37 protein-coding genes (1 of these 37 only partly in view) are annotated in these 57,671 nt (G+C 29.8%); 27 read left to right on the forward strand and 10 right to left on the reverse strand.

The window, feature by feature from the left end; translation table 11 throughout:
* Positions 1–272, reverse strand: the start of a protein-coding gene (locus OD91_RS12885; RefSeq protein ID WP_144896786.1) for a hypothetical protein. 340 nt of this gene lie to the left of the window's left edge; the window shows 272 of its 612 coding nt (coding positions 1–272); its start codon is at positions 270–272; the stop codon falls past the left edge of the window.
* A 76-nt stretch (positions 273–348) separates the two neighbouring features.
* Positions 349–798: a hypothetical protein gene (locus OD91_RS12890; protein WP_144896787.1), complete on the reverse strand. Its 450-nt coding sequence runs from the start codon at positions 796–798 to the stop codon at positions 349–351.
* A 359-nt stretch (positions 799–1,157) separates the two neighbouring features.
* On the opposite strand from OD91_RS12890, the gene OD91_RS12895 reads away from it, so the two are divergent.
* Positions 1,158–2,129, forward strand: coding sequence for an IS110 family transposase (locus OD91_RS12895; protein WP_144894406.1), 972 nt, complete (start codon positions 1,158–1,160; stop codon positions 2,127–2,129).
* Positions 2,130–2,173: 44 nt separating this feature from the next.
* On the opposite strand, the gene OD91_RS12900 is transcribed toward OD91_RS12895, so the two are convergent.
* The 5 genes from OD91_RS12900 to OD91_RS12920 form a co-directional block, all read right to left on the reverse strand.
* The gene (locus tag OD91_RS12900; RefSeq protein WP_144896788.1) at positions 2,174–3,157 is read right to left on the reverse strand and encodes a TlpA disulfide reductase family protein; all 984 of its coding nucleotides are present in this window, start codon (positions 3,155–3,157) and stop codon (positions 2,174–2,176) included.
* 355 nt (positions 3,158–3,512) lie between these two features.
* Positions 3,513–4,097 carry an isoprenylcysteine carboxylmethyltransferase family protein gene (locus OD91_RS12905; RefSeq protein ID WP_144896789.1) on the reverse strand — a complete coding sequence of 195 codons (585 nt, stop codon included), beginning with the start codon at positions 4,095–4,097 and terminating at the stop codon, positions 3,513–3,515.
* A 53-nt stretch (positions 4,098–4,150) separates the two neighbouring features.
* Positions 4,151–4,567, reverse strand: coding sequence for a Fur family transcriptional regulator (locus tag OD91_RS12910; protein WP_108805524.1), 417 nt, complete (start codon positions 4,565–4,567; stop codon positions 4,151–4,153).
* A gap of 6 nt (positions 4,568–4,573) precedes the next feature.
* The gene (locus OD91_RS12915) at positions 4,574–6,733 is read right to left on the reverse strand and encodes a TonB-dependent receptor (protein ID WP_255513262.1); all 2,160 of its coding nucleotides are present in this window, start codon (positions 6,731–6,733) and stop codon (positions 4,574–4,576) included.
* A 76-nt stretch (positions 6,734–6,809) separates the two neighbouring features.
* A complete protein-coding gene (locus tag OD91_RS12920) occupies positions 6,810–7,127 on the reverse strand; it encodes a DUF6660 family protein (protein ID WP_144896791.1) in 318 nt (105 codons plus the stop codon).
* Between the two features lie 471 nt (positions 7,128–7,598).
* Between OD91_RS12920 and OD91_RS12925 the strand changes: the two genes are divergently transcribed.
* The 26 genes from OD91_RS12925 (at position 7,599) to OD91_RS13050 (ending at position 51,974) form a co-directional block, all read left to right on the forward strand.
* Positions 7,599–9,908 (forward strand): chondroitinase-B domain-containing protein, encoded by a 2,310-nt coding sequence (locus OD91_RS12925; RefSeq protein ID WP_144896792.1) that lies wholly within the window; start codon positions 7,599–7,601, stop codon positions 9,906–9,908.
* Between the two features lie 5 nt (positions 9,909–9,913).
* Entirely contained in the window at positions 9,914–10,915 is a 1,002-nt protein-coding gene (locus tag OD91_RS12930) for a sugar kinase (protein ID WP_144896793.1), read from the forward strand.
* Positions 10,916–10,935: 20 nt separating this feature from the next.
* On the forward strand, positions 10,936–11,874 hold the full coding sequence (locus tag OD91_RS12935; RefSeq protein WP_144896794.1) for a hypothetical protein: 939 nt from the start codon (positions 10,936–10,938) through the stop codon (positions 11,872–11,874).
* A 36-nt stretch (positions 11,875–11,910) separates the two neighbouring features.
* Complete coding sequence (locus OD91_RS12940; RefSeq protein ID WP_144896795.1) at positions 11,911–12,933, forward strand: polysaccharide lyase family 7 protein; 1,023 nt, start codon at positions 11,911–11,913, stop codon at positions 12,931–12,933.
* A 13-nt stretch (positions 12,934–12,946) separates the two neighbouring features.
* On the forward strand, positions 12,947–14,821 hold the full coding sequence (gene gndA, locus OD91_RS12945) for an NADP-dependent phosphogluconate dehydrogenase (RefSeq protein ID WP_255513263.1): 1,875 nt from the start codon (positions 12,947–12,949) through the stop codon (positions 14,819–14,821).
* Positions 14,822–14,836: 15 nt separating this feature from the next.
* Positions 14,837–16,108 (forward strand): Nramp family divalent metal transporter, encoded by a 1,272-nt coding sequence (locus OD91_RS12950; protein WP_144896797.1) that lies wholly within the window; start codon positions 14,837–14,839, stop codon positions 16,106–16,108.
* 17 nt (positions 16,109–16,125) lie between these two features.
* A complete protein-coding gene (locus OD91_RS12955) occupies positions 16,126–17,217 on the forward strand; it encodes a polysaccharide lyase family 7 protein (RefSeq protein WP_144896798.1) in 1,092 nt (363 codons plus the stop codon).
* Positions 17,218–17,225: 8 nt separating this feature from the next.
* Positions 17,226–17,996, forward strand: coding sequence for an SDR family NAD(P)-dependent oxidoreductase (locus OD91_RS12960; RefSeq protein ID WP_186434457.1), 771 nt, complete (start codon positions 17,226–17,228; stop codon positions 17,994–17,996).
* A 100-nt stretch (positions 17,997–18,096) separates the two neighbouring features.
* Entirely contained in the window at positions 18,097–20,679 is a 2,583-nt protein-coding gene (locus OD91_RS12965; RefSeq protein WP_144896799.1) for a chondroitinase-B domain-containing protein, read from the forward strand.
* Positions 20,680–20,887: 208 nt separating this feature from the next.
* Complete coding sequence (locus OD91_RS12970) at positions 20,888–21,850, forward strand: T9SS type A sorting domain-containing protein (protein WP_144896800.1); 963 nt, start codon at positions 20,888–20,890, stop codon at positions 21,848–21,850.
* A 29-nt stretch (positions 21,851–21,879) separates the two neighbouring features.
* Positions 21,880–24,129: an alginate lyase family protein gene (locus OD91_RS12975; RefSeq protein WP_144896801.1), complete on the forward strand. Its 2,250-nt coding sequence runs from the start codon at positions 21,880–21,882 to the stop codon at positions 24,127–24,129.
* Positions 24,130–24,153: 24 nt separating this feature from the next.
* Positions 24,154–24,528, forward strand: a complete 375-nt coding sequence (locus OD91_RS12980) for a cupin domain-containing protein (protein ID WP_144896802.1) — start codon at positions 24,154–24,156, stop codon at positions 24,526–24,528.
* Positions 24,529–25,041: 513 nt separating this feature from the next.
* On the forward strand, positions 25,042–28,125 hold the full coding sequence (locus OD91_RS12985) for a TonB-dependent receptor (RefSeq protein WP_144896803.1): 3,084 nt from the start codon (positions 25,042–25,044) through the stop codon (positions 28,123–28,125).
* Between the two features lie 18 nt (positions 28,126–28,143).
* Positions 28,144–29,616, forward strand: coding sequence for a RagB/SusD family nutrient uptake outer membrane protein (locus OD91_RS12990; protein WP_144896804.1), 1,473 nt, complete (start codon positions 28,144–28,146; stop codon positions 29,614–29,616).
* A 21-nt stretch (positions 29,617–29,637) separates the two neighbouring features.
* Complete coding sequence (locus tag OD91_RS12995; RefSeq protein WP_144896805.1) at positions 29,638–30,585, forward strand: PKD domain-containing protein; 948 nt, start codon at positions 29,638–29,640, stop codon at positions 30,583–30,585.
* 36 nt (positions 30,586–30,621) lie between these two features.
* On the forward strand, positions 30,622–32,109 hold the full coding sequence (locus OD91_RS13000; RefSeq protein WP_144896806.1) for a hypothetical protein: 1,488 nt from the start codon (positions 30,622–30,624) through the stop codon (positions 32,107–32,109).
* Positions 32,110–32,118: 9 nt separating this feature from the next.
* The gene (locus OD91_RS13005) at positions 32,119–33,051 is read left to right on the forward strand and encodes a polysaccharide lyase family 7 protein (RefSeq protein ID WP_144896807.1); all 933 of its coding nucleotides are present in this window, start codon (positions 32,119–32,121) and stop codon (positions 33,049–33,051) included.
* A 56-nt stretch (positions 33,052–33,107) separates the two neighbouring features.
* Positions 33,108–33,809, forward strand: coding sequence for a FadR/GntR family transcriptional regulator (locus OD91_RS13010; protein WP_144896808.1), 702 nt, complete (start codon positions 33,108–33,110; stop codon positions 33,807–33,809).
* Positions 33,810–34,005: 196 nt separating this feature from the next.
* Positions 34,006–35,304 (forward strand): MFS transporter, encoded by a 1,299-nt coding sequence (locus OD91_RS13015; protein WP_144896809.1) that lies wholly within the window; start codon positions 34,006–34,008, stop codon positions 35,302–35,304.
* Between the two features lie 38 nt (positions 35,305–35,342).
* The gene (locus OD91_RS13020) at positions 35,343–36,107 is read left to right on the forward strand and encodes an SDR family NAD(P)-dependent oxidoreductase (protein ID WP_144896810.1); all 765 of its coding nucleotides are present in this window, start codon (positions 35,343–35,345) and stop codon (positions 36,105–36,107) included.
* A 114-nt stretch (positions 36,108–36,221) separates the two neighbouring features.
* Entirely contained in the window at positions 36,222–37,439 is a 1,218-nt protein-coding gene (locus tag OD91_RS13025; RefSeq protein ID WP_144896811.1) for a 6-phosphofructokinase, read from the forward strand.
* Positions 37,440–37,915: 476 nt separating this feature from the next.
* Entirely contained in the window at positions 37,916–39,295 is a 1,380-nt protein-coding gene (locus tag OD91_RS13030) for a sugar porter family MFS transporter (RefSeq protein ID WP_144896812.1), read from the forward strand.
* A gap of 55 nt (positions 39,296–39,350) precedes the next feature.
* The gene (locus OD91_RS13035) at positions 39,351–43,517 is read left to right on the forward strand and encodes a two-component regulator propeller domain-containing protein (protein WP_144896813.1); all 4,167 of its coding nucleotides are present in this window, start codon (positions 39,351–39,353) and stop codon (positions 43,515–43,517) included.
* A 485-nt stretch (positions 43,518–44,002) separates the two neighbouring features.
* Positions 44,003–47,032, forward strand: a complete 3,030-nt coding sequence (locus OD91_RS13040; RefSeq protein ID WP_255513265.1) for a SusC/RagA family TonB-linked outer membrane protein — start codon at positions 44,003–44,005, stop codon at positions 47,030–47,032.
* Between the two features lie 18 nt (positions 47,033–47,050).
* Entirely contained in the window at positions 47,051–48,595 is a 1,545-nt protein-coding gene (locus tag OD91_RS13045) for a RagB/SusD family nutrient uptake outer membrane protein (protein ID WP_144896815.1), read from the forward strand.
* A gap of 94 nt (positions 48,596–48,689) precedes the next feature.
* Complete coding sequence (locus tag OD91_RS13050; protein ID WP_255513266.1) at positions 48,690–51,974, forward strand: VCBS repeat-containing protein; 3,285 nt, start codon at positions 48,690–48,692, stop codon at positions 51,972–51,974.
* 55 nt (positions 51,975–52,029) lie between these two features.
* Here the strand turns inward: OD91_RS13050 and OD91_RS13055 are convergent, their stop codons facing one another.
* The 3 genes from OD91_RS13055 to OD91_RS13065 form a co-directional block, all read right to left on the reverse strand.
* Entirely contained in the window at positions 52,030–54,282 is a 2,253-nt protein-coding gene (locus OD91_RS13055; RefSeq protein ID WP_144896816.1) for a glycoside hydrolase family 3 N-terminal domain-containing protein, read from the reverse strand.
* An 8-nt stretch (positions 54,283–54,290) separates the two neighbouring features.
* The gene (locus OD91_RS13060; protein ID WP_144896817.1) at positions 54,291–55,256 is read right to left on the reverse strand and encodes an SMP-30/gluconolactonase/LRE family protein; all 966 of its coding nucleotides are present in this window, start codon (positions 55,254–55,256) and stop codon (positions 54,291–54,293) included.
* Positions 55,257–55,341: 85 nt separating this feature from the next.
* Positions 55,342–57,561 carry a beta-glucosidase gene (locus OD91_RS13065; RefSeq protein WP_144896818.1) on the reverse strand — a complete coding sequence of 740 codons (2,220 nt, stop codon included), beginning with the start codon at positions 57,559–57,561 and terminating at the stop codon, positions 55,342–55,344.
* Positions 57,562–57,671: the final 110 nt, after the last annotated feature.

The following is a 57,671-nucleotide window of genomic DNA, read 5'->3' on the forward strand; positions in this document are numbered from 1 at the left end:
TTAAAAGAGTTTTTCCCTGATATAATATTTCCACTATGAATAGCTGTGTTATTTCCAATTTTTAAATTTTCACAAGAAATAGTTGTGTTATTTCTTATTATGGCATTATCCCCAATTTCAACATTATTAGAATTTATTACACTTTTTCCAATTTGAACATTCTTTCCTATTTTATAATTAAATATCGTTCTGTATATAAAAACTCTAACTTTATTAAAAGGACAAATTCTTATTATTTTGAATAATATTTTTCTCAATACTTTATTTTTCATCTAAATATTTGCTAACGTTTAATGTAAAATGCGTTTTAATGCATTTTTACATAGTGTTGTAGTTTCGTTTTATTTTTTAGGCTTCTACTGAATAATACATTGGTTTATTTTTTTCCATTTCGATAATTATTCTTGAGAATCCATCTTTCAAATTCAACAAGTCTATTTCCCATTTCATATTATCGGAATTTATTGTTTCAGGAAGAGTAATTGATTCAAGTCTATATTCCTTTTTTAATTGATCCATAGTTATAAATCGCTTATCCTCCACAAGATATTTTTTTGATAAATTCCATATCGTTCCAAAATCCATTTTAATGGTTTCATAGGCCAATTGTTGGTTTTTATTTGATTTCTCGTTTGGTGTCTTTAGACATAATATGACGGGCGTATAAATATTTTCAAGTTCAATTTCTTTGTCCAAATAATAACAACTATCAAACTTGTCATAAGTTGAGCCCATTTCTCCAAAATAGGAATCCTTAATTGCTTTTGGTTTTAATTTATTTAATAGTCTTTTTATCATTTCAGTGATGAACTACAACGTGTTTGTATATGGTTTGTTGCGTGTTTCAAGCACCTAATTTAGCAAATACAAACCGAATAGAAAATCTGCGAGGATTTTCGTAAGTAGGCTAGAACTAGCAATAAATTATATACGGCTTAAGTTAGCATTTTAATAAAAAGGTTAAATTAAGCAATATAAATTAGAAAGCACAGAAGAGAGGATTAAGGTTATTATATACGGAGAGACTATTGATCTCGTCAACATTGAAAATCCCCTCTCTTTTCTACACAGATTTCGTACAGTTTTATGAGGCTTCAGACCTCGATTTTAAGTCGTTGAAACTTGCGTAGGTTGTCCTTTCGTTAAAACATTTTCTTATGAATAAAGATATTAAATATTTTGGAATAGACATTAGTCATTTAGTATTTGATGTTACAGATTCTTCTGGTAATTACTATCAGTTTAAAAACAATGTAACTGGATTTAAAAAATTTGTAAAACATCTAGATTACAATAGTCATTGTGTAATGGAAGCTACAGGTTATTACCATTACAGGTTGGCTTATTTTTTACAGGAAAACAGTATAAAAGTTTCAGTAGAAAACCCTCTGTCGGTGAAACGCTTTATCCAGATGAAGTTATCAAAAATAAAGACAGATAAAAGCGATTCAAGATTGATTTGTGAGTATGCAAAACAAGTTGAATTAAAGTTATGGCAAGGTAATTCAAAACATCAGTTAGAATGCTTACAAATGACAAGACTTCTTTCTGTGTATACAAAACAGAGTACTATGTTAAAAAACAAAATACATGGAGAAGAAGTTTTGGGCAATCCAAGTAAAGTAGTTACGAGCTCATTAAAAAGTAGTTTGAGACAGGTAACAAAACAAATAGAAAAGGTAGAAGCAGCATTATTAATTTTAGTAAGAAAGCTACATCAAGATGTTTTAACACGCTTAAAAACAATACCTGGAATTGGAAATAAAACAGCGCTAATGCTAGTTGTTTTAACAGATGGATTTGATCGTTTTAAAAGCGGAAGTGAATTGTGTAGTTATGCTGGATTAACTCCTGTAATTAGACAAAGTGGAAGTAGTATAAATGGACGAGCCAGAATAAGTAAAATAGGCAACCAGAAGCTTCGAAATTTATTATTTATGTGCAGTTTTAATGCTTGTAAATACAACAAGGCTTGTAGAGAAATTTATGAACGAATAGTTGCCAAAGGAAAGAGTAAAAAATTAGCATTAATAGCGGTGTGTAATAAACTATTAAAACAAGCATTTGCCATTGCTAAATCAGGATTAATATATGATGATACTTATAGAAGTACTTTAGTGAATATTTAATGAGTTTTTACTTGTTTTTTACCACAGTACTTTGTTGTAAACTGTTATTTTTTCAGAGCTTTAATTGTGTCTTCAATATTTGAATAGCTACCTACAACATTGTTTTCTTTATCTAGAATTATATAAGTTGGAAAAGACCAAATTCCTAAATCTTTATCCAAATTAGTTTCACCAATTCGAAAGTTTTTCCAATTAATATTCTTTTTTTCTAAATACTTAATCCATTTCTCTTGTTTATTATCGGTCGAAATCCCAATTAATTCCGCATTCAAATTCGTAAACATATTTGGATTGGCTAAAATCTCGTTATGTTCTTTAACACAAGGTGGACAGGCAGTAAACCAAAAGTCCAAAACTGTAAAATTCAATTTTGAGTTAATTTCTACTATAGATTTATTTCCTTTGATTGTAATAAGAGAATATTTTTCAAGGTCAATTTTATTCGTAGATTTTAGTTTCTCAATTCTACTTGAAATCATTGAATAGATACTATGTTGTTTAGTAGCCAAAGGTTGCTTATTCAAAAACTTTTCTACGAAACTCAATTCGGTGTTTTCATTCTGATACAACTTTAAGTAATGATTAATTGGTACTAAAACAAAAGCATCTTGGTCATTTTCGATAATTGTATTTTTTATAAAATCTGTTCCATTTGATTTGTCCTTTAAAAAAGCTCTATATTCCTTAAAGTACTTTGCTTGTCTATCATAAACAGGTGTGTTTTTTGTTTTCAAAACTAAAAGTTCGTTATTCTTATAATCTAGATAAATATCAATTTTTCCAGCATTAAACCAACCGTCAATTCTTTTTCCCGCTACGAATATTGAATATTGGTCAGAAGATTCAGAAGGTATTTTAACAGTCGCAATTCCGTTTTCAAATTCAGATGTGAATTTCTTTGATAAATTGAAACTACTTACCGAAACATTACCAACATCAACATCCGATTTAATATGGATACAAAATTCGGTTTGCCCAAAAGTCAGGCTTGAAATTAATATTGAAAGTATGCAGAATGTTTGTTTCATAATTGTTTACAACGTTACGTATAAGAAACGTAGGGCAATTAATAAGCACTTTCGTTTCGGTTTATTACTTAGCTAAATATAAACGTTTTGCTTTTATTTTTCGTTTAAATGCCAAATTTTATATTTAGCGGACTTTGTAAATAAACACAGAACTTTGGAGTTAACACAAACGCCCTATGTTTTTTATACCTTGTTGTGCATAGTGCTTTTCACGTTCAGCTTGGTTTTCCGATGTTTGTTATTTAGTTCAAATGTGAGCGTTGGCAAGACATACTCTTTTACAGTTTGGGCGAAGCGTGGAAGATGCGACTGGAAATGTGTATGGCTTTTTGCGTTGGCTATTTTCTGCTAATTATTAAATCCATCGTCTCACTTTTTCTCTGTATTCAACATATTCATTTCCGAATTCACGTTTTAAAAATTCTTCTTCCAATCGTATTTGTGTATTTATGCTTAAAGTAGATAATGAAATTATTAGTAATGTAAATGCATTAGGAATAACAAGAAATAACCCAATATTCGTAATCATTATTCCTAAAAATATAGGATTTCTTGAAATTGAAAATACTCCTTTTGTTACCAATTTGGTTTTGTTGTTTTCATCAATTCCTATTCTCCAAGAATTTGTCATTTGGCTTTGAGAAAACCAAACTAAAATCAGCGATACCAACAAAAGCACCCAACCAATTTTCTGTAAAGTTTGATTTTCCAAATACCAAAAAGGAAGTAAATATTCATACCATTCTTCTTTGAAAGCGTAGATTCCTACAACAATTAGCTCAAGAACTGTGATAAATGTAAAAACCTTACCATTATAGTCGTGTGCATTATCTGTTTTTTCAAATGTGAATGGATTTATTCCAGTTTTTTTCCAAAGTAATACAGACCTTAAAACAAAGACCAATAAAAAATACAATATGAGATAAGCGAATAATAACATAATTTCTAATTTTATGTAAAAATGCTATAATAACCAATGCAATGGAAGTGCATTTATTGTCCGCTACATTTATCGCAAATACCTTTTACAACCAAGTTTACATTTTCTGAAACAAATCCATCAGGCACTTTTATTTGAGGGATTTTATGTTCTGTTAAACAAATGGTTTCGTTACAGTTATTACAATGAAAATGTAAATGCAAATCGGTTTCAATCTCACAATTACAACCTTTTTCACACAAAGCATATTTCGTAATTCCTGTGCCATCGTCTATTTGATGCACAATTTCTTTTTCTTCAAATGTTTTAATAGTTCTGTATAATGTTGTCCTATCTGCTTTCTCAAAAGCATTTTCTATATCGCTTAATGTAACTGCAACTTGTTTTTCGGCAAGGAACTTATATATTAATAAACGCATTGCAGTTGCTCGAATATCTTTTGATTCTAAAAATTCTTCTATTTTTTGCATATTTTTTTAATGTTCTTCGTTTCCAAATGGTTTAATTATTATGCCTACACTAAAAATAAAACCGTCTGTTGGTGCATAGATTTCGGGAAATTCTGGATTTTCGTGTGGTGGTAAAACCAAAGGTGAAAATCTACTTTGTCTTCTGTCTGTGAAATTTTCAAAGTTCACAAATGCACTACCAAATTTAAAGTTTCTCATTAACAGTAAACCCATTGTTACAAAATCTGTCGTTTCTGTTCCGTTTGATAAAAATTGTTTTCCTGTGTAAAAAGTTTCATAACCTATACGCCATTTTTCAGATTCGTACATCAAAACACTTCCTGCATTATGTTTTGCAGTTAATGGTTTTTGTGGATTTCCTGCCAAATAGTTCAATTTAGTGTCTATAAGTGCATAATTTAAAAACCATCTAAAATCTTTATAAGTAAACTTTATATTTGTTTCTGCTCCTTTACTTAAAATTTCATCAGTTGCATTTTCAAATGCAAACATTCCGCTGTCTGTACTATTTAAAAGCAAACCGTTATTAATAGCAGTAACATAAAAAAGTTGATTAATAGAAAAACCTATGGTTTCAAATAAACGTGTTTGATAATTGAAATCTAAATTCACACCATAAGAACGTTCTGCCTTTAGTGAAGATTTGTCAATGCCAAGTACATTTTCAAAATTTATAAATTCAGCCTCTTCTGTAAAAATATCTGGAATTTTGTAACCTAAACCACCACCAATTCTGCTTGAAAACCCGTTATCATTTTTATAAAGCAATGAAATTTTTGGAAGCGGAAAAAAGCCAAAATCAGTATTGTAATCTGCTCGCAACCCAGTTTCTAAAATCCAATTTTCGGAAAGGTCATAAATATTGTTAGCAAACATTCCGTAAGTGATGTCTTTTTGGTCACGTTGCAAAGTTGCATTATCATTTTCGTCAAAGTTTGAAGTATATAAATTTGCTCCAAAAATCCAATCTGCTTTTGAAGTCTCTCTTTTATAAGAGATTTCCGTAAATGTGTTGGTTTGTTTACCATCAAAATTGAAATCGGGAATCGTTAAATTTCTATCGAAAAAGGATACACTATTTTTAATGTTCAAAGAACTAATAGAATCTATTTGAGTTTTGTAAACTGCTTGACTACTCAATCTTTTTGAAATGTTTTCCTCTGTATATTGATGAATTCCATTTTCGCCACTTTCTATTGTAGTTATGTCTCCACCAATTCTGTCATCGTATGTTCCATTTAAGCCAAACCAAAACGTAGTTTTGTCAGATGGATAATAAAAGAATTTTGGATTAAATGAAATAGATTTAGTTTTTGGTAAATTACTAAAACCATCATCTTCTGGGTCGTAAGCTTTTTGATAGTGACCTGAACCGTAAAGCGAAATACCAAACTTTTCATTCCGTTTGCTGTAAAATACATTTGCAGTACTTCCCAATGCTTGTGTTTGTGTAAGCATAATGTCTAAAGCAGGTTCTTCGTCTGGTGTTTTTGATACCATATTTATTAAACCTGCAATTGCTCCACCACCATAAAGTGTAGATGAACTTCCTTTAATAATTTCAAATTGTTGCAAGTCTAAAGGTGGAATTTGTAAAATACTCAAACCACTTGAAAAGCCTCCATAAAGTGGAAATCCATCTCTTAAAAGTTGTGTGTAACGACCATCAAGACCTTGAATTCTAATGTTTGTACTTCCACTACTTAAAGATGTTTGTTGCATTTGTATTCCTGTACTTTCACGTAGAACCATTGAAATATTGGTTGGATTCATAATTGCTTTTTCTCCCAATTCCTCAACTCCAATAAATTCAATTCTTGTTGGAATTTTCTTTACGGTTCTTGTACTTCTTGAAGATTGTAATACAACTTCGTCCAATTCGTTTCCTCCACTTTTTAATTTGAAAATCAAGTCTGAATTACTTGGGATTTGAATAGTTGTTTTTAGAGTTTCAAAGCCTAAAAAAGAAACTATGATAATATGTTCGCCATTCGGAATTTCGTTAAAAGTTGCAATTCCGTCAAAATCGGTTACTGCTCCTTTTTCTAATTCCTCAAAATATACTGTTGCTCCAAATAATGGCTCGTTTTCGGATTCTGAAATTACTTTTATTTGTATATCAGATGTTTGTGCTTTAGCAGAAAAGCACGTTATAATTGTGAGCATTGCGCTCAATATATATTTATTCATTGAAAATGTAAATATTAATTAACTTTAAAATTTTGACTTTTAGTCGATATTTTTAGCTAATTAATTGTGGCGGTTGCCAGATATTGGAATGAAAGTTAAATCTGTAGATTGATTGATAGACAGATAATATTTCTGTAGAGATTTGATTATTAATACCTAATTCAAAAGCTTGAATTGGTTCATATGTAATTGCGATTCCACAACAATTACAAATACAAGTTATTGGACAAGTATCATCACTATCATTTTGATGATTGTGTTCAGCAGATATTTCTTCTTGATGTTGGTCTTCGGCATTATTTCCGTCAGAACAAGGTTTGATTGACAAACCAAGAATTAATAATGATAGTATGATAGTTATAAATTTCATTAGCACAAAGATAAATAAATTTCAATGCAATGGTGTTGCAAAGTTTTTTATTCCGATTGCAAGAACGGATTTAGCGTTGGCAAAGAAACAGCTCTTTTGTTTTTTTATGCGTTGGCTTTTCGCGTTGGCAAAAAAAATAAATGTGCTGTTTGCGCGTTGGATTTTTTAGTTCAAATGTTGATGTTTAGCACGATTTCCGCATTATGCACAACTAGTTATATCCAATCAAATATATGGATTTATGATGTTAATTTACGGGATAACACAACATTTATGTTTGTTTTATCTACAAGCTACTTTAGTGTCTTAACTGATATTGATTCCTGTTTTTTTTAAATATAAAGATATATTACATTTGGAATATTGTTTTTTTGATTTTTCTGTCTTTGACTACATTTATACTATAACCTTTTTTTAATTCATTAAATATCACTACTTTTGGTTTACCAATCTGGTAAACCAATTAATAATATGAAGAATTTTAGTGTAGTCATTATTGCTTTTATAAGCCTTTTAATATTTCAATCTTGTACTAGTCAAATAGAAGAAATTCTAGTTTCAAATATCGATGAGTTAAATCAATCTATAAAAGATGCAGAACCTGGAGACAATATCGTTTTAAAAAATGGTGTTTGGAAAGATGTTAAAATTAAATTTACAGGAAAAGGAACAAAAGGAAATCCAATAAAGTTAAAAGCAGAAACTCCAGGAGAAGTTTTTATAGAAGGAGTTTCAAATTTAGAAATTAGTGGAGATTATTTAGAGGTTAGTGGTTTGTTTTTCAGAAATGGATATGCACCAACACAAAATGTAATTTCATTTAGAACCTCTAAAAAAGAAGTTGCAAATCATTCTAAAGTAACAAATTGTGTCATTCTAGATTTCAATAATTTAGAACGTGATAAAGATAATCTTTGGGTCCAACTTTACGGAAAACATAACGAATTAAGTAACTGTTATATTGCTGGTAAAACCAATGGTGGCCCAACTGTAAGAGTTGATTTAAAAGGGAATCAAAGCATACGAAATTATCATAAAATTATTAATAATCATTTTGGTCCACGACCAAGAAAAGGTGGTGCTAGAGGAGAAACTATTCAATTAGGAAGTAGTTTTACTTCAATGTCTCCAAGTAATACAACCATTGCTAATAACTTGTTTGAAGAGTGTAATGGTGAGGTTGAAATCATTTCTAGTAAAACTAATTTTAACATCATTAAAAATAATGTGTTTTACAAGAGTGAAGGTTCTGTTGTTACAAGGCATGGAAATTATGTTACCGTTGATGGAAATTATTTTATTGGTGATGGAGTAAATGATCAATATGGTGGAATTAGAATAATTAACACAGGTCATTGGATTACAAATAATCTTTTTTATAAAATAAAAGGTAAGAATTTTAGAAGTCCGATTGCAATTATGAATGGTATTCCTAAATCGCCATTAAACAGATACAACCAAGTTACTGATGTTGTTGTAGCTTATAATACGTTTGTTGATTCAGATTCTCCATTTCAATTTGGAGTTGGACAAAATTTGGCTCAAAAAGATGTGTTGCCGAAATCAGAAATTCGTTCTGCCAGAGCTTTAAGAACTGAAGTTGTAAATAATGTGATTTACAATTCTAAAGGTGATGCAAATCCAATTATTGAGCATGATAAAGCTGATGGTGTTACTTTTAAAAGTAATATTATTGACAATAATGGAGTTGAAATTAAAAATGCACATGGTTTAATTTCTAAAGAATTAAGCTTAACAGATATTGGTACAAATCTTTCAGTTCCTGTTTCAGGATATAATGATGTAGAAACTCATAATGGTTTTGATTTTGAAGTGATTACAGAAGATTTATTAGGAGGTTCTAGAGAAAAATCAAATCAAGTTGGTGCAATTTTAAGTTCAGAAAATATAAAATTAGATTTATTGGATAAAACTAAATACGGAGCAAATTGGTTTTCAAGTAATGTTGAGGAAAAAGAAGCAAAAATACATACTGTAAATAATGCTGATGAATTAGCAGCAAAACTAAAAGAAGCAGTAAGTGGTGATGTTTTAGAATTAAATGAAGGTTCTTACCAAATTTCAAATTCTTTAATCATTAATAAAACGATTACAATTCAGTCTAAAGGAAAAGCTGAAATCGTATATAATGGAGCAGCTGATACTCCTGTTTTTGAATTAAATCCTTATGGTAAATTAACTTTGAAAAGCATCAAATTAAAAGGAAATGGTTCAAATTATGCATTTGCAAGTTTAAAGAAAAATATGTCTAATCATTTTGGATTGGATGTTATTGATTCAGAAATAAGTGATTTCAATTATGCTTTAAGAGTCTATAAACAATCTTTTTCTGAAGAAATTACTTTTAAAAATACGTCAATTTCAAACTGTAAAAATGGACTAGAATTATCAGAAGAAACAAATGATAGAGGAGATTACAATACAGAGTATTTAACGATTGATAATTGTATATTTAATACTATAAAACAAAATGTTATTGATTATTACAGAGGTGGATATGATGAATCTACAATTGGTGGAAACCTTTTAGTTACCAATAGCACATTTACAAATTGTGGAGCAAAAGAGAGAAACAAAAGGCTTTTTAATCATAATGGTATTGTAAATGTAAATATCAAGAATAATACATTTAAAAATAATAAAGTTCGGTTTGTTTCCATTCTTTGGGGAGCAAAAAATAATATAGAATCTGGTAATAGCTTAACAAATTCAGGGAAAATTAAAACTGAAGAAAATCTAGTAATGACCTTGATGTATTAGAAATTATGGCTAAAAAAGTAATCACTTTTGGTGAAGTAATGATGCGTTTATCTCCTCCAGGATATGAAAAATTTTCGCAAGCTTCATCATTTGAATTAGTTTATGGAGGTGGAGAAGCAAATGCAGCCATTTCTTGTGCTTATTTAGGTATGAAAGCTGCACATGTTACACGTTTTCCTGATAATGCTTTAGGAAAAGCTGCAACACAATTTTTGCGTAAACATTGGTTAAGTACAAAGCATGTTATTTATGGCGACCAAATGATGGGAAAGTATTTTCTAGAAAAAGGAGCTGTGCATAGACCTAGTGAGGTAATTTATGAAAGAGAAGGTTCTGCCTTTTCTTTAATTCAACCTGAGATGTTTAATTGGGAAGAAATACTAAAAGATGCAGATTGGTTTCATTGGACAGGTATTACACCTTCAATTTCAGAAGGAACTGCTCAAAGTTGTTTAGATGCTATTAAAACGGCCAATAAATTGGGTATAACAGTTTCTGGTGATATAAATTCTAGAAGTAATATGTGGAAATATGGAAAGCCAATGCATGAGGTTATTCCAAATTTAGCTAAGCATTCAGATGTTGTTATTACTAGTAGTAGAGGAATTCGTGAAATGTTTGATATTGGCGAACTTGATGATAATTTTAAATCGTTAGCTAAAATGTTGATTGATGTTTATCCAAACATTAAGAAAGTGATTAAAAAAACGAGAAGAACTTTAAGCGCTTCACATCATCAAATTCAGGGTAAAATGTGGAATGGTAAAAAGTATATTAAAACAGATATGCTTAATATAACTCATATCATTGATCGTGTGGGAACAGGAGATGCGTTTGCAGCCGGATTAATCTATGGACTTTTACATTATAAAGATAAAGAAGCATTAGATTTTGCTTCTTCTGCATGTGCTTTAAAACATACTGTTCCTGGAGATGTAAACACAGTTTCGTTAGAAAATGTAAGAAGCTTAATGGAAGGTAATACTTCTGGAGCTATAAAAAGATAAAGATTAAAAACCATTTTGCTATGAAATTCTTAAAATCATATGTTGTAATATTTTTAATATTCTTTATATGCTCAAATTTTTATTGCCAAAAGAAAAATATAAAAATCACCACAAAAAGAAATGCTGACAATAGCGTAGATTTTTATTTTAAAAAACTAAAACCTGGTAGCTATTTTGTTAATGTGAAATTTTCTCAATTACTAAATACTCATGATGGTAATTATAAAGGTGTTGTAAAAGATAAATCAGGCTTTTTATTTAATTTAAAACCAATAAATAAGAAAAAATTTGTTCGTTATTCTTTTAAATATTCTTGGATTAGAGGAAATCCTAAAGCTAAAGTTGATAGCCTTTTCACCTATGTTTTACCTTTTGAAAAAGAACATTTAATTGCTGTAAAAGAACAAGGTTATATTAGAGAAAAATTTTTTGGTGCAGAAAGACCAAATAATTGGAAATCATATGCTTTAGCAAACAAAACTACAGATATTGTTAAAAGTATGCGTAGAGGTGTAGTTGTAGATATTATAAATAAATATGAATTAGACACAATAAAAAAAATATACTCCTCAAAAAAAAATCAATTAACAATAGAGCACCCTGACGGAACTTATGCGACTTACAAGGGATTTAGTAAAAATTCATTTTTAGTGAAACTAGGTCAAAATGTTTATCCACATAGCCCTTTAGGGAAAATAACTAAAAATGAAAAAGGTTTTTATATAATGAGTTTTTATATAAGATATCTAATAGGTGACAATTTTGGGAAAAAGCAAAAATTTATAAATAAAAAAAGTAGAAGTAATTTTATATCACCATTTTTTTTAGTGGCTAATGAAAAAGTGAAATTAAAGAGTAAGCAAAAATATATTGTAGATTATAATGAATCAGTTTTTTTAAAAGAATTTTCAAAAAAAGAAAAAAGAAAATATAAAAAGAAACCTAATCTTTTTAAATAAACTTTCAAATTAGTTGAATGACCTAAATAATTAAAAATGAGAAAAATTATATTGATAATATGTGCAGTTTTAGTGTTGCTTTCTTGTAAAAACACTTCTAAAAAAGCTTTAGAAATGTCAACTAAAACTGAAAATATAAAATATCCAAATGATGTTATTCCGTTTATGGATAAATGGAAAATCCTTACTGGTGATGGAACTCACGTCAAAGATTTAGTAAATTATAAAAAAGACAATTTTTTCTATGTTCAAAATGATGGAAAAACGGATTGGATAGTTTATAAAACACCTAATGCAGGTATTACTTCAAGAACTTCAAAAAATACGAGAACAGAACTAGGAGAAAAAAAACATTGGATTCCTGAAGAAGGAGGCAAATTAACAGGAACACTAAAAGTACAACATGTATCCACTACAGGAGATGCAACTGCAGCTTCATCGTATTCAGTAGTAATTGGTCAAATTCATAGTGATGAAGGGCATGAAAATGAACCCTTAAAAATCTATTATAAAAAATTTCCAGGCCACACAAAAGGTTCTGTATTTTGGAATTATGAAATCAATACAAAAGGAGATAATATAGGACGATTTGATTACTCTACAGCAGTTTGGGGACATGATTTTTCTGTTGTTGGTTCAAATGCTACAGAATATCCAAAAGAACCAGAAAATGGTGTTGCTTTAGGAGAAGAGTTTAGTTACGAAGTAAATGTTTACAAAGGAATGATGTATTTAACTTTTACTAGTAAAAATCATAAAACCATTCAATTTAAAAAGAGTTTAATAAAAACTGAATTTGGAACAAGAAAAGATATTCCACAGCAAGTATTAAATGTTTATGCAAATAGGGAAAAAGGTGGTGGAGTAGAACGCGAAATTGCCTATGCAGGTGAACTTAATTACTTTAAGCAAGGGGCCTATAATCAAGCAAATGCAAAATCTACCAAATCAGAAATTTATGGTGGAGATATCTCTAAACAATATGAAAACGGAAGTTATGCTGAGGTTTGGTTTAAAGAAGCAACTGTAGGTAAAAGTACTCAACCAAATAAAAACTAAAATGTTGAAAAAGGTGATTTTCATAATAGGCGTTTCTGGATGTGGAAAAAGCACTATTGGAAAATTACTATCTAAAGAATTAAATATTCCATTTTTTGATGCTGATGATTTTCATCCAGAAAGTAATATCAAAAAAATGTCTAATGGAAAGGCTTTAAATGATGATGATAGGCAAGGTTGGTTAGAGTCTTTAAATGAGTTAGCAAAAAGTGAACTGGCAAAAAACAGTTGTGTTATTGCATGTTCTGCCTTAAAACAAAACTATCGAGATATTTTAAGAAAAGACTTAGAAAGTGAGACTAAATGGGTGCATTTATCGGGTTCATTTGATCAGATTTATAAAAGAATGAAAAGTAGAGTAGATCACTATATGCCTTCTGAATTATTGAAATCTCAATTTGATATTTTAGAACATCCAAAAGAAGCTTTACAAGTAGACATAACTAAATCAATTGTAGATATTGTTGATACTATAAAAAACGAATTAATGAATAAATCACAATTTGGATTATTTGGTTTAGGCGTTATGGGAAAAAGCTTATGTAGAAATTTAGCTAATAAAGGCTTTAAAATTTCTATGTTTAATAGACACGTTGATAATCTTGAAGTTGAAATAGCTAAAAACTTTAAAACTGAATTTTCTGAATTATCAAACGCATCTGCCTTTGATGATATTTCTGCTTTTGTAAACTCTCTGCAACAACCAAGATGTATTATGTTAATGGTAAATGCTGGAAAAACAATAGATCATGTAATTGAAGATTTATTTCCACATTTATCAGAAAATGATATATTAATTGATGGTGGAAATTCTAATTATAATAAAACTAAAGAACGTTTCGATTATTTAAAAACGAAAAGCATTCATTTTATTGGGGCTGGAGTTTCTGGTGGAGAAGAAGGCGCTTTAAAAGGACCTTCAATTATGCCAAGTGGAGATTTTGAAGCGTATAAACAAGTGCAGCCTTTTCTAGAAACGATTGCTGCGAAAGACAAAAATAGTTTGCCATGTTGTACTTATATTGGTTCAGAAGGAAGTGGACATTTTGTAAAAATGGTTCACAATGGAATCGAATATGTTGAAATGCAATTATTGGCAGAAATAACATCTATTTTAGAAGCTTTAGGTCAAAATAATGATGAAATTTCGAATACGTTAGAAAGTTGGAAAACTACTACTGACAGTTACTTGTTAGATATCACAGCTACTATTTTTAGAAAAAAAGAAGGTGCTGATTGGTTGGTAAATAAAATATTGGATAAAGCTGGAAATAAAGGTACAGGAAACTGGACAACAATTGCTTCTGCAGAATTGGATGTGCCAAGTACATTAATTGCTTCTGCTTTATTTTCGAGATATATATCTTTTTATAAGGATGAACGAATTCAGCTAAATAACAATTTTGAAAAGGCTAATAATTCGGCATTAAATATCTCAGTAAAAGAAGTGTTAGAAGCGTATCAATTTGCTAGGATTATCAATCATTATCAAGGTTTTAAATTAATTTCAGAAGCTTCAAATAAACATTCATGGAATCTGAATTTAAGTGAAATATCAAGAATTTGGACGAATGGTTGCATCATTAAATCTACGTTAATGAAAGAACTTGTAGAGGTCCTTAAAAATACCACAAACATATTAACGAATCAAGAATTAATTAATACCCTTAATATATACAAACCCTCTATAAAAAAGCTAGTATCAGCATGTGTTTTAAATGATTTATCTGTTCCTTCTTTAAGTGAATCGATTCAGTTTTTTAATGGAATTACAAATCCGAATTCTAACGCAAATGTAATACAGGCACAAAGAGATTATTTTGGAGCACATACGTATCAAAGAATAGATGATGCTTCAGGTAAAAGTTATCATACAAACTGGAATTAATCATAAATTAATAATATGGAAGCAACAGCTAAAAAATCATTACTAAAAAGAATTATAGCAATTATTTTGGGTTTTGGTCCAGGTATTTTTGCCATTGGCTATACTATTGGTACAGGTAGTGTAACATCCATGATTGTTGCAGGAAGTAAATTTAATATGCAATTACTTTGGGTATTATTTTTAAGCTGTCTTTTTTCGGGAGTTTTAATGTTTGCTTATGGTAATTATGCTTTGCTAACAGGTGAAACAGCACTTTATGGATTTAAAAAACATATAAAATATGGTGAAGTTTTAGCCATATTAATTATAGTCGGAATTACGTTTGGACAATGGAATTCTTTAATGGGTATTTTAGGAATTTCATCTAATATTATTTTTGAAATTTTAGTCCTAAATTTTGAAGGATTAAGTGATTTTAAATATGTAACAGTTTTATCTACGGCTATTATAATAATATTGATTTTTTACTTATTGATGTTAGTTGGTAAGTACACTTTCTTCGAAAAAATATTGGTCATATTTGTCACGTTAATGGGCTTTTCTTTCCTGTTTTCATTGTTTTTTGTACAGCCACTTTCTATCGATGTTGTAAAAGGTTTGGTGCCAACAATACCTGATGTTCCTGGTGGTAAAATGTTGGTCGCTGCTTTTGTAGGAACTACCATGGCTGCTGCAACATTTTTATCTAGACCATTATTTGTAAAAGGAAAAGGTTGGACTATTAAAAACTTAAAACAGCAAAAACGAGATTCAATAACAGCAGCAGTATTAATTTTTGTAATAAGTGGAACTATTATGGCGGTTGCCGCTGGCGCATTATTTTATAATGGTAAAGAAGTTACGCATGTATTAGATATGGCAAATACATTAGAGCCTGTTGCAGGAAAATGGGCAGTAACTATTTTCTTTTTCGGAGCATTAAGCGCTGGTTTATCATCCATTTTTCCATGTTTATTAATTGCACCTTTATTAGTTGCTGATTATCAATCTGGAACTTTAGATACCAATTCAAAACAGTTTAGAATTATTACAGCAATAGCGTGTTTGGTTGCTTTAATTGGCCCTGCATTTGGAGCAAATCCAATTCAAGTTCAAATATTATCACAAGTATTTAACGTATTTGTTTTGCCGATAGTAATACTCGGTATTATTTTGATGTTGCGTAATAAAAAAGTAATGAAAGATTACAAAACAAGCTTGGGAGTTTATATAGGATTGTTTGCTGCATTATTCTTTTCTCTAGTAATCTCATACAATGGAATAGTTGCTCTAACAGAATATTTTTAAAATTAAAATTTAAAAGGATGAATACAATAAATATTAAATCAGTAGTATTGATTTTAGGCGTTTCTCTAGTGTTTTTCAATTGTAAAGAAACTTCAAAAAAACAGAATAAAAAAGAAATACAAAAAACGGTGTATGCAAGTGATGTTATTCCTTTTTTCGATAACTTTAAATTGATTTTAGGTGATGGTTCTAATGTTGGAAAACCAATTAATTTTGAAAATAAAGACTTCTTCTATATTGCAAAAAGCGATAATGAAGATTGGGTTGTTTTTAAAGCACCAAATGCAGGAAGTACGCATGGAACTTCCAATAATACAAGAACAGAATTAGGACAAACAAAAAAGTGGTATCCTAAAACTGCGAATGATAAAATGACAGCGACACTTAAAGTGATGAATGTTTCTGCAACTGGAGATGCACGCGTTGCAGCTTCTCATTCTGTGGTAGTTGGTCAAATTCATAGTGCAGATGGACATGAAAATGAACCCCTAAAAATATTTTACAAAAAGTTTCCTGGTCATACAAAAGGTTCTGTTTTTTGGCATTATGAAATTAATACAGCAGGAGATGATAATTCTGGACGATGGGATTTTTCTACAGCAGTTTGGGGTGATGATTTTTCAGTTGTAGGTGATTCTGTAAATACCTATCCAAAAGAGCCAAAAGATGGAATAGAATTAGGAGAAGAATTTAGTTATGAAATTGAAGTGAAGGATGGAATTATGAATTTAAAATTCACCAGAAAGGGACATCCAACTAAAACATTTACAAAAAACCTAATTGAAACTGAATATGCAACAAAAGCAGATATGCCAGAGCAAACACAAAAATTATTTGTACCAATTGGTCAAGATGGTGTAGAACGTAAAAATGCGTATGCAGGAGAAGGTTGTTTTTTTAAGTTAGGTTCTTACAATCAAACAAATGGAAAATCTCCGGAAATAAATAAAAACTGGTGTTCTGGTGCAGAAACACATGGAGGAGATGTCAAAATGCAATATGAAGATGGAAATTATGCTGAAGTGTGGTTTAAAAAAGGTAGCATTTCTGTTAGTGAAAAAGCAGTATCAAATGAAGGCTATTTTAATAAAAACGATAAAGTAAAATAAACAATAGTATGATGTCAATTAATAAATTAGAAGGTAAAAACGTACTTATAACTGCTGGAGCACAGGGAATTGGAGAGTCAATTACAAAGCATTTTATTGATAGTGGAGCTAATGTTGCAATTCATTATTTTTCAAGTGCAGATACTGCAAACAAATTAGTAGAATACGCAACTAACAAAGATCAAAAAGCTGTTGCTATTAGTGGAGATTTAACAAAAGAAATTGATGCAAATAAATTGGTTGAAAAAACTATGGAGAGTTTAGGTAGTTTAGATATATTAATCAATAATGCTGGTTCTCTTGTTGCACGTAATCTTTTAAATGATATTAAAACTGATTTTTGGTATAAAGTAATGGATATCAATCTTACTTCTATGATGTTTGTAACAAGAGCAGCTACACCATATTTATCAAAAAATGAGAATAGTAGTGTTGTTAATTTAGCATCGCTTGCGGGTAGAAAAGGAGGTCATCCAGGTTCGTTAGCATACGCTACAAGTAAAGGGGCTATTTTAACGTATACAAGAGCACTAGCAACAGAATTAGGATCTCAAGGAGTTCGTGTAAATGCTGTAGCACCAGGGTTAATATTAGGAACATCGTTTCATAATACACACACTACAAAAGAATCTGCAGATAAAACCATTTCTGGAATTCCAATACAAAAAGCAGGTAATGCAGCTGATGTTGCAAGAGCTGTTTTATATCTAGCTTCAGAATATGATGGATTTATTACGGGAGCTACCCTAGATATTAATGGAGGCGTTTATAATATGTAGTTAATTTTTAATTTTCTAAGAATTTATTTTTTGAAGTTGATTTTTATGCATACTTTTGGTAAACCAATCTGGTAAACCAATATTTTTTAAAAACTAAAGTATGTATAAAATTACGCTAGTATTGTTTTTATTTTCTATTTCTATAATAGGTCAAACAACTCATAATATTAATAAACCTGAAGATCTTACCAGTTTATCTTCTACGCTAGCTGCTGGGGATACAGTGATTTTGGCTGATGGAGTTTATACTTCAGATACAAGAATTAAATTTTCTCCAACTACTGGTACAGCAGCCTCACCAATAACATTTAGATCGGCAACACCTGGAGGTGTTATGTTTACCGGAGGTCTAAGAATGAGTATTGGAGGTGATCATGTAATTGTTGATGGTTTTCATTGGCAAGGAGGTTATGGGGCGAGTAATTTTATTGAGTTTAGAGATGGTTATGATTATGCTAATCATAGTAAAATCCAGAACTGTGTAATTAATGGTTTAGAAATAAGTCCTGATGACAAAGTTGATGATGGAACTACTTCTATTACTAAACATAGATGGATTGTTTTATATGGTACTTACAACACGGTAATTAATTGTTCTTTTATGAATAAAAAAAGTGCAGGAGCATTAATCCTTGTTGAGTTAGCGTATAACGCAACTCCAGATGATGATGTAACAAATACTCGTTGTAGTGAAGTGGGGCATACAATAACTAAAAACTATTTTTATAAATATTCAAAAATTGATTCATCTTTAAGTAATTCTGGAGATAGTGAAACAATTCGAGTGGGAACAAGTGAGTTTCAGAATGTAAATAGTAACACAACTGTAAGTAATAATTATTTTGTAGAAGCTGATGGTGAAAATGAAATTATCACCAATAAAAGTAAAAACAATAAATACATAAATAACACTTTTAGAAGAAGTAGAGGTTCTTTAGTGTTAAGACACGGGTCTAATGCAACTGTTGATGGTAATTATTTTTTAGGTGAAAATGTTGATGGTACTGGAGGAATTAGAATAACAGATAGTGACCATACAATTACAAATAATTACATTCAAGATTGTATTACGGTAGTAAGTCAAGCAAAATGGAATAATGGAATCACATTTATAGGAGGAGGAGATAATGCTTCAGTTGCATGTACATCAACAAGTACATCTAATGGATATCAAAAATCAAATAACATAACACTTTCAAATAATTCAATTGTAAATACAAATGCACCTTTATTTTATAATATAGATAAAGGTTCTAATGATGTAACTGGAACTGTTTCAAATAATTTAATTTATTTTACTTCTGGGAATAATAATGTTACAAATGTTATAACTGGAGATACAGCTGGTTCTTATGCTAGTATTGGGGCAACATTAAATTATTCAGGAAATGTATTTACTGGTAGTGTTTTAGGAATAACTAATTCAGGTTTTTCTGAAGAAACTGGTATTTCTGCCACTGCTACTAATGAAATATTCACATTCTCAGGTGCGGGTTCATCAGGAAAAGGAGCAAATTTAGGAACTTACAATCCTACAACTGATGATATGGTTGGGCATGGGATTGGAGCATGCTTTTTAAATAATTTAGGTAATAATATTACAGACGGCAACTGTACAATTCAGATTCCAGAAACATTAACTATTGGTAGTTTGCAATCATTAACATCAAATGCTGCAAGTTATGATGTCTCTGTTACTGCAAATGTAAGTTGGACAGCTAAATCAAATGATACTTGGATAACAATTGATAAAAGTTCTGGAACTAATAACGCTTTAGTTTCAGTTTCTGTCACAAAAAATGAAACCTCAAATTTAAGAACAGGTTCAGTAACTTTTACACAAGATGCAGGAGGTGATGATATAGTTAGAACACTAACCATAACGCAACAGGGAGCAGATTTAACAAGCATTTACAGTTTAATCAATACAGGAGCAAATAATGACCCTGTAACTATTCATTCTTTTTCCAAAGAAGAAGTAGGTGGTGGTAAAACTAATTCTGCTGCAAATACTTTAGATAAAGATAATTCAACCGTTTGGGCTGCAGATGATGGCGCTATTATTTCAGGAGATAACAAAGGTGATGGAGAATATATTATTTATGATTTTGGGAGTAATCATATGGTTAATTTAATACAATTTAGTACTACCAATAAGTCAGATTCTTTTGGATTTCAAATTTGGGCTTCTTCAACAGGAACAAATACTTCTGATTTCTCAAAAATTCTCCCTACTTCATCAGAATTATTATTAACTGCAACAAGTACAACAGATTTTAATCAATACGAAATAAGCAATGGTGTAAACGTTCGATATGTAAAATTAATTGGTTTTGGTAGATTTAACAGTGCTGGAGATACAAGAAAAAGTGTTTGGAGCGCAGTAGGTGAAATAGAGTTTTATGGGCCTTCAAGTTTATCAATTGATAATTCAAATTCAATCAATGAAGTGTTGATGTACCCAATTCCAGCAAAAAATGTACTTCATATTAAAAACTTAAATCAAAAAGTAAAAGAAATCAAATTATATTCTATTGATGGGAAAAAAGTTTTAGAGAAAAAATTAGTGTCTTCAGTCCAAAATTCAAGTTTAGATGTTTCTCATATAAAAAGCGGTTTATATATTGTTATTATTGATAATGGAGAAGGTTTATTCTCGAAACTTATCTCAATATCACATTGATTTTTATTCGACATTGTAGTTTTCTATAACACATTACTCTAGATTTTTATTTTAAAATTAAGTCTTTAACTCCTTAATTAGTAGTTTTTTAAAAATATGCTTGATAATATTTTGATATTAAAATAATTAATGTATTTTTGGTAAACCAAATTGGTAAACCAGATTGGACTACCAATCTAAACACTTTATTAACTATAAATTTAATATCATGAAAAAAACATTACTTTTTATTGCTTTAATAGCAACTACATCATTTTTTGCTCAAACCGAACTTGTTAAAAACGGTACTTGTGACGATCACGGAACAGGATCAGATACATCAAATACTGGTGATAATGCCGATGCTTGGGATATGACTCCTAATAGCACATTAAATGGTGATATAACTAGTCCTTATAGGTATGATGCAGATGATAATCCAACTGGGTGGAGAAATGATGATTTAGAAACATATCTTGAAACTACATATGCTAGTGGAGGATCTGTAAACGAACAACCAGGATCTACAAGTGATGGAACCTATAATGATACTGAAAAAACAAGAGGTGTTAAGTTATATGGCGTAACTCGTCGTCTATATCAAAGAGTAGTAGTTGAAGCAGGAGCTGAGTATACTTTTACTATTCAGTCTCGTTCTAGTGATTCAGGTACCCCTTCTGAGGTGTTTATGTTAAATGAAGCTATAACTACTGAAGTTGGTCTTGTTGTTGATGGAGTTTCTGATTCTAGAGTTGATTATTTTCATGAGATTAAAAATGATATGAATTCTAGCAGTGGTTCAGTAGGAAATAATACATTTACTACAACGACTTTTGACTTTACAGCTTCAACAACTGATGTTATAATTTATGTGAGATCATTAAGTTCTACTAGTGATAAACAAGTGTATTTCGACAATATAAGTCTTGTTAAGAAGGTCACTGCTTCTGTAAAAGATGTTTTTGGAGCAAACTTTGGTATGTATCCAAACCCAACAAAAACTAATTTTAGTTTTTCTTCTAAAGCAAGTGTAGATTCTGTAGAGATTTTTAATGTAATTGGAAAAAGTGTTTCTAAAGTAAGCGCAATTAAAAATAATAGAATTAACGTTTCTAATCTTAAAAGTGGAATCTATTTTGTTAAATTTAACAGTGGTAAATCTAGTATTACTAAGAAATTAGTTAAACAATAATTAAGTATAAAAAACTTGGGTGTTAATCAATGAGTTCAAATAAATTTTTTTTCATAATTTTTGTCTTCACATTTTCTTTTTCTTGTAAAAGTGAAAAGGAAATACAAACAAAGAATATCACGAATCAGCATCCAAGTTTAATTTTAACTTCGCAAGGAGTTAAAGATATTAGAGCACAATTAGGTTCTATTCCAATTTTTGATAAAACGTTAGCAAAAGTAAAAGCAGAAGTTGATGCAGAAATAGCTTCAGGAATAGAAGTTCCAATACCAAAAGATTATTCTGGAGGTTATACTCATTCAAGACATAAACAAAACTGGTTCATTCTGCAAAAGGCAGGTGTTTTGTATCAAATTTTAGATGACGAAAAATATGCTAAATATGTCAAAGACATGTTGATGCAGTATGAAGCGATGTATAAAAAATTGCCATTACATCCTAAAACAAGATCATATGCTAGAGGTAAATTATTTTGGCAATGCTTAAACGATTCTAATTGGTTAGTTTATGTAAGTCAAGCTTACGATTGTATCTATAATTACTTAACAGAAGAAGAACGTAACAAATTAGAAACAAATTTATTTAGGCCATTTGCAGATCATATTTCAATAGACAGTCCACAATTTTACCAAAGAGTACATAATCATAGTACTTGGGGAAATGCTGCAGTAGGTATGATTGGTTTAGTGATGAATGACGAAGAGTTAATTCAACGTGCTTTGTACGGAATTAAAGGAGTCAACCTAAATACAAAAGAGAAAGATGATGATGGCGGATTTTTAAATAAAGATGGAAAAGCAGGTTTTTTAGCAAATATAGAAGAACCTTTTTCTCCAGATGGTTATTATAACGAAGGGCCATATTACCAACGTTATGCAATGTATCCTTTTTTAGTTTTTGCTGAAGGATTACACAATGTAAAACCAGAATTAAAAATTTTCGAATATAAAAACAGCGTACTTCTTAAGTCCATAAATGCATTATTAAATTTAACGGACGCAGATGGAGATTTTTTTCCGTTGAATGATGGTCAAAAAGGAATGTCATATTATACAAGTGCGTTAGTTACCGCTGTAGATATTTCATATCATTATGGAAAACAAGATCCAGGATTATTAAGTATTGCAGAAAAACAAGATCGTGTTTTATTAGACGATTCTGGTTTAGCTGTTGCGCTTGGTATTAAAAATGAAAAAACGAAACCATTTAATAAAAAATCAATTAATCTTTCAGATGGGCAAGATGGAACAGAAGGAGGTGTAGGTATTCTAAGAAATGAAGATATTGAGCTTGTTTTTAAATATGCGGCTCAAGGGTCAAGTCATGGACATTATGATAAGTTATCGTATTCTTTATATGAGAAAGGAGAAGAAATCCTTCAAGATTACGGTCTATCTCGCTTTGTAAATATTGAGCAAAAAGGTGGCGGAAATTATTTAAAAGAAAATAAAACATGGGCAAAACAAACGATTGCACATAATACAGTAACGCAAAATGAAACTTCTCATTTTAAAGGTAAATACGAAATAGGAAGTGAGCATCATTCAGTATTGCATTATTTTTCTTCGGATAATGATAATATAAAAGTAGTAAGTGCTAAAGAAGACAATGCATATCCCAATACAGGAATCCTTCGAACTATGGCAGTAATTAAAGATGAAGATTTTGAAAAGCCATTTGTATTAGATGTTATGAAAATAAATTCTAATAAGGCAAATAAATATGATTTTCCATTTTACTATTTTGGTCAAGTGTTGCAAACTAATTTTGATTACAAAACACCAGAAGTATTAAAGTCTTTAGGAAATAAAAATGGATATCAACATTTATATGTAGAAGGTTCTGCAAATGTAAATAAAGAGAATTCTAAGTTTTCTTGGTTACATAATAATAAGTTTTATTCTTTAACAACAGTTACTAATAATAAAGATGAATTGCTTTTTACCAGAATTGGTGCAAACGATCCAGATTTTAATTTACGAAGAGATCCTGCTTTAATATTAAGAAGAAAAAATACTAAAAACACACTTTTTGTTTCTACAATTGAATCGCATGGTAATTATAGCCCAGTTACTGAATCTGCAGTAAATTCTAAAAGTAATATAAAAGAGTTAAAAGTAGTTTTAGATACTGATGATTATACTGCTATAGAAGTTACTACTATAAAAGGTGGTGATACAAAACTATTTATTACCGCAAATAAATCAACAACATCAAAACACAGTCTAGAGATTAACGATACTAATTACAAATGGACAGGTGCTTATTATTTTAAGTAAATAAAAAAGAATAAATTATAAATAATGAAACGATTTAGTGAAAAATACGTCATCACAAAAGATATAAAGTGGGAAGAACTTGGTGGTGGAGTCTCAAGAAAATTTTTAGGATACGATAATCAAATTATGATGGTTAGTGTGAAATTTGAGAAAGGAGCTTTAGGTTCTCCACATCAACATTTTCACACACAAGCTACCTATTGTGTTTCAGGTAAATTCGAATTTGAAATTGATGGAGTGAAGCAAGTTATAGAAGCGGGAGATGGCGTGTATATTGAACCTAACTTATTGCATAGTGCAGTTTGTTTAGAAGAAGGACAATTAATTGATACATTTAGTCCGGTAAGAGAGGATTTCTTAACAGGTGATGGTCCATCTTATTTTGGAGATAAATCTTAAGAAAAACTGTTTTTTGATTTTAATATCAATTTATAATATCCTCTTATTTTTAAGAAATTATTTATAGTAAGCATTAATAGTTTTTTAAGTCATAATAAGACTAATCTTTTAGATGATTAATGATTGTTAATCAATTTATTAACAATAAATTAATAAAAAACAACAAAATATTTTTTTTAACAAAACATTTCATATATATTTGGTAAACCAATTTGGTGAACCAGTTTGGTTTTCCAGTTAAAGAAATCAAACACCATTAATATATGAGATAAATTTGAATTAATTAAAAGCAAAAAGGATAGGTGCACGCCTATCCTTTTAAAAAAAAACTTCTTCTGAAGGAAGTATTAACCAATACATAATTTGTGAATTAAGTATTAAGTAGTATCAAAAATACGAAAATTAATTTTTCTGTATTTTTATTTTAAACTTTATTTAAGGATTATGTTAATTAAAAGAAAATTTACCCTAAGAAGGTAAATTAATTACATTTTTAAATATAAACAATTAATTATGAAATTAAAATTTAAAATAACATTATTACTAGTAATGTTAGTAAACGTTTGCTTTTATGCACAAGGTAGCTATACCATTAAAGGTACTGTTACAGCTAAAGCAGATAATTCCCCTTTACCAGGAGTATCAATTCTGATCGTAAAAACATCAAAAGGTACTGAAACTGATTTTGATGGTAATTATGCCATTCAAGTAAAAAGTGGAGATGTATTGCAATTTCAATATTTGGGATTTGCAAGTCAAACAGTAATCATTAATAATCAAAAAACGTTGAATATTAGTCTAGTAGAAGATACTAGTTCTTTAGACGAAGTGGTTGTTATTGGTTATGGTACACAAAAAAAATCACACCTTACTGGAGCAATTTCTAAAGTTGTAAACGAAAGTTTAGATCAAATAGCAGTTGCTAGGGTAGACGATGCTTTAATTGGGCAAGTTTCTGGTGTTAATATTCAAGCAACCAATGCAGAAGCGGGTGCTGCACCAACTATTACAATTAGAGGTTTTGGATCTATTACTGCCAATTCTGGACCAGCAGTTGTTGTTGATGGAGTAATAGTAGATTCAAGTTTTCTTGGAAACTTAGATATGAATGATGTTGAGTCTTTTGAAGTATTAAAAGATGCAGCCTCTGCAGCTATTTATGGTAGTGAAGGATCTAATGGTGTTATTTTGATAACAACAAAAACTGGAAAGGATGGAGATACAAAATTCTCATATAACACGTTTACAGGTTATAAGTCAGCTTTTGGAAGTGATGATTATAGAAAAAGTGTAGCAGATTGGGCAGCAAAAGAGTTTGCAGCTACAGGTGCACTTTCAGAAACTACTCAATATGCTCAAAAAATAGTAGAAGTAACGGGTATAGATAGAGATTGGCAAGATGTTTTCTTTGATGGAGGCTTCATTACAAGTCATTCTTTATCAGCAAGTGGAGGTAATAAAGATACAAAGTTTAATACGTCATTAAGATATCTTCATGATGAAGGTGTGGTAATAACAGATGATTACAAGTTGTATTCTGCGAAATTAAAAGTAAATAGTAAATTAACAGATAAATTAAAGTTTGGTTTAAGTGCTACACCTTCATATTCTAAAAGAAGAGCCTTACCTACTTCAATACACAATCCAACAAGACAATCGCCTTGGTTACCTATTTATCATACTGCAGAAACATTGCAATTTATTAATAGAGCTTCTTATCCAGATGTAGGTGTAGGTGATTATTTTTATGAAAACCATTTAGTTGAATTAGATTTAGATGGTAATGGTAGTGATAGTAGACCACGTACTTCTGGTGATGCAAATCCATATGCTCAATATGTTGAAAGAGAGTGGTTTGAGCATCAGACTAAATTATTAGGATCTACATTTTTACAATACGAGATACTAGATGGTCTTACAGCTAAAACATCATTAGGTGTTACTATAGAGCAACGTAAAAGAACAAGATGGGATGGTACAAAACATCATTCTGCTGGAAATAGTAGAGCTCAATATATCTTAAATAATAGATTTAGAACGAGATTAATTTCTGATAATACATTATCATACAATACCAATATTGGTGATCATGATATTAGTATTTTGGCAGGTGTAACTGTACAAAAAAGAAAAAATGAAGTAAGTCAAATTACTGGAACAGGGTATACTAATGACTTATTAAAAAACTTGCAAGGGGCTACAACATTAGTTTCAAATGGAGAGTTTAATATTGTGCAAAACAAAATAGGATATTTTGGTAGAATTAATTACGCATTTTCTGATAAATATTTAGTTTCGGCTTCATTTAGACGTGATGGTAGTTCTGTTTTTGGAATTGATTCTAAATGGGGTAACTTTCCAGCTGTATCATTAGGGTGGAATGTAACGAATGAAGATTTTCTTTCAGAATCTGAAACACTAAGTAAATTAAAATTAAGGGTTAGTTATGGTCTTACTGGATCAGAAAACTTTAATGTAGGTAGTGTTACAGTTAATGCTTGGCCTTATTTGGCACAGTTAACAAATACAAATGCTATTATTAATGGAGGTGTTACTGCTGGTAATTCACCACTAAATATTGCAAATCCTTTATTACAATGGGAAGCATCTGAAGAATTTAATCCAGGTATTGATTTTGGGTTTTTAAATAATAGAATTACTGGATCTTTAGATTATTATAAAAGAACAAGTGATAAGTTATTATTAAACAACCCTGTTTCTTATGTTACAGGTTTTAATAATGGAATTGTAAATTTAGGAAAAGTAGCAAATAGTGGTATTGAACTTGAATTAAGAAGTAAAAATGTTGCCAACGAGAATTTCTCTTGGAATACTTCGTTAATTGCTTCTACAAACAAAAATGAATTACTTGATTATGGTGAGTCTGATGGAGCGTTAACTCAAGATGGATTTGGTAGAAATTCAGAATGGATCAATTCTGTAGGTAATCCTATCTCTTCTTTCTATGGGTATGTAGTAGATAAAGAATTAGCAGATGAATACTGGAACTCTCCTTGGATTCCAATTAACGGTAAATCAGAAGATATTATTGTTAAAGATTTAAATGGAGATGGTATCATCACAAATGCAGATAAAACTATTTTAGGAGATCCCTATCCAGAAATTACTTGGAGTTTAACAAATGATTTCAATATTGGAAACTTTGACTTTTCTTTTATGATTCAAGGAAGTCAAGGAGCAGAAGTAAAAAATATTGGTGACCAATATTTCTATACTCACTGGACTGGTGCAACTACAGATGAACAAGCAGTTGTAACAGCAGGAATTATTCCAGATGCTTCATTTCTTCAACCAAGAATTCATACAAACGATATAATTTCTAGTGCAGGTTATTTTTCATTGAGAAATGTAAATTTAGGATTTACATTACCGGATGATGTTGTATCAAAATTAGGAATGCAAAGTTTAAGATTGTATGCGACGGGTCAGAACTTACTTTACATAACTTCTGATGACTATCATGGTTTTAATCCAGAGTATATTGATAGTAATAATACACCTACATCTTATGGAGCGCAAAGAGCTGGAACGCCTTTGTTTAGAACCATTTCGGTTGGTTTAAACGTTAATTTTTAATTAGAAAAAATAGTAATTATGAAATATATAAAATTATTAATTTTTGTTATAACAGGAGCAATGTTTGTCTCTTGTGATACAGATGAGTTTTTAAACCCATTGCCAGATACTTCTATAGTATCAGAAAACTTTTTTCAATCTGATGATGATGTTTTATCTGGAATTATAGGTGTTTATGATGCTATACAAGGGGTAAATGAGAATACACAGTCAAGTTCTGTGAGATTTAATAGAGGTGTACAATTAGAATACCTTTTAACCGAACATCGTTCTGACAATACAAGAAGTAAAACACTTGAAGGGTCTAGAGCAGATTTTCATAGATATATAGTTGAGCCAGAGAATATTCAATCAGAAGATTATTACCAATCTATGTATGAGATTATTTTTAGAGCAAATAACGTTTTAAAGTATGTTGACAATGCAGATGCTGCGAATATTAATAAATATACGGCCGAAGCTAAGTTTTTAAGAGCCTATGCATATTTTAACTTAGTACGATTATATGGAGATGTACCATTGTTAACTAGAGTAGCAAGTTCAGATGAAAAAGAACTTCTTTATACAAGAGTAGATGTTGCTAAAGTTTATGAGCAAATTGTTTCAGATTTAAAAGAGGGAGTTTCTTATTTAGATAATTCACATAAATCTAGAGCATCTAAAGCTGCAGCTCAAGGAATTTTAGCTAAAGTTTATTTATCACAACCATCTCCTAATTATTCTGGAGCTAAAGCATTATGTGAAGCTATAATGGGTAGTGGTTTTTCTTTACAATCAAACTTTAGTGATGTATTTTACAAAGAATTAAACAGCGAAATTATTTTTGCTATAGAGTATATTGCTGGAGACCCTAATGAAAGTCAAGGATTTTCATCAGAGTTTACATCTTTTAAACGTCAAGGTAGACAAGATGGTCTTAACATAGTTAATCCAAACCTTGCTGTAGACTTTATTGCACATGGAGGAAATAGAACGACAGCATCTTATGCAGCTTTTGGGGATGATGTTAATCTTCCTGTACCATTAGATGCAGAGATAATTAAATTCTTACCTTTTGGATCAAATATTTCAGATAGAAATCTTCCTACTTATGGTGAACAACCTGGAAATGCAGGTAACGATTGGATTATTTTACGATATTCAGATGTATTATTAATGCATGCTGAAGCAATTATGCAAGGAAATCCTACAAATGATACAAGTGCAATAGATTCTTATATGAAGGTAAAAGTAAGAGCAGGATTTGACGCTGTAGCAGATCGTCCTTCAGCTTTAACTGTTGATGCTTTATTATTAGAAAGAAGAGTAGAATTAGCTTTTGAAAATCATCGATTCTTTGATTTAGTAAGGTTAGGTGTAGCACATCAAGTATTAGGTGCACACGCTACATTAAAAGGATATACGAGCTATAATGTCAGAAGATTATTATTACCTATACCTTCAAGAGAAATTAATTTAAGTGAAGGTTTGTTGACTCAAAATCCGCAATAACAATATAAAACTTTATAAATTATGAAAAATCAATTAAATATTTTCAAAAAAACCATAAAGCTCGTTTTATGCTTATCAATTATGGTAGTATCGGTAAGTTGTGAAGATGCTTTTGAGTTTGATTTACCAGAAGCAGGATCTATAGCTGATACAAGTTTGCCAGTAGCAAACTTTGCATATATACCAAATGCTGAGAATTTCAGGATAATAGAATTTAATAACTTATCAGCAGAATCTATCAATTATCTTTGGGATTTTGGTGGAGGAGATACCTCTACAGATAAAGATCCTAAATATACATTTGCTGCAGGAGAAGGGACATACCCTGTTACATTAACAGCAATTGATGGTAATGAAGCTTCGACTACAGTAACACTCGATGTAATTGTAGTAGATAAGTTTGTTCCAATCCCAGTAACTATAATAAATGGAGATTTTAATGACGGTCAAAATGATTGGAAATTCTCTTCATTTACAGGAGGAACAACGAGTCCTTACAACTCTAGTTCTGACGGTTCTTTTACAAACTATGATGGATCTGATAATGGCGCAAAAACAAAAGGTGCTAAATGGACTAAATCTACTTCAGCTGGTGTCTATTTAAGTTCAAATACTAGATTTGCTTACCAGGCTATTAATGTTTCTGAAACTACAGCAGATAGAACGGTAAAATACATTTTAGAATATGAATATGCTATTAAGACTCCTGCTGAACAGGCTGGTGTTGCCGCAGGTGGTAATAGAATTATTTCTGAAGTATTAGATGGTCATTTTGACGATGGAAAAGATGCAATTGCAAGTACTCCATTGAAACAATTTATAGCCAATGAGGTAAAAGGTAAAACTGGACATACAACAGTTAAACAAGAATTTACTACAAATGCTAGTGGTGAAGTTTCTATAGTGTTTTACGCTGTAACGGATGTTGATGTATATATTGACAATGTTAAAGTATATGCAGCAGATTAATTTTCAGAAAGTAAAAAAAATATAAAACTTATAATTATGAATTTATTAAAAAAAGGAATATATACTTTGTTGATTGCAGGAGCTGTAATTTCTTGTGAAGACGACAATGATATTTTTAGACCTGTTGAAAGTCAAAAAGGTTCAGGGCTTACTGAAATTTCATTTTCTAGCTTTACTGCAAAGGTAGGAGCTGATGCCAATGGTGTTGAAGATGGAACTTATGTAACAGTACAACCATTAACTATAGGAGCATCTACAATTACAATAGATTTTGGTGCTGGTAGTTCACCAGTAACTATAGAACAAGGAGGTTCTGCATCTTATGATTATCCTAATAATGTTGCTTCTGCAACATATACTATAAACGTAACTGCTAATTCAGCGAGTTTAGGAAGTGTTAGTAAGACTGAAGATATAACAATTGTACATAAAGCTTCGGCTGTTGCTTCTGCACCAGCTTCACCTACTGTAGGTCTTGAAGAAGTATTATCTATTTATAGTGGAGGTATTGAACTTAATGATGCAACAATTTCTTATAGGTATTCAGCATCAGGAGCAGATTATAAAAAAGGAGCTGCTCAATACGCAGAAGTTACAACTGATTCTGGTAATAAAGTTATTCAGTATTCTCGTCTTAGTCAAAGTGTTGGAGCATCTATTGGATTAGATGAAGTTGTTGTTGCAGATGCATTTGAGTCTGGAGTTGCGGCTACAAAAATTCATTTTGATGTTCACTCTGATTTTGCTGTAGGTATTGATAAATTAAAAATATCTTTAGTAAATGGTACTACAGAATATGTATATAATAAAGATTTAACAGATGGTGAATGGGTTAGTTTAGACTTAGATTTAGCTACAGATTTTTCTGCACCCGTTGTAAAGTTTGATGAAATAAAATTTGAATTAGGAGCTGGAGGAACTGCAAAAGATGCTGCAAGTCTTAGTGTAGATAATGTTTATTTAGAAAAACCTATTACATCAACGATATTAAATGGTGATTTTGATGCCAAAACAGATCATTGGAGGTTTACAACTTTTACAGATGGAACTACAACTCCTTTTGGATCTAGTTCTGATGGTTCTTGGACTAATTATGATGGTACCGATAATGGATCTAAAACAAAAGGAGCAAAATGGACTTCAAGTCAATCTGGAGGATATCTTGCAACTGCAAATACTAGATATGGATACCAAGCATTAAAATTAACACCTAATACAGATTATATTCTAGAATATGAATATGCTATTAAAGATGATACTGCTGATGACCCAATTGGAGGTAGAAGAATGGTAGGTGTAGTTTTAGATAGTCACTACACAGATGGAGCAGATGCTGTTAAAAACATTGGTTCTAATTTAGGAAGTCATGTAGGTACAATAGCTGAAGGGAAGTTTAATGCTACAAGAGGTACTAAAGTTACACTTGAATTTACTTCAAATGATAACGGTGAAGTTGCTGTATTATTTTACGCAGTAACACCAAAGGATGCTTGGGTTGATAATGTAAAAGTATATCTTAAGTAAGAAGTTTAAATGAAGCGTTTTTTCAAAACATTTTGTTTAAGTTTAATACTATCAATATTTCTATTTGGTAGCGCTAGTTGTTTTTCACAAGACAACAGCGTTACTAAATCGGAAATAAAAGTTGATTCAAAAAAGAAAAAAAGAAAGAAAAAGAAAAAAAGAAAAAAAGTTAAACTTCCAAAAATTGATTTAAGTCATTGGAAAGTTACTTTGCCAGTTCAAAATGAAAAAGGGAAACCGTATGAAATTGGACCTCCAGAAATTTTAAATTTTGCATCAAATGAAATTGCAAAGCCTTATATGTATATAGATTCATTAAAAGGAGCAATTGTATTTCATGCAATGCCAACAAATTCTAAAACTAGAAATACAAAGTACACTAGATCAGAATTAAGAGAGCAAATGGTTCCTGGAGATAATAATACAAATTGGACCTTTAAGCAAGGTGGTTATATGAAAGCTAAAATTGCCATGGAAAAATCGACAAGAGATTCAAATGGTAAATATCATAGAACTATTATTATGCAAATTCATGGTAGGTTAACAAATGAACAAAGAGATTTAATAGGAGAAGATGATAATAATGCACCGCCAATATTGAAAATATATTGGGATAAAGGAAAAATTAGAGTTAAGACTAAAGTGCTAAAAAACTTAAATGCTACTTATCAACAAATGTTACATGAGGATGCTTGGGGAAATGATAGAGGATTTAATTTTGAACAAGAAGTAGGTTTTAGAAAATTTACATTAGAAGTTAAAGTATCAGATGGTAAAATGGTAATCATTTTAAATAAAAATGAATACAAAGTGTATGAGAATATTCATATTAAGAAATGGGGAGTTTTTGAGAATTATTTTAAAGCTGGAAACTATTTTCAATCAAGAGATAAAGGATCTTTTTCAAAAGTGAAATTTTATCAACTAGAAGTATCTCATTAAATTAGTTTTTATATATTTATAAATTAAACTCTGGTTAACCAATTAGTAAATAACATATGAAATTAGAAGTACTTACAAAAAACGAAAATTTAACGGTTCAGAACTCAATAATCATAGGTATTAGAGAGCTTATAAATTATAAAAATTTAGAGCCTGGTGATAAATTGCCATCGGAGAGAATGCTTTCTGAAAAGTTTGAAGTAAGTAGGTCTAATTTAAGAGAAGCAATTCAAAAATTAGAATTTTATGGATTGTTGATTTCTAAGCCTCAAAGTGGAACTTTTGTTGCAGATATTGGAGTGATTGCTTTAAACGGAATGATTGAAGATATTTTACGATTAGAGGATCCAGATTTTAAATCTTTAGTAGAAACAAGAATTTTACTAGAATTAAAGACTGTAAGATTAGCAGCTTTAAGAAGAACTGATGAAGATTTAGCACAACTAAAAGAAGCTTTAGAAGCTTATAAAATTAAAGTAGAAAATGGTGAAGATGCTGTACAAGAAGATTTATTATTTCATTTAGCAGTAGCAAAAGCAAGTGGAAATAGTACAATGAATACCTTCATGTTAATTATTACACCAGAAATTATTACCAATTTTGAAAAGTACCATGTTTGTGACACAAATTTATCGCAAAAAGGAATAAATGAACATCAAGATATTTATGATGCAATTTTAAATCAAAATCCTAAATTGGCAAAACAAAAAATGAAAGTTCACTTTAAAACATTATACCAATATTGTTATAATATTTAAAAGTTAATAAAGAAGAAAATGCACGTTTTTCTTTATTAATATTGATAATACACTGAAGGAAGAATTAATTATTAGATAATAGAAATTAAGTAATCTTATTGCCTAAGAGCACTTTGTACTTACTTTTTTAAATAATATTACAACTAATATAGTTTGTAAAACGTAACGTTATACAGGTTAAAAACTAAATTTTAAGATGAAAAAAAAGGGACTTAGATGGTGGGTTGTAGGACTTGTAGCATTAGCTGCTGTTATAAACTACATTGATAGGCAAGCTTTTGGAGCCTTATGGCCTGACATAGCAAAAGAGTTATTTCCAAATATGGATGCAGATGGAACAAAAACCATATATGGTACCATTTCTGCTATATTTATTCTGTCTTATGCTGCTGGTCAAACAATATTTGGAAAGATATTCGATTGGATTGGTACAAGAATAGGATTTGCATTGTCAATAGGAATTTGGTCTTTGGCAACAATGGCTCATGCGTTTGCAAAAGGAATGTTAAGTTTCTCTATTTTTAGATCTATTCTAGGTATTGCTGAAGCTGGTAACTGGCCAGGAGCAGCAAAAGCTAACGCAGAATGGTTTCCAACTAAAGAAAGAGCTTTTGCACAAGGTATTTTTAATTCTGGAGCAGCAGTCGGTGGAATAGTTGCATATCCAATTATAGGACTTCTTTCTGTTTATTTATCATGGCAAGCAATATTTGTTTGTGTAGGTTTGATTGGCTTTTTATGGTTATTACCATGGTTATATATAGTGAAATCACCTCCACAAAAGCATCCATGGTTATCAGAAGATGAAAAACAATATATACTTTCTGGTCAACAAAATCAAGACATTGATAAAGATGGTAATTATGATGAAGGTTATAACCCAAATACTAGTAAGCTACTTAAACACAAAGAAAGTTGGGGAGTTATCATTGCTTCTGCAGCAATAGACCCTATTTGGTGGTTGTTTATAGTATGGATCCCTATATACCTTAATGAGGTATTTGGATTAGATGTCAAAGAAATTGCATTTTCTGCATGGGTTCCTTATGTTGGAGCTATGTTAGGAGCATGGTTTGGTGGTCTTTTAGCTCAAAATAGATTGGGTTCAGGTTGGTCAGTAGATAAAACAAGAAAAATGGTAATTACATTAGGTTGTTTAATTATGCTTCCTTGCTTCTTTTTGTTAAAAGCACCAGGATCTGCTATGAATGCAGTAATTATTATGGCTGTTTTATTATTTGGATTTCAAACAGCAATAGGTAACGTACAGACATTACCTAGTGATATGTTTAGTGGAAAAGTAGTAGGAACTTTATCTGGATTTGCAGGAACAGCAGCTAAATTAGGCGCTTTTGGACTTACCGCATTAATACCTTTACTAACTAAAGGAGGTAATTATACACCTGCATTTTTAATAGGAGGAGCATTGGCTTTAATAGCATTACTTGCAGTTTGGATATTATGTCCAAAAATTGAACCCCTTAAAGAGAAGTAAAAAAATAAAAATAAAAAATAAAATAATAGTAAAACAATATGAGTAAAATAGACGGAAAACTAGCTGTAATTACAGGAGCTACAGGAGGAATAGGATTCCAAGTAGCTAAAAGATTAGGGAGTGAAGGATATACTGTAATCTTAAATGGAATAGAAGATGAAGTAGGTGCAGAAAAAGTAGCAGAACTTACTGCTGCAGGAATCACTGCTGAATACTATGGTTTTGATGTAACTGATGAAGAACAAGTAACATCAAACATTAATAAAATAGGTGAGAAGTATGGAAAGATTGATTTACTAGTAAATAATGCTGGTGGATTAGGTGGTAGATCTAGATTTGAAGGTATGACAACTGAATTTTACAGATTTGTTATGGCGTTAAATCTTGACTCAACATTCTTTGCATCAAGAGCAGCGATACCTTATCTTAAGAAAGGTACAAATGCATCAATTATTAATTATACATCTATTGCTGGTTGGAATGCTGGTGGACCAGGAGCTGGAATCTACGGGACTTCTAAAGCTGGTGTACATGCAATAACTAGAGCGTTAGCTAAAGATTTAGCAGAATTTGGAATTCGTGTAAATGCTGTTTCACCAGGAACAATTGATACGCCTTTCCATTCACAAATAAAATCAACAAAACCAGAAGTTTTTGCTTCTTGGAAAAATAATATTTTGTTAGGTAGATTAGGGCAACCAGAAGAAGTTGCATCAGTAATATCATTTTTAGCAAGTGATGATGCGAAATTCTTAACTGCCGAAACAATCCAAATTGGTGGTGGCCAAGGTTTGGGAATATAATTTGAGTTAATTATTTATTGAGTTATTTGTAATTTAACACCTGTTAAGCGTTTTTATACTTGTATAAGAGCGCTTAATTTTTTTTAAAATTTTATTAATTTCAAAAACTTAGTTTTGAAAAAATCTATTGCTATTATATGTGGTGGCGGACCAGCGCCAGGCATTAATACCGTTATAAGTACTATTGCAAAAACATTTTTAAAGGACGACTATAATGTCATTGGTGTTCATCATGGATATCAAGGATTATTATCTGATAATCCTGAATTGAAGTTTTTTGACTTTCAACATGCAGACCGAATTTTTAGTCGAGGAGGATCTACCTTAATTATGAGTAGATTTAAACCAAAGGATAGTGATTTTAAGTCTCAGTTTTTTGAGAAAAATAATGTAAAATTATTGGTAACTATTGGTGGAGACGATACTGCGTCTACAGCAAATAGATTAACAAAATACCTTAAAACACAAGAATTATCTGTTTCTCATATTCATGTTCCAAAGACTATTGATAATGATTTGCCTTTGCCAGATAGAAATCCAACCTTTGGTTTTCATACAGCTAAAGATGAAGGAGTAAGAATAGGAAACACAGTTTACGAAGATGCCAGAACAAGTGAAAATTGGTTTGTAATGTCTACTATGGGGCGTTCCGCAGGTCACTTAGCATTTGGAATCGCTTCTGCATGTCATTTTCAAATGATGATTATTCCAGAAATGTTTAACAAAGCAGAAATTACATTTGATAAGATTATTAAATTAGTAGTTTCTTCAATTGTAAAATCTAAAATTAAAGGGGTAGAATATGGTGTAGCATTAATAAGTGAAGGTGTTTTTCATTTTATGGATGAAAAAGAAATTTTAAGTTCAGATATTAATTTTACATATGATGAACATGGACATCCAGAATTAGGAAATGTTAGTAAGTCGCACATATTTAATTACTTATTGCAAAAAAAGTTAAAAGAAATTGGATTAAAAGTTAAAACGAGACCTGTAGAGTTAGGGTATGAGTTAAGGTGTTGTAATCCAATAGCGTTTGATCTAACTTTATGTACTTTACTAGGTATTGGTGTAAAAAAATTATATGATAATGGCATTACTGGCTGTATAGTAAGTGCTAATTCTAGAGGTGATATTACTCCATTATATTTAAAAGATTTTGAAGATGAAAAAGGAAAAATACCACCTAGATTAGTCGATATAAATTCAGATATGGTTCAACTTTTTTTGAATAATCTTTTTTACATCCAAGAAAAAGATTTTACTGAAGCTAAAAAATACCTTTCTAATCCAGAAGACTATGAAATGGATAACATATTAAACTGGAAATAATAAATATACTTCTCCTCCTTTTACAGAAAATGTAACTATTCTCTGATTTAAAAGGGTTAAGAGTAATGGAAATTGAGGATAGGTGTTAGATTTTGTTTCCTTTTCAGTAAATATAAATTAAATTTTCATAACATTCTTTAGGGATGGAATTATAAAATATTTTGTATTTAAAGTAATTTCTTCATGTAGAATATCTGGATTTGAATTTGATGAAACAGAATTCATCAATAAAATAGATATACAAAGTTTGTTTAAGTTTCAAATAATTTTTTTTAATGATTCAAATTAGATAAATAATTTATAATCCAACATTCTTCAATTAAAAACAACAAATCTTTCATATGATGCATGAAATGTATCATAGAGAAAATAATTAAAACAATAGGTTTATCCTTAATTTATGGTGTAGCAAATAATTTGTCAAAATACGATTTTATACACCTTTTTTTTTAATATAAAAACGAACTAAATTAAGTATGAATAAGACTAAGTTTTTAATATTGATTACATCCATAACAGCATTAGGAGGTTTGCTATTTGGTTATGATACAGGTGTAATAAACGGTGCTCAATTTTATTTAACAAAATATTTTCAGTTAGACGCCGCAACTCAAGGCTGGGTAGTTGGTAGTGCTTTATTAGGATGTTTGGTTGGAGCAGTAGCATCAGGACCTTTGAGTATTAAAATAGGAAGAAAACATTCTTTAATTATTTCTGCAATTTTATTTAGCATTTCTGCTTGGGGTTCTGGTTTGCCTAGCTTTATGACAGAATCTGTTTCTTTATTAGTTTTTTTTAGAATTATAGGTGGTTTAGGTATTGGTATTGCCTCTATGAATGCACCAATGTATATTGCAGAAATTGCACCGGCAGAAAGAAGAGGTAATTTGGTTACTTTTTATCAACTAGCAATAGTTGTTGGTTTTTTTGTTGTTTTTTTAGCAACCTATTTTATAGGTAGTAGCTTATCTGAAACTGAAAATTTAGAGTTTGGTTGGAGACATATGTTTTGGTCAGAATTAATACCAAGTAGTTTGTTTTTGGCGGCATTATTTTTTGTTCCAAAAAGCCCTAGATGGTTATATTTAAAAGGAAGAAACAAGGAAGCTTTATCTGTTTTAACAAAAATACATGGAGAAGAAAAAGCAATAAAAGAAAGTAAAGAAATATTAAAATCGTTACAGATCGAAACGAAAAAAATAAAAATTAATTATCTTTCAAAAGCTGTTTTTAGTATAATTATAATTGGATCTGTTTTTTCTTTATTACAACAGTTTACAGGTATAAATGCAGTTTTATATTATGGAGCAGATATTTTTGAAAAGGCTTTAGGTTTTGGTAAAGAAGATGTATTGAAACAACAAATATTATTAGCTTTTGTTAACTTAATTTTTACATTTGTTGCCATGGTAACTGTAGATAAAATTGGTAGAAAACCTTTAGTCTACATTGGTGCAATTGGTATGTTAGTTGGTTTTTTGTTATTAGGTATAACAATACAACAACAATCGATAGGGTTCTTATCGCTTTTAGGGGTGTTAATTTTTATTGGGTCATTTGCATTGTCTATGGGACCAGTAGTTTGGGTAGTTCTATCAGAAATGTTTCCAAATACAATTAGAAGTGTAGCAATGTCTGTTGCAGTTGCTGTACAATGGGGAGGTAATTATTTAGTTTCACAATCTTTTCCAATGGTAACAGCCAGTGAAGTAAATAATAATAATTTTTGGAATGGTTCTTTGCCTTATTTTATTTTTAGCGCCTTTATAATTATTATTATATTATTTACTTATAAGTTTATTCCAGAGACTAAAGGGAAATCTTTAGAGGAGATTGAAATTCTTTGGGATAAGTAAACCTTATTAAAATAGTATTTTTATTAAATTAGCTTATTGATTAAGTGTTAGATTTATGAGGAAGTTTTTATTTTATTATGTTGTCTTTTTTACCATTTTTACTTGGTCACAAAAACCTACTCAAGAATTTAACTTTGTAAATATAAAAGAAGGTATTTCTAAAGTAGGTATAGCATCAATTATACAAGATCATCAAGGATTTATTTGGATAGGTACTGATGGTACTGGATTATATAAGTTTGATGGAATAGAGTATACTTCATATAAACATAAACTTAAAGATTCAACAACACTTAGTAGTAGTCGAGTAAAAAGTTCATTTATTGATAGAAAAAATAGACTTTGGATTGGTACAGAAAATGGGTTAAATATTTATGATAGAAATTTAGATAAGTTTAAAAGAATTTATTTAAATAAAGAAAATTCTAGTAACGAATTTATCTTATCAATTCAAGAAGATTCTTCTAATAATTTAATTATTGGGACAAATGGTTTTGGTTTATATAAATTAAATTTAAATAATTTTGAATGTCATAAAGTTTTAAATTCAACACTTACAGAAGATAATCAGCAAATAATTATAAATTCAATTCAACATACCAAACAAGGTAAAACCTTTGTAGGTACTAATTTTGGTTTAAAAGAGATAGATGAAATTAATAACAAATTAATTCACTCTAGAATTTTCACAAATCATGTTAATTCTATTTCTAGTGGTATAGAGAATTTATTTTTAGACGATAAAAACAATTTATGGATTGGAACACAAATTAATGATGGTGTTTTAAAATGTAAATTAAGTGATGATAGAAATAATAATATTATTGATGTAAAAAAACTGGACTTTACAACTAAAAAAATAATGACTATTGTTCAATTACCAGACAATAGTATTATGATTGGTACAGAAAATGATGGTCTTTTTCATCTAAACACTGATGGTAGTGTTATCAAAAATTATATTACAGATAGAGCAAAAGAAAATAGTATTTTACATAATTCTATCTGGGAATTATATGTTGATAGAAATAAAAGACTTTGGTTAGGTTATTATAATAGTGGTGTTGCTGTTAGTGATAAATTATATGATAAATTTAAAGACTTAAAAAGTATACCAAACAATAATAATTCTTTAAAAACTCCTTCAGTAATGGGAATGATTAAAGATAATACAAACAATCTTTGGATTGCAACTGATGGTGGTGGGATAGATGTTTTTAATTCTAAAAATAATATAATAACCCATATAAATACAAAAGATAAATCAATTTATAAAGGACTAACATCAGACCATATACTTACACTTTTTAAAGATTCTAAAAATAATATTTGGGCTGGTAGTTGGGATAAAGGGATTTATCTTCTTAAAGAAGGTGAAAAGAAGTTTATAAACTATAATATAGAAAACACTTCAGGTAGTTTAAAGTCAAATGCTATTTTAAGTTTTGCTGAAGATGATTCTGGTATAATTTGGATTGCTTCCTTTTTAGAAGGTCTTCATTCGTTCAACCCAAAAACAGAGAAATTTATTAAACATAGTTTAGCATCATATGTTAAAAATGATGTGTCAAATATTTATATAAGAAAAGTGCTTATTGATACTTCTAATAATTTATGGTTAGGAACTACTGCTGGTGTTTATAAGGTAGATAAAACAGGAAACGAAATTAATAAAGTTTCTTATTTAGGAAGTAAAATGACAGAAGAGTTTAATAATTTTTCTGACATCAGTTTTACGTTAACTATTTATGAAGATACTAAAAAAAATATATGGATTGGTACAAGAGGCGGTGGGTTATGTAAATACAAAAAAGAAAACAATACTTTTAAATGGTATAATAGTACAAATGGTTTAAACGAAGAGAATATAACAGCAATTGTAGAAGATAATAATGAAAACTTATGGTTAAGCAGTAATTCTGGAATTACTAAGATGGATATTAAAAATCAAAAGTTTACTAATTATACAATAAGTGATGGTCTTCTTTCTAATGATTTTAATTCTGATGCAGTTTTAAAAGATAAGGAAGGAGTTTTATTTTTTGGGAATTTTAAAGGAATAGATTATTTCAATCCAAATTCAATAAATATAAACTCTCGAGTACCATCATTACATATAACAAAGTTTAAGTTGTTTAATAAAGATGTATTGCCAAACCATAAAGATTCTCCGCTCAAAAAAGTAATTTCTGAAACAAAAAGTATCACTTTAACACATAAACAATCTGTTTTTACAATTGATTATGCAGGAATAAATTTTACAAGACCAGAAAAAAACAGCTATGCTTATTATTTAGAAGGATATGAATCTACATGGAATTATGTTGGTCAAAAAAGAAGTGCCACTTATACAAATTTAGATAATGGTGAATATGTTTTTAAGTTAAAAGCAGCAAATAATGATAGTGTTTGGAATGAAACACCAATAGAGTTAAAAGTAACAATTTTACCACCTTGGTGGAGAACAATGTGGGCTTTGTTATTTTATGTATTACTATTTGTTTTAGGAATATACTTACTAAATTATTTAACACAGCGTAGAATAGAAGAAAAAGAAATGTATCGAAATGAACGCTTGCAGCAAGTTCAAAATGAAGACCTTACAAAAAAAAAGTTGCAATTTTTCACCAATATATCACATGAGTTTAGAACTCCACTTACTTTAATAATAAATCCGCTAAAAGATATAATTAAGAATAAAGAACTAAAATTACCTGAAGAGGTAAAAAACAAACACGCAATAATTTATAAAAATACAGATAGACTTTATAGGTTGATAAATGAATTGATGGATTTAAGGAAGCTACAGCTTAATAAAATGAAAGTTAAAGCAGAGAAAATTAACTTGATAGATTTTTCTAAAAACATATCATATTATTTTAAAGAAGAAGCATTAAGTAAGAATGTTCTCTTAAGTGTAGATGCAGATATTCATAATATAGAAGTTTGGGCTGACCCAAAAATGTTAGAGAAAATTATTTTTAATTTATTGTCAAATGCAATAAAAGCAACACCAAGTGGAGGTGCAATAAATATTGAATTATTGTCTACAGATGAATTATATAAATTCCCAGCACTTAAAAATGAAGAACCAATAAAAGCTATAGAAATTTTAATTTCTGATACAGGTGAAGGTTTAGATAAGAATCAAACGGAAAAAATATTTGAACGATTTTATCAGATAGAAGGTCAAAACAAAACATATGTTGGTGGTACAGGAATTGGTTTAGAAGTTGTAAAAAACTTTGTGCATCTCCACAAAGGAAAAATAGAAGTTAAAAGTAAAGTAGGTGAAGGAACAACTTTTAAAATACTATTACCAATGGGTAATTTACATTTTGATGAAAATGAAATTGTTTTAAATTCTGAAAACCTATACAAGAGTAAAGATGATTTTTTATCAGTAAATCTAGTATCAAAAAATTTAAATAAAGAGCTAACAGGAGATAGTAAAACTAAAACTGTTCTAATCGTTGAAGATAATATAGAGCTCCAAGATTACTTAAAAAATGAACTTTTAAAAGAATATAAAGTTTACACAGCAAATAATGGTAAAGAAGGTTATAATATCGCAAAGAAATTTTCTCCAGATGCAATAATTACTGATGTGGTGATGCCAGAAATGGATGGTTTTGAGTTTTGTAGTTTAATTAAAAATGACGCTTCCACAAGTCATCTACCAATACTAATGTTAACTGCAAAATCATCTGTAGAAAACCGAATAGAAGGTATAGAAAAAGGTGCAGATGCTTATATGGTTAAGCCATTTGATATAAATTTATTAAAATTAAGATTGTCTCAACTTATAAAAAGTAGACAGTTAATCTTTGATAAATATTTTAGTTCTATTAGTGGTTCCGAGGATTTGGTAAACTCAAACTCTGTAGATAAAGATTTTATTCAAAAACTTTTAAATTATATAAATGAAAATATTTCTGATCCTAATTTAAGCGTAGAAGAGTTGGCTTCTCAATTGTTTTTGAGTAGAAGTCAGTTATACAGAAAGATTAAGGCAATTACAGGCCAAACCGTTAATGAGTTTATTCGAAAAATTAGATTAGAACGTGCTAAAAAAATATTAGACAGTGGAAGTGCAAACATTAGTGAAGTCTGTTTTAGTGTTGGCTTTTCATCTCCATCATACTTTTCTAAATGTTTTAAAGCGCACTTTGGTATTCTACCTTCAGAAATAGTTGTAAAATATGACGTTGAAAATGGTTAAGAACCATTAGTTAATTTACTTCTTTTTCTATTATAAAACAATCCGAAAATGTATTTTTGTACTTGAGTTTAACTTCTTTTAAACTTGTTGTTTTTAAGTTCTCAAATGTGATGCGCTAATTATTGTTATTTAATTAAGTATTTGCATTCCTTATTATTAAGTTTTTTTAGCTGTAAAATTTGTCGCATATAATGGAACAAATGTTGTAATTGGGGTGTTTTTTATATAAAGAGCAACAATTGTAATATATCCTGTATCGTTTGTTATACTTTTCTAGAGATTATTCCGATAGTTTTGAGAGAGATAAATATTTTAAATGAAAAGCAAAAACTCGAAAAAGAGATTAGTATTAGAAATTGTTTTGATAGCACTTATGCTATTCTTTATGGTTTTTATTTTCTTTTAAAGAAATGTTTTTATTTAAATGCTATCACCAAAATTAAGTTTAACAGTAACCAAATTTTTATTAACCAATTTTATAAATGATGATAAAATTTAAAATCGCGATTCTAGCATGTTTACTTTTTAGTTTACAAAGTTTAAGTTCGCAAAACAAAACAATTACGGGTGTTGTTTCCGATTCTTCTGGAACACCATTGCCAGGAGTGTCTGTTTTAATAAAAGGGACATCAAAAGGAACTGATACAGATTTTGATGGAAAATATTCCCTATCTGTAGCTAGTTCAGGTTCTGAATTAGTTTTTTCTAGTATTGGAATGAAATCAAAAACTATTTTAGTAGGAGATAGGACAAAAATTGATGTTGTTCTAGAAGAAGATACACAATCTTTAGATGAAGTAGTAGTAGTTGGTTATGGTTCAAAGAAGAAAAGTTTAGTTACCGGAGCTATTTCAAGTATTAATAGTGAGCAAATTAAAAGTTCTTCTAATCAAAGAGTAGAACAAGTATTACAAGGTAGAACTTCAGGAGTTACAGTTTCATCTTCTTCAGGATCGCCAGGTTCTGGAGCTAAGATAAGAATTCGTGGTGCGGGTTCTAGTGGTGTTTCTTCACCATTATTTATTGTAGACGGAATGAAAGCTTCTTCTATTGCAGATATAGCGCCGAGCGATATTTCAAATATAGAAATATTAAAAGATGCAGCTTCTGCAGCTATTTATGGAACAGAAGGTGCAAATGGTGTTGTTATTATAACTACAAAAAGAGGTAAAAAAGGAGGTGTAAAAGTTTCTTTTAATTCTCAAACTACAATTCAATCATTAAGAACTAATATTGAATTAATGGATTCGTCTCAATTTGTTCAATATATGCAAGAAGCTGGTAATGCTAGTGTTGTAGATAATGGATATTCTACAAATTGGATTGATGAGAGTTTTTCATCAGCAATAATGAAAAGAAATGATATTAGTTTATCTGGTGCTACAGAGAAATTTTCTTATTATACTTCAGCATCACTTCTAGATCAAGATGGTATTATTACAGGAGATAATTCTTCTTTTAAAAGATCTACTTTTAGAGTAAACTTAAAAGCTGATATTACAAAATGGTTAGAAGCAGGAGTAAATACTACGTATTCGTCTTCAGATAAATCAGGTATTCCAGAAAATAGTGATACAAGAGGTGTAATTCAAAACGCACTTATATTAGATCCTTTAACACCAGTAACTTATCCAAATGGTCAAGTTCCTCAATCTGTAAGAGATAATGCAACAAATAATAATGTACCATTGTTAACAGATAATAATGGTAATGTTTATGGATATCCAAGTTATTCTACTGGAGAAGTAATCAATCCTGTTGCATATGCAAACAGAATTAATAAAAGCACGGTAGATTCTTATCAATTTTTAACCTCAGCATATTTAAAATTTAAATTATTTGATGGATTTAACTTTACAACTAGGTTAGGATATGATAAAAATGAATGGGATACAAAAACAACAATAAATCCCTATTATGTTACATCAGAAGCTGCAAATACAGCATATACTGGTTCTCAAAATGTAGTAGAGTCTGAAAGATGGTTATGGGAAAACTTTGCTTCTTATGAAAAAGCAATTGGTGAACATAATTTTAAATTATTAGCAGGTTATTCTGCTGAAGAAACAAGAATAACAACTCCAATATCTAGGAGTGGTTCTTCTGCTATCGCTAATTTTGTTGGCTTTGATTTTGATTTACCAGACTTTAATACTCAAGTAAACTTAATAGACCCTTCTCCAGATAATATGGTTTCTATTTTTGGTAGATTTTCATATGATTATGCAGATAAATATTTATTTGAAGCTTCACTTAGAAGAGATAAGTCAGATAAATTTCCAACAGCAAATAAAGCGGGTACTTTTCCTGCATTTTCAGTTGGTTGGGTTGCATCAAAAGAAGATTTTTGGAATGATGATTCTAAAATTGATTACCTTAAACTAAGAGCAAGTTGGGGTCAAAACGGAAGTAGAAGTAATTTAAGAGGTAATTCAGATAAAACATTTATCACTTCTACCATTAATGGACAACCAATTGATTATTTAGGTAATGTTGGTGCTCAAATTACAGGGTATTCTAATTTAAATTTAGTTTGGGAAACATCTGAACAATTAGATTTAGGTGTAGATTTAAGAGCTTTGGATAATAGATTAAAGTTTTCTGTAGATTATTATAAGAAAACAACAAGAGATGCAATTGTTAGTAATGGAGCATTAATAACGCCAGGTTCAGCTGGTTTTGTTTCTAATGAATTTAATGCAGGTACTATTGAAAATAAAGGTTTTGAATTTGAACTTGGATATGGTGATAGTACAGAAAAAGGATTAAGATATCAAATTAGTGCAAATTTATCTACTTTACAAAATAAAGTAACAGAAATTCTTTTTGTACCAGAAGGTACATCTCTTGTTGGAGCTTCTGCGCCTCAAAACCCAGATGGAGTTACAAGGTTTACAGAAGGATTACCATCTTGGTATTTTTATGGATTTAAAACAAACGGAATAGATCCTGCGACAGGTGAAGTAATAAAAGTTGATACAGATGGTGATGGTAACATTACAAATGCAGACAAAACTAAAATAGGTACACCACATCCAGATGTTTTATTTGGAGGAAATATCAGTTTAGGTTATAAAGCTTTTGATTTTAATTTACAATTTCAAGGAACAGTAGGAAATGATATCATATCAACATATCATCAACCATCAAGGCCTATTACAAATAAGCCAGTTCATTTTTTCACTAATAGATGGCAAAAAGCTGGAGATGTTGCTAGTTTTCCTGGAGCTGCTAATGTTATAGGTTCTTATGATACTGATTTAGTTGTTGAAGATGGATCATTTATGAGAATAAAGCAAATTCAATTTGGGTATACATTTTCAGAAAAATTAATAAGTAAAATACGTGTTAAAAATTTAAGAGCATATATTTCTTTTGATGACTTTTTTACTTTTACAAGTTTTAAAGGGTTAGATCCAGAGATTGGTAACTTTAACTTTAATTCTTTAGGTGTAGATAGAGGGTTTTACCCTACAGCTGCAAAAGCAGTATTCGGACTTTCTTTAGACTTTTAATAATAAATAATTAATATTATGAAAAAAATAATAAAAACTACAATTGTAGTACTTTTTCTAGGGATTTTTGCTTGTAGCGAAGATTTTACAGAGAACCTAAGATTAAATGTGCAAGATTTAGAAGCATTTTTTCTTGAAGAAGCTAATGTAGAATCAGCTGTAACAGGAATTTATGACCTAATGCAATTTAATTACGGTAGAGATTGGCATAGTGTCTTTTTGGTAAAACTTTTGCCTGGAGATGATGCAAATGCAGCAGGAGGTAATTCAGAAGATCAACCTCAATTACAATCTATAGATGATTTTGATAATGTATCACCTTCAAATGTTTCAATTTCTAGTGTATGGGATCATTTTTATAGAACAATTGCTTTATCTAATTTGGTTATTGAAAACATAAAAGATTCTAATTTAAGTAACAAAAATACTGCTTTAGCAGAAGCAAAATTTTTGAGAGCTTGGTCTTATTTTGAATTAACAACCATGTTTGGTGATATTCCATTACGTTTAACTGTACCTACAAGTACTGAAGAGTTTGGAATTGCAAAATCTTCTAGAGCAGATATTTATAATCAAATTGAATTAGATTTAAATGATGCGATAGGTTCTTTACCAGATAAAAGCGTATTGGGTACAAGTTATAAAGTCTCAAAAGGAGCAGCACAAGCCTTAATGGGGAAAGTTTTAGTGTTTCAAGGTAAATATGGAGATGCTATTCCATTCTTTAGTAGTGTGATTAATAATCCAGCTCACGATTTAGAAGCTACTCCAGCTGATGTATGGAGTATTAATAGCGAATTTGGAAAAGAATCATTATTTGAAATTGGATTTGTTTCAACTTCAGCAAGAGATTGGGGTAATATTGCTTGGGGAGGTAGAACTGAAAGTAATCTTCATATTCAATTAATGGGACCAAGAGGTGATGGAATTTTTGATGTTGCTGCAATTAATTTATTAAACGGTTGGGGTTTTAACTTACCAACAAAAAAATTAATGGATGCATTTGACACCGCTGGAGATACAAATAGAAAAAGAGCAACAGTAATGACTGAAGCTGAACTAATTGCTGCTGGTGGAGGTGTAGATCAATCTAAAGCAACTGGTGGAGCAGTTTGGGATTATGAAGGAGGAATTAGAGTGAAATATGGAACCAAAGCTGAAGATACAAGTGCAGGTGGAGTAAGAGAGTTAAATTACTCTACAAATTTTAGATTATTTAGATATGCAGAGGTTTTGTTATTAGCTGCAGAAGCTTATAATAAAGCTGGAGGTCAAGATTCAGCTGCAAGAATTGAGTTAAATAAAGTTAGAAAAAGAGCTGGTTTAGCTGATGTTTCTACTACATTATCAGGAGATGCTTTATTTGAAGCAATTGTAGCAGATAAATTTTTAGAATTGGCTCATGAAGGACAACGTTTTTGGGATTTAGTTCGTTGGAGTAAAGCTAGTACTGAATTAGCCGGTACTAATTATTCGCCTACAAATAACTTATTTCCAATTCCTATCACAGAAATTGATAAAAATTCAGAATTAACAACAGCTGATCAAAATCCTGGATATTAAAACATAGAAATTGTTTTTAGTGTAATTAATTGTAAAAAAGCAGTGTACAGGTTTTAGTATACTGCTTTTTTTATATTTGTTTATTATAATTAGAATGATGCATAAAAAAAGTTTAAAATTATTATTGTTATTAACTGTTATTAGTTGTGTTACTGATAAAAATATGTTGGATGATACCACAGTTTTTACCAAGCTAAAATCTATTAAAACAAATATTACGTTTAGTAATAATTTAACAGAAACAGATTCCTTAAATTATTTTAAATACACATCTATTTATATGGGAGGTGGTGTTTCTGTTGGAGATATAAATAATGATGGTTTAGTAGATGTTTTTTTTACAGGAAATCAAGTTAATAATAAGTTATATTTAAATAAAGGAAATCTTCTTTTTGAAGATATCACGGATAGTGCAAATATTTTTGGTGATAATAGATGGTATACAGGTGCTACAATGGCAGATGTAAATAATGATGGATATTTAGATATCTATTGTTCTGTTGCTGGTAAAAAAGGTGTAAAAAACAATCAACTTTATATAAATAATAAAGACAATACATTTACAGAAAAAGCGAAAGAATATAAAATTGATGACATTGCAAATTCTGTGCAAGCTACTTTTTTCGATTATGATAATGATGGAGATTTAGACCTTTATGTTGCTAATTACCCAATTGGACATCCTTCAACTTCTAATATGATTTATAAATATCGAATGGAAAATGTTAAGGATAATGAAACAGATAAATTATATAGAAATGATGGAGGTTTTTTTACAAATGTATCTGAAGAAGCAGGTGTGAAAAACTATAGTTTTTCTCTTGGTATAACAGCTGCCGATATAAATAATGATGGTTGGCAAGATTTATATGTTTCTAATGATTATAGTATACCCGATTTTTTATATCTAAACAATCAAGATGGGACGTTTAAAGAAGTTGTAAAAGAAGCAACTTCTCAAACTTCTTTTTACGGAATGGGAATTGATATCTCAGATGTTAATAATGATGGACTTTTAGATGTTTTTCAAGTAGATATGGATTCTAATAATAACCGTCGACAAAAAGCAAACATGGCAAGTATGAATCCTAAACTGTTTTTTGAAACTGTTTTTTATGGTTTTCATTATCAATATATGCATAACTGTATGCAATTAAATTCTGGTATTAGTAAAAAAGGAGTTCCTAAATTTTCTAATATTTCTAGATTAACCGGTACCTCATCTACAGAATGGAGTTGGGGACCATTATTTGCTGATTTTAATAATGATGGATTTAAGGATTTATATGTTACAAATGGTACAAGAAGAGAAGTAAATAATAAAGATTTCTTTAATAAAATAGGTTCTAAAGAATATGATAAATATTCTTATTTAGAAAAGACAAAAATGATACCGAGCGAAAAAACAGATAATTTTATGTTTAAAAACTTAGGTGGACTAAATTTTGAATCTACAGGTGAAAAATGGGGGTTAAAGCATAAAGGATTTTCAAATGGAGCTGCTTATGCTGATTTAGATAATGACGGGGATTTAGAAATTATTATTAATAATATAGACGAACCAGCTACAATTTTTCAAAACAACAGTTCAAAAGATAATAATTATTTAAAAATAAGGTTAAATGGAAATTCAAAAAATAAATTTGGCTTAGGTACTAGGGTTTATACTTCAATAAAAGGGGTAACTCAAATGCAAGAACTAACATCTACAAGAGGCTTTCAATCTTCGGTAGCTCCAGAAATTCATTTTGGTTTAAATCAATCATTAAAAGTTGATAGTTTAAAAGTAGTTTGGCCAAATGGAAATTCACAATTGTTAACCAATTTAAATGGAAATCAATTACTTACATTAAACTATAAAGATGCTAAACCTTTTGAGAATGAGCGTTTAGAAAGTAATAAAAAGTTGTTTTTATCAGAAAATGAAATTATAAAATATAAACATAAAGAGAATGTTGTAAATGATTTTGATATTCAAGTTTTACTTCCACATAAAATGTCAACTTTAGGACCCGCATTAGCTGTATCTGATGTGAATAATGACGGCTTTGATGATTTTTATATTGGAGGTTCATTTGGTAAATCACCTAGTATGTATTTACAACATAAAGGAGGATTTATAAAAAATAAAATTCCTTCAATAGAAAAAGATAAACTTTCGGAAGATTTAGGCGCATTATTTTTTGATGCTGATAAAGATGGAGATAATGATTTGTATGTTGTTAGCGGAGGTTATGAATTTGCAGAAAAATCAAATATGTTACAAGATAGATTATACTTGAATGATGGTAAAGGTAACTTTGAAAAAACCACTAATAGTTTACCTAAATTTAATAGTAGTGGGGCTAAAGTTTACGAATTAGATTACGATAAAGATGGAAAGCAAGATCTTTTAGTTTTGGGTAGACAAATTCCAGGTAAATATCCATTACCAGCAACAAGTTATTTACTTAAAAATGTATCAACAAATTCCGAAGTAAAATTTAAAAACGTTAAAATTCCTTCATTTAAAGAGCTAGGAATGGCTACTTCAGCTGTTATTACCGATTTTAATAATGATGGTTGGCAAGATTTTATTATAGTAGGTGAGTGGATGCCTATACGTGCTTTTCAAAATAACAAAGGTGTTTTTGACGAAGTTTCTAATTATATGGGATTAACGAATGATACGACAGGTTGGTGGTGGAGTATTAACCAAGGTGATTTTGATAATGATGGAGATATCGATTATATTTTGGGTAATAATGGTTTAAATTATAAATACAAGGCAACACAAAACGAAACCTTTGATATCTATGTGAATGATTTTGATAAAAATAATAAAAATGACATTGTTTTAAGTTATTATAATGAAGGGAAACAATATCCTCTACGAGGCAGAGAATGCTCTTCTCAACAAATACCTGGGATAAAAAATAAATTTAAAGATTATAAAGGTTTTTCTCAAGCTACTTTAATTGATGTTTATGGGAAAAAAAATCTTGAAAATGCATTGCATTATCAAGTGAAATCTTTTGCAAGTATATATCTCGAAAATAAAGATGGAAAGTTTATAATTCATAAACTACCTATAGAAGCTCAATTTTCTAGTGTCAATCAAATATTAGTGAAGGATTACGATAATGATGGAAATTTAGATGTATTAATTGCGGGTAACCTTCATAATTCTGAAGTTGAAACTCCTAGAAATGATGCAGGATATGGATTGTTTTTAAAAGGGAAAGGAAATGGATTTTTTAATTCAATTACTCCATTAGAAAGTGGGTTTTATGTGCCTGGAGACGTTAAGGATATGGCTGAAATTATAATAAATAAAAATCGTTTTGTACTGGCGGCAAAAAATAATGATGATATTCAATTTATTAAAATACTTAAGTAATAGTTTTATTCTCTTTAACCAAGATTTGATTAAAGAGAATAAACTATATAAAGAACTATTCTTTTAAGTAAAATGTTTCTTTTAATCCTTGCGCAGAATTTGGTCCAACCCAAATATTAAATTTTCCTTCTTCAGCAGATTTTATTAATTCATGGTTCACAAATTCTAAATCTTTAGAAGAAATAGTAAAAGTAATCTCTTTTGTTTCTCCACTTTTTAAGTAAACATGTTTAAACCTTTTTAGTTCTTTTATTGGTCTTGTAATACTACCTACAATATCTTGAATATAAAGTTGAACAATTTCTTTACCATCTTTTTTACCAGAGTTTGTTATATGTGTTTTTATTTCTAATTCTTCATTGAATTTTATTTTCTTTTTTGATAATGATAAGTTATCGTATTTAAAAGTAGTATAAGTTAACCCAAAACCAAAAGGGAAATGAGGTGTAAACCCTACGTCTAAATAATGAGAATCATTACCTAAAGAACTTTGCCATGCAGCAATTGGGATTTTATCCATAGGAATAAATGAAATACTATCTGCAGGCCTACCCGTATTTTTATGATTATAAAAGAATGGAAGCTGTCCAGCTGTTTTTGGCCAAGAAACAGGTAACCTTCCTTCTGGCGAGCTTATACCATGAATAACTTCATATAATGCTTCACCACCCATTGTTCCTGGATGCCAACCCATTATAACAGCATCTACTTTGTCAATAATATTTGTTAAAGTGATTGGTCTACCTGCCATTATAATTAAAATGATAGGTTTATTTGTCTTTGCAAGTTCGTTAATTAATTCTTCTTGAGCTCCTGGAAGATCTATATTTGCTCTACTGTGAGCTTCACCAGATAAAATTGCTTCTTCTCCTCCAAAAAACAAAATAACATCAGATTTTTTAGCAGAACGAATTGCTTTTTTATACCCTTTTTTAGAGGCATCTCTACTATAATTTAACCCTTTTGAAAAGGAAAAATTTACTTTGGAGTTTTTATATGCAGTTAGAGGTGTATTGGTATGCTCTTTTTCTCCATCAAAAGACCAAGTACCTAGTTGTTCATGTGGAGCATCTGCTAAAGGACCAATAATTGCAACTTTTGTTTTTTCTGAAAGTGGCAGTATAAATTTGTTGTTTTTTAATAAAATAGTGCTTTCTATTGCTGCTTTTTTGGCTACTTTTAAATGGTTTTCTGAATAAAAATCACCTGTATGATTTTTATTTCTATGTGGATTTTTAAAAAGACCTAGCCTAAATTTAATTCGTAAAATATTTCGAACAAAGTCATTTAATTCTTTTATGCTAATTTTCTTTTCATTAATTAATGTCTTTAAATGATGTTCATAAGCTTCACTAGTCATTTCCATATCTAAACCAGCTTTTGCAGCTAATTCACCAGCATGTTTTTCATCACTAGCGTAACCATGTGCTATCATTTCTGTAACAGAATCCCAATCACTAACCACAAATCCATCAAAATTTAATTCATTCCTTAGAACATCTTTTAATAGAAATTTATTTCCAGTTGCTGGAATACCATTTATTTCATTAAATGAACTCATTACAGTTGCTGCACCTGCATCAATTGCAGACTTAAATGGAGGTAAGTAGATGTTTCTTAATAAAGGCTCACTTAAATTTACGGTATTGTAATCTCTACCGCCAATGGCAGCACCATAAGCAATATAATGTTTTGCGCAAGCAGCAATTCTATAAGGATTAGTTAAATCGTCACCTTGAAAACCTTTAACATATGCTTTTCCTAAAATTTTCGCTAAATAAGGATCTTCTCCTGGAGATTCAGCTATTCTTCCCCATCTACTATCTCTTGCGATATCCAACATTGGAGCAAATGTCCATCGTATTCCTGTTGCGGAAGCTTCAAATGCAGCAATTTCTGATGATTTTTCTACTATTTTAGAATTCCATGTTGCTGCTAATCCTAACGGAATTGGAAATATAGTCTTAAATCCATGAATAACATCTCTACCAAATATTAAAGGAATACCATTTGGACTTTCTTCAACAGCAATTCTTTGAAGTTCATCAACAAATTCTAAATTCATTATATTTAGAAAAGCGCCAACATTTCCTTTTCTAACTGATTCTTTTAAATCTTCAGGTAAAACTTTTGCTCTGCTAGAAACTCCTCTTAAATTTGTTTGACCAATTTTTTCCTCTAAAGACATTTTAGAAATTATGGATTCAATTTTCTGTTGATGAGTTGTATCTTTTATAAAAACATTTTTATTTTCTTTACAACTTAAAATAGTTAAAATACTTATTAGTAAAAGAGTTGTTTTTTTCATGATTTGATTTATTTACTTTGTTGATAAAAGTTGCTTTTTACACCTTTAACATCTGTTTTAACTTTAAATATAGAGCCAGCTAAAGGGTATTTTTTTAATTCTTCATCTGTCATATCTAATCTTGCAGAAGTAATATAAAGTATGTCTAAATTTTTGCCTCCAAAAGCACAAGAAGTTATGTTGTGTGCCGGTACTTCAATTTTAGAAATTATTTTGCCTGTTTTTGGGTTGAATCTAATTACTGCATTTCCATTCCACATACATACCCAAAGCATATTTTCTTCATCTATAGTCATTCCATCAGGAAAACCTAAAGAAGTTGGTATTTGTACAGCAATTTTTGGATTGGAAATTTCACCGGTTTCATTATTATAATCATACCCTTTAATTTGAGAAGTAGGAGTGTCTATATAATACATCGTTTTTTTATCAGATGTCCATACTATTCCGTTAGATATAGTAACACTGTCTATTTTTTTCACAAAAGAACTATCTGAGTTAATTGTATATAAGTTTGCTTTTCCTTTTTCTTGATTAAGATGCATTGATCCAACCCAAAATCTTCCAGAAGGATCGCATTTTCCATCATTTAACCTACTTTTTGGTAGCGCTTCGGACATATCAATAAACAGGTTGTTTTTGCCAGAATTTATATTCATTTTATAAACCCCATCTTCTAAAGCAATAAGCGCTTCTTCTTTTGTGAAAGGGACTACTGTTCCTATTCTTGACTTAGTGCTTATAACTCTGTTTTGTTTTGTTTTGGGATTATAAATGTTTAATTTTTTTCCTTCTATATCAACCCAGTATAGCTTTTGAGTTTTATAATTCCAGAGAGCACCTTCACCTAAACTGGCTTTTACTTTATATTCTAAACTGGCTAAATTTTTAATGTTTGTGACTTTTTTTGTTGTTGATACATTGCAATTTATAAGTGAAATAAAAATGCAAAAAAGGACTGTTTTTTTTATCAATGTGGATAGTTTATTTTTTTAAAAAATCAAACAGTGCAAAAATAAAATCACACTGTCTGAACAATTAACTCAACTTAACTCAATATTAATTAATTTTAATTTTTAATTTTTTAGATATATCATTAGATGCATTTCCAACATATATATTGTAATCTCCCTTCTCTATTGTCCAGTCAGATATTTTTTCATTGTAGTATGCTAATTTGGAGGCATCAACAGTAATTGAGACTGTTTCTTTATTACCTTTATCTAAATAAACTTTCATAAAACCTTTTAACTCTTTAACGGCTCTTTTTACGTCAGAATTTTCTTTACCAACATAGACTTGAACTACTTCAGCTCCTTTCATATCACCGATATTAGAAACATCACATTTAATAATAATTTTATCATTTTCAGAATATGATTTTCTATCTGAAGTAATGTTAGATAATTCAAAATTTGTATAAGACATACCGAAACCAAAAGCATATTGAGGTTCAATATTTTTTGTGTCATGCCAACGATAACCAACTAAAATATCTTCTTTATAATGCTGTGTAAAGTTTACACCAGGATAAGAAGTATCTCCAAAAGAATGTGCAGCATTGTCTTCTAATTTTTTTGGAAATGAGAATGGTAGTTTTCCAGATGGATTTACATCACCACTAACAACATCTGCAATTGCCGTACCTGCCATGCTACCTAAATACCAAGTTTGTATTAGACCTTGTACATTTGGTAAAAAACTCATATCAACAGCATTACCCGTTAATAAGAGCATTCCTAAATTAGGGTTAACGTTTTTAAGTTCTTTAATGAATTTTTCTTGTTTGTAGGGTAGTTTATAAGATCTTCTGTCATCTCCTTCACAATCTTGTAAATGACTTTTATTTAATCCTCCAACATATAAAACGATATCTGCTTTTCTGGCAGTATTAATAGCTGCTATTCTTAAAGAATCTTGATTTAATTTTGCAGGCATAATTACATCATACATAGATGGACCTGTTTCATATCCCATAGAGTGTATAACTGTGGCGTTTTTAAATCGTCTCTTAATCCCTTCTAAAGGAGAAATTTCAAACTTAGGTTTTAATTCAGAAGAACCTCCACCTGCCGTCATAGAACGAGTAGCATTTTCTCCAATTACAGCAATTGTTATATTTTTATTATCTTTAATTGGGAAAAAATTGTCTTCATTTTTTAATAAAACTATTCCTTCAGTAGCTACTTTTCTTGCTACCTGATGATGTTCTTTTGTATTTACGTTCCCTAATGGACGATTTTTACTCATGTTAGTTCTATACATTAATCTTAAAATTCTACGAACTTTTTTATCAACTAAATCTTCACTTAGTTCTCCTTTTTTTATTGCTTCTAAAAAAGGATTAGCAAGAAAATATTGATCATAATGGTTTGCTGTAGTTGTACCTAAACCATCAGTACCAGTACCCATTTCTAGATCTAAACCATATGTAGCAGCTTCTTTAGTTGTATGGGCAGAACTCCAATCACTAATTACAACACCATCATACTTCCAATCTTTTTTAAGGATTTTTGTTGTCAGAATTTTATGATGCGTAGTATATTGACCTCTAAATTTATTATAAGCCCCCATTATTGCCCAAACGCCAGCTTCTTGTACAGATGCTTTAAAAGCTGGTAGATAAATTTCGTGTAATGCTCTATCACTTACTTCTACATTTACTTTATCCCTCCATTTTTCTTGATTATTTAAAGCATAATGTTTTACACAAGCTGCAACACCATTTTTTTGTACATTTTTAATATAAGGTACTACTAAAGTTGAAGCCAAAAATGGATCTTCTCCCATATATTCAAAATTTCTTCCATTCATTGGTGTTCTATATGTATTTACTCCAGGACCAAGAAGAACGTCTTTCTTTCTGTATCTGGCTTCTTCTCCTAAACTAAACCCATATTCACCAGCTAATTTGGGGTTAAAAGAGGCGGCTAAACATGTTAAAGCTGGAAAAGCAGTAATAGAATCATTTGTCCAGCCTGCATAATCCCAAGAATCCCAACTAATTTCTGCTCTTACACCATGTGGTCCATCAGCCATCCAAATTTCTGGAATTCCTAACCTGCCAACACCTTTTGTGCTAAATTTAGATTGCGCATGCGTCATTGCTACTTTTTCTTCTAATGTTAATAATGATAATACACTATCTATTTTTCTTTCTATTTTTATTGAGTTTGAAGATGTTGAATTTCTATCTTTATTTTCAGAGCATGAAAAAAAGATAAACAAGGATAATGTAATTGAAAAAATTGTAATTAAGTTTTTGAAACTTGTTTTCATAAAAGAATTTATTAGTAAATGTTTATTTGCTTTAAAGTTTTGATAAAATTACTTTCCTGGCTGTGTTTTTAGTAAAACGAATGTGGCTAAGATTAAAACAATTGTTGCAA

The sequence above is a fragment of the Lutibacter sp. Hel_I_33_5 genome (assembly GCF_007827455.1).
GTDB lineage: Bacteria > Bacteroidota > Bacteroidia > Flavobacteriales > Flavobacteriaceae > Polaribacter.

Coding starts and splice junctions, on each gene's coding strand:
- OD91_RS13030 (WP_144896812.1), top strand. CDS start 37,916: ATGAATAAGACTAAGTTTTTAATATTGATTACATCCATAACAGCATTA.
- OD91_RS12985 (WP_144896803.1), top strand. CDS start 25,042: ATGAAATTAAAATTTAAAATAACATTATTACTAGTAATGTTAGTAAAC.
- OD91_RS12895 (WP_144894406.1), top strand. CDS start 1,158: ATGAATAAAGATATTAAATATTTTGGAATAGACATTAGTCATTTAGTA.
- OD91_RS13015 (WP_144896809.1), top strand. CDS start 34,006: ATGAAAAAAAAGGGACTTAGATGGTGGGTTGTAGGACTTGTAGCATTA.
- OD91_RS12900 (WP_144896788.1), bottom strand. CDS start 3,157: ATGAAACAAACATTCTGCATACTTTCAATATTAATTTCAAGCCTGACT.
- OD91_RS12930 (WP_144896793.1), top strand. CDS start 9,914: ATGGCTAAAAAAGTAATCACTTTTGGTGAAGTAATGATGCGTTTATCT.
- OD91_RS12955 (WP_144896798.1), top strand. CDS start 16,126: ATGAATACAATAAATATTAAATCAGTAGTATTGATTTTAGGCGTTTCT.
- OD91_RS12920 (WP_144896791.1), bottom strand. CDS start 7,127: ATGAAATTTATAACTATCATACTATCATTATTAATTCTTGGTTTGTCA.
- OD91_RS13035 (WP_144896813.1), top strand. CDS start 39,351: ATGAGGAAGTTTTTATTTTATTATGTTGTCTTTTTTACCATTTTTACT.
- OD91_RS13010 (WP_144896808.1), top strand. CDS start 33,108: ATGAAATTAGAAGTACTTACAAAAAACGAAAATTTAACGGTTCAGAAC.
- OD91_RS12890 (WP_144896787.1), bottom strand. CDS start 798: ATGATAAAAAGACTATTAAATAAATTAAAACCAAAAGCAATTAAGGAT.
- OD91_RS13065 (WP_144896818.1), bottom strand. CDS start 57,561: ATGAAAACAAGTTTCAAAAACTTAATTACAATTTTTTCAATTACATTA.
- OD91_RS12995 (WP_144896805.1), top strand. CDS start 29,638: ATGAAAAATCAATTAAATATTTTCAAAAAAACCATAAAGCTCGTTTTA.
- OD91_RS12910 (WP_108805524.1), bottom strand. CDS start 4,567: ATGCAAAAAATAGAAGAATTTTTAGAATCAAAAGATATTCGAGCAACT.
- OD91_RS12975 (WP_144896801.1), top strand. CDS start 21,880: ATGAGTTCAAATAAATTTTTTTTCATAATTTTTGTCTTCACATTTTCT.
- OD91_RS13040 (WP_255513265.1), top strand. CDS start 44,003: ATGATAAAATTTAAAATCGCGATTCTAGCATGTTTACTTTTTAGTTTA.
- OD91_RS12990 (WP_144896804.1), top strand. CDS start 28,144: ATGAAATATATAAAATTATTAATTTTTGTTATAACAGGAGCAATGTTT.
- OD91_RS12915 (WP_255513262.1), bottom strand. CDS start 6,733: ATGCTCACAATTATAACGTGCTTTTCTGCTAAAGCACAAACATCTGAT.
- OD91_RS12950 (WP_144896797.1), top strand. CDS start 14,837: ATGGAAGCAACAGCTAAAAAATCATTACTAAAAAGAATTATAGCAATT.
- OD91_RS12925 (WP_144896792.1), top strand. CDS start 7,599: ATGAAGAATTTTAGTGTAGTCATTATTGCTTTTATAAGCCTTTTAATA.
- OD91_RS12970 (WP_144896800.1), top strand. CDS start 20,888: ATGAAAAAAACATTACTTTTTATTGCTTTAATAGCAACTACATCATTT.
- OD91_RS12905 (WP_144896789.1), bottom strand. CDS start 4,097: ATGTTATTATTCGCTTATCTCATATTGTATTTTTTATTGGTCTTTGTT.
- OD91_RS13045 (WP_144896815.1), top strand. CDS start 47,051: ATGAAAAAAATAATAAAAACTACAATTGTAGTACTTTTTCTAGGGATT.
- OD91_RS12965 (WP_144896799.1), top strand. CDS start 18,097: ATGTATAAAATTACGCTAGTATTGTTTTTATTTTCTATTTCTATAATA.
- OD91_RS12980 (WP_144896802.1), top strand. CDS start 24,154: ATGAAACGATTTAGTGAAAAATACGTCATCACAAAAGATATAAAGTGG.
- OD91_RS13055 (WP_144896816.1), bottom strand. CDS start 54,282: ATGAAAAAAACAACTCTTTTACTAATAAGTATTTTAACTATTTTAAGT.
- OD91_RS12935 (WP_144896794.1), top strand. CDS start 10,936: ATGAAATTCTTAAAATCATATGTTGTAATATTTTTAATATTCTTTATA.
- OD91_RS12960 (WP_186434457.1), top strand. CDS start 17,226: ATGATGTCAATTAATAAATTAGAAGGTAAAAACGTACTTATAACTGCT.
- OD91_RS13020 (WP_144896810.1), top strand. CDS start 35,343: ATGAGTAAAATAGACGGAAAACTAGCTGTAATTACAGGAGCTACAGGA.
- OD91_RS12940 (WP_144896795.1), top strand. CDS start 11,911: ATGAGAAAAATTATATTGATAATATGTGCAGTTTTAGTGTTGCTTTCT.
- OD91_RS13000 (WP_144896806.1), top strand. CDS start 30,622: ATGAATTTATTAAAAAAAGGAATATATACTTTGTTGATTGCAGGAGCT.
- OD91_RS13050 (WP_255513266.1), top strand. CDS start 48,690: ATGATGCATAAAAAAAGTTTAAAATTATTATTGTTATTAACTGTTATT.
- OD91_RS13005 (WP_144896807.1), top strand. CDS start 32,119: ATGAAGCGTTTTTTCAAAACATTTTGTTTAAGTTTAATACTATCAATA.